At 38.9% G+C, this 57,671-nt stretch carries 56 protein-coding genes and 1 riboswitch (2 of these 57 running past the window's edge); of the genes, 39 read left to right on the plus strand and 17 right to left on the minus strand.

Annotated elements, in window-relative coordinates:
- The 6 genes in view from ACQKN3_RS15835 to ACQKN3_RS15860 are tightly spaced (at most 58 nt apart) and all read left to right on the plus strand, a layout consistent with a single transcriptional unit that may run on beyond the window.
- Positions 1-934 carry the 3' portion of a sugar kinase gene (locus tag ACQKN3_RS15835; RefSeq protein ID WP_427713164.1) on the plus strand. The gene continues 23 nt to the left of window position 1, outside the view, so the window shows 934 of its 957 coding nt (coding positions 24-957); its start codon lies beyond the left edge, outside the window; it ends in the stop codon at positions 932-934.
- 23 nt (positions 935-957) lie between these two features.
- Positions 958-1,587 (plus strand): bifunctional 2-keto-4-hydroxyglutarate aldolase/2-keto-3-deoxy-6-phosphogluconate aldolase, encoded by a 630-nt coding sequence (locus ACQKN3_RS15840; RefSeq protein WP_427713167.1) that lies wholly within the window; start codon positions 958-960, stop codon positions 1,585-1,587.
- 3 nt (positions 1,588-1,590) lie between these two features.
- Positions 1,591-2,661: a mannonate dehydratase gene (gene uxuA, locus ACQKN3_RS15845; RefSeq protein ID WP_427713169.1), complete on the plus strand. Its 1,071-nt coding sequence runs from the start codon at positions 1,591-1,593 to the stop codon at positions 2,659-2,661.
- The gene (locus ACQKN3_RS15850) at positions 2,661-3,497 is read left to right on the plus strand and encodes an SDR family oxidoreductase (RefSeq protein ID WP_427713171.1); all 837 of its coding nucleotides are present in this window, start codon (positions 2,661-2,663) and stop codon (positions 3,495-3,497) included. Before uxuA ends, ACQKN3_RS15850 begins: the two co-directional genes overlap by 1 nt.
- Positions 3,498-3,500: 3 nt before the next feature.
- On the plus strand, positions 3,501-4,505 hold the full coding sequence (locus ACQKN3_RS15855; RefSeq protein ID WP_427713173.1) for a LacI family DNA-binding transcriptional regulator: 1,005 nt from the start codon (positions 3,501-3,503) through the stop codon (positions 4,503-4,505).
- Between the two features lie 58 nt (positions 4,506-4,563).
- Positions 4,564-5,901, plus strand: a complete 1,338-nt coding sequence (locus tag ACQKN3_RS15860; protein ID WP_427713175.1) for a gluconate:H+ symporter — start codon at positions 4,564-4,566, stop codon at positions 5,899-5,901.
- 46 nt (positions 5,902-5,947) lie between these two features.
- Here ACQKN3_RS15860 and ACQKN3_RS15865 read toward each other — a convergent pair whose 3' ends face one another.
- Positions 5,948-6,193: a hypothetical protein gene (locus tag ACQKN3_RS15865; RefSeq protein WP_427713177.1), complete on the minus strand. Its 246-nt coding sequence runs from the start codon at positions 6,191-6,193 to the stop codon at positions 5,948-5,950.
- A gap of 228 nt (positions 6,194-6,421) precedes the next feature.
- On the opposite strand from ACQKN3_RS15865, the gene ACQKN3_RS15870 reads away from it, so the two are divergent.
- Complete coding sequence (locus ACQKN3_RS15870; protein ID WP_251690725.1) at positions 6,422-7,819, plus strand: hypothetical protein; 1,398 nt, start codon at positions 6,422-6,424, stop codon at positions 7,817-7,819.
- Between the two features lie 106 nt (positions 7,820-7,925).
- Here the strand turns inward: ACQKN3_RS15870 and ACQKN3_RS15875 are convergent, their stop codons facing one another.
- Positions 7,926-8,486, minus strand: a complete 561-nt coding sequence (locus ACQKN3_RS15875) for a DUF3298 domain-containing protein (RefSeq protein WP_427713281.1) — start codon at positions 8,484-8,486, stop codon at positions 7,926-7,928.
- 269 nt (positions 8,487-8,755) lie between these two features.
- Here ACQKN3_RS15875 and ACQKN3_RS15880 point away from each other — a divergent pair, with 269 nt between their 5' ends.
- Both ACQKN3_RS15880 and ACQKN3_RS15885 read left to right on the plus strand, forming a co-directional pair.
- Entirely contained in the window at positions 8,756-10,012 is a 1,257-nt protein-coding gene (locus tag ACQKN3_RS15880) for an MFS transporter (protein ID WP_427713180.1), read from the plus strand.
- A gap of 68 nt (positions 10,013-10,080) precedes the next feature.
- Positions 10,081-10,320 (plus strand): hypothetical protein, encoded by a 240-nt coding sequence (locus tag ACQKN3_RS15885; protein WP_251690834.1) that lies wholly within the window; start codon positions 10,081-10,083, stop codon positions 10,318-10,320.
- Between the two features lie 68 nt (positions 10,321-10,388).
- Here ACQKN3_RS15885 and ACQKN3_RS15890 read toward each other — a convergent pair whose 3' ends face one another.
- Positions 10,389-10,625, minus strand: coding sequence for a DUF1540 domain-containing protein (locus tag ACQKN3_RS15890; RefSeq protein ID WP_079523677.1), 237 nt, complete (start codon positions 10,623-10,625; stop codon positions 10,389-10,391).
- Between the two features lie 288 nt (positions 10,626-10,913).
- Between ACQKN3_RS15890 and ACQKN3_RS15895 the strand changes: the two genes are divergently transcribed.
- Positions 10,914-12,401, plus strand: coding sequence for a class I adenylate-forming enzyme family protein (locus ACQKN3_RS15895; protein WP_427713184.1), 1,488 nt, complete (start codon positions 10,914-10,916; stop codon positions 12,399-12,401).
- A 153-nt stretch (positions 12,402-12,554) separates the two neighbouring features.
- Here the strand turns inward: ACQKN3_RS15895 and ACQKN3_RS15900 are convergent, their stop codons facing one another.
- The 5 genes from ACQKN3_RS15900 to ACQKN3_RS15920 form a co-directional block, all read right to left on the minus strand.
- The gene (locus tag ACQKN3_RS15900) at positions 12,555-13,460 is read right to left on the minus strand and encodes an ABC transporter ATP-binding protein (RefSeq protein ID WP_427713187.1); all 906 of its coding nucleotides are present in this window, start codon (positions 13,458-13,460) and stop codon (positions 12,555-12,557) included.
- A complete protein-coding gene (locus tag ACQKN3_RS15905) occupies positions 13,453-14,505 on the minus strand; it encodes an ABC transporter ATP-binding protein (protein ID WP_251690721.1) in 1,053 nt (350 codons plus the stop codon). Before ACQKN3_RS15905 ends, ACQKN3_RS15900 begins: the two co-directional genes overlap by 8 nt.
- Positions 14,506-14,520: 15 nt before the next feature.
- Positions 14,521-15,456 (minus strand): ABC transporter permease, encoded by a 936-nt coding sequence (locus tag ACQKN3_RS15910; protein ID WP_251690720.1) that lies wholly within the window; start codon positions 15,454-15,456, stop codon positions 14,521-14,523.
- On the minus strand, positions 15,456-16,385 hold the full coding sequence (locus ACQKN3_RS15915; protein WP_251690719.1) for an ABC transporter permease: 930 nt from the start codon (positions 16,383-16,385) through the stop codon (positions 15,456-15,458). Before ACQKN3_RS15915 ends, ACQKN3_RS15910 begins: the two co-directional genes overlap by 1 nt.
- Before the next feature lie 129 nt (positions 16,386-16,514).
- Entirely contained in the window at positions 16,515-18,182 is a 1,668-nt protein-coding gene (locus ACQKN3_RS15920; protein ID WP_427713191.1) for a peptide ABC transporter substrate-binding protein, read from the minus strand.
- Between the two features lie 320 nt (positions 18,183-18,502).
- On the opposite strand from ACQKN3_RS15920, the gene ACQKN3_RS15925 reads away from it, so the two are divergent.
- On the plus strand, positions 18,503-19,000 hold the full coding sequence (locus tag ACQKN3_RS15925; RefSeq protein ID WP_008405641.1) for a DUF1456 family protein: 498 nt from the start codon (positions 18,503-18,505) through the stop codon (positions 18,998-19,000).
- A gap of 152 nt (positions 19,001-19,152) precedes the next feature.
- Positions 19,153-20,052, plus strand: coding sequence for a radical SAM/SPASM domain-containing protein (locus tag ACQKN3_RS15930; protein ID WP_251690717.1), 900 nt, complete (start codon positions 19,153-19,155; stop codon positions 20,050-20,052).
- A 59-nt stretch (positions 20,053-20,111) separates the two neighbouring features.
- Here ACQKN3_RS15930 and ACQKN3_RS15935 read toward each other — a convergent pair whose 3' ends face one another.
- Positions 20,112-20,687, minus strand: coding sequence for a metallophosphoesterase family protein (locus tag ACQKN3_RS15935; RefSeq protein ID WP_251690716.1), 576 nt, complete (start codon positions 20,685-20,687; stop codon positions 20,112-20,114).
- Between the two features lie 211 nt (positions 20,688-20,898).
- Here ACQKN3_RS15935 and ACQKN3_RS15940 point away from each other — a divergent pair, with 211 nt between their 5' ends.
- The 14 genes from ACQKN3_RS15940 to ACQKN3_RS16005 all read left to right on the plus strand — a co-directional run bounded on the left by ACQKN3_RS15940 (position 20,899) and on the right by ACQKN3_RS16005 (position 38,668).
- Entirely contained in the window at positions 20,899-21,744 is an 846-nt protein-coding gene (locus ACQKN3_RS15940) for a MurR/RpiR family transcriptional regulator (RefSeq protein WP_251690715.1), read from the plus strand.
- 57 nt (positions 21,745-21,801) lie between these two features.
- On the plus strand, positions 21,802-23,205 hold the full coding sequence (locus ACQKN3_RS15945) for an extracellular solute-binding protein (RefSeq protein WP_427713196.1): 1,404 nt from the start codon (positions 21,802-21,804) through the stop codon (positions 23,203-23,205).
- A gap of 71 nt (positions 23,206-23,276) precedes the next feature.
- Complete coding sequence (locus ACQKN3_RS15950) at positions 23,277-24,170, plus strand: carbohydrate ABC transporter permease (protein WP_251690713.1); 894 nt, start codon at positions 23,277-23,279, stop codon at positions 24,168-24,170.
- A gap of 14 nt (positions 24,171-24,184) precedes the next feature.
- Entirely contained in the window at positions 24,185-25,009 is an 825-nt protein-coding gene (locus ACQKN3_RS15955; RefSeq protein WP_340716467.1) for a carbohydrate ABC transporter permease, read from the plus strand.
- A 10-nt stretch (positions 25,010-25,019) separates the two neighbouring features.
- Positions 25,020-26,051 (plus strand): serine hydrolase domain-containing protein, encoded by a 1,032-nt coding sequence (locus ACQKN3_RS15960; RefSeq protein WP_427713199.1) that lies wholly within the window; start codon positions 25,020-25,022, stop codon positions 26,049-26,051.
- Positions 26,052-26,064: 13 nt separating this feature from the next.
- Positions 26,065-27,042 (plus strand): N-acetylglucosamine kinase, encoded by a 978-nt coding sequence (locus ACQKN3_RS15965; protein WP_427713202.1) that lies wholly within the window; start codon positions 26,065-26,067, stop codon positions 27,040-27,042.
- Positions 27,039-27,944 (plus strand): N-acetylmuramic acid 6-phosphate etherase, encoded by a 906-nt coding sequence (gene murQ / locus ACQKN3_RS15970; RefSeq protein WP_427713205.1) that lies wholly within the window; start codon positions 27,039-27,041, stop codon positions 27,942-27,944. The genes ACQKN3_RS15965 and murQ overlap by 4 nt, the downstream gene beginning before the upstream one ends.
- A 161-nt stretch (positions 27,945-28,105) precedes the next feature.
- On the plus strand, positions 28,106-29,248 hold the full coding sequence (locus ACQKN3_RS15975) for an acyl-CoA dehydrogenase family protein (RefSeq protein ID WP_427713207.1): 1,143 nt from the start codon (positions 28,106-28,108) through the stop codon (positions 29,246-29,248).
- Between the two features lie 22 nt (positions 29,249-29,270).
- Positions 29,271-30,452, plus strand: coding sequence for an acetyl-CoA C-acetyltransferase (locus tag ACQKN3_RS15980; RefSeq protein WP_427713209.1), 1,182 nt, complete (start codon positions 29,271-29,273; stop codon positions 30,450-30,452).
- Positions 30,453-30,953: 501 nt separating this feature from the next.
- Entirely contained in the window at positions 30,954-32,186 is a 1,233-nt protein-coding gene (locus ACQKN3_RS15985) for a DEAD/DEAH box helicase (protein ID WP_251690706.1), read from the plus strand.
- Between the two features lie 3 nt (positions 32,187-32,189).
- A complete protein-coding gene (locus ACQKN3_RS15990; RefSeq protein WP_251690705.1) occupies positions 32,190-33,419 on the plus strand; it encodes an aminopeptidase in 1,230 nt (409 codons plus the stop codon).
- A 21-nt stretch (positions 33,420-33,440) separates the two neighbouring features.
- On the plus strand, positions 33,441-34,304 hold the full coding sequence (locus ACQKN3_RS15995) for an SGNH/GDSL hydrolase family protein (protein WP_427713213.1): 864 nt from the start codon (positions 33,441-33,443) through the stop codon (positions 34,302-34,304).
- 144 nt (positions 34,305-34,448) lie between these two features.
- On the plus strand, positions 34,449-35,612 hold the full coding sequence (locus tag ACQKN3_RS16000) for an exonuclease SbcCD subunit D (protein ID WP_427713215.1): 1,164 nt from the start codon (positions 34,449-34,451) through the stop codon (positions 35,610-35,612).
- Between the two features lie 2 nt (positions 35,613-35,614).
- Positions 35,615-38,668: an AAA family ATPase gene (locus ACQKN3_RS16005; RefSeq protein WP_427713218.1), complete on the plus strand. Its 3,054-nt coding sequence runs from the start codon at positions 35,615-35,617 to the stop codon at positions 38,666-38,668.
- Positions 38,669-38,718: 50 nt separating this feature from the next.
- Here ACQKN3_RS16005 and ACQKN3_RS16010 read toward each other — a convergent pair whose 3' ends face one another.
- On the minus strand, positions 38,719-38,850 hold the full coding sequence (locus ACQKN3_RS16010; RefSeq protein ID WP_285848937.1) for a hypothetical protein: 132 nt from the start codon (positions 38,848-38,850) through the stop codon (positions 38,719-38,721).
- A gap of 68 nt (positions 38,851-38,918) precedes the next feature.
- Positions 38,919-39,251: a DUF4870 domain-containing protein gene (locus tag ACQKN3_RS16015; protein ID WP_427713220.1), complete on the minus strand. Its 333-nt coding sequence runs from the start codon at positions 39,249-39,251 to the stop codon at positions 38,919-38,921.
- A gap of 115 nt (positions 39,252-39,366) precedes the next feature.
- A riboswitch (TPP riboswitch) is annotated at positions 39,367-39,475 on the plus strand.
- A 130-nt stretch (positions 39,476-39,605) separates the two neighbouring features.
- Between ACQKN3_RS16015 and thiT the strand changes: the two genes are divergently transcribed.
- The 4 genes from thiT (at position 39,606) to ACQKN3_RS16035 (ending at position 42,761) form a co-directional block, all read left to right on the plus strand.
- Positions 39,606-40,172: an energy-coupled thiamine transporter ThiT gene (gene thiT / locus ACQKN3_RS16020; RefSeq protein WP_251690700.1), complete on the plus strand. Its 567-nt coding sequence runs from the start codon at positions 39,606-39,608 to the stop codon at positions 40,170-40,172.
- A gap of 187 nt (positions 40,173-40,359) precedes the next feature.
- A complete protein-coding gene (map, locus tag ACQKN3_RS16025) occupies positions 40,360-41,112 on the plus strand; it encodes a type I methionyl aminopeptidase (RefSeq protein ID WP_427713223.1) in 753 nt (250 codons plus the stop codon).
- 172 nt (positions 41,113-41,284) lie between these two features.
- On the plus strand, positions 41,285-42,127 hold the full coding sequence (locus ACQKN3_RS16030; protein WP_251690698.1) for a polyphosphate kinase 2 family protein: 843 nt from the start codon (positions 41,285-41,287) through the stop codon (positions 42,125-42,127).
- 73 nt (positions 42,128-42,200) lie between these two features.
- Complete coding sequence (locus tag ACQKN3_RS16035; protein ID WP_427713226.1) at positions 42,201-42,761, plus strand: GNAT family N-acetyltransferase; 561 nt, start codon at positions 42,201-42,203, stop codon at positions 42,759-42,761.
- Between the two features lie 61 nt (positions 42,762-42,822).
- On the opposite strand, the gene ACQKN3_RS16040 is transcribed toward ACQKN3_RS16035, so the two are convergent.
- From ACQKN3_RS16040 to ACQKN3_RS16050, 3 genes are all read right to left on the minus strand, one after another.
- The gene (locus tag ACQKN3_RS16040; protein ID WP_427713228.1) at positions 42,823-43,392 is read right to left on the minus strand and encodes a beta-class carbonic anhydrase; all 570 of its coding nucleotides are present in this window, start codon (positions 43,390-43,392) and stop codon (positions 42,823-42,825) included.
- Positions 43,393-43,556: 164 nt separating this feature from the next.
- Entirely contained in the window at positions 43,557-43,757 is a 201-nt protein-coding gene (locus tag ACQKN3_RS16045) for a hypothetical protein (protein WP_251690695.1), read from the minus strand.
- A gap of 164 nt (positions 43,758-43,921) precedes the next feature.
- Positions 43,922-45,157, minus strand: coding sequence for an aminopeptidase (locus ACQKN3_RS16050; protein WP_427713230.1), 1,236 nt, complete (start codon positions 45,155-45,157; stop codon positions 43,922-43,924).
- A 192-nt stretch (positions 45,158-45,349) separates the two neighbouring features.
- Here ACQKN3_RS16050 and motA point away from each other — a divergent pair, with 192 nt between their 5' ends.
- From motA to ACQKN3_RS16070, 4 genes are all read left to right on the plus strand, one after another.
- Complete coding sequence (motA, locus tag ACQKN3_RS16055) at positions 45,350-46,150, plus strand: flagellar motor stator protein MotA (RefSeq protein WP_251690693.1); 801 nt, start codon at positions 45,350-45,352, stop codon at positions 46,148-46,150.
- Positions 46,134-46,889: a flagellar motor protein MotB gene (gene motB / locus ACQKN3_RS16060; RefSeq protein WP_008405690.1), complete on the plus strand. Its 756-nt coding sequence runs from the start codon at positions 46,134-46,136 to the stop codon at positions 46,887-46,889. Before motA ends, motB begins: the two co-directional genes overlap by 17 nt.
- A 172-nt stretch (positions 46,890-47,061) precedes the next feature.
- Positions 47,062-48,150: a carbohydrate kinase gene (locus ACQKN3_RS16065; protein ID WP_427713234.1), complete on the plus strand. Its 1,089-nt coding sequence runs from the start codon at positions 47,062-47,064 to the stop codon at positions 48,148-48,150.
- Entirely contained in the window at positions 48,150-49,058 is a 909-nt protein-coding gene (locus ACQKN3_RS16070; protein ID WP_008405693.1) for a pseudouridine-5'-phosphate glycosidase, read from the plus strand. Before ACQKN3_RS16065 ends, ACQKN3_RS16070 begins: the two co-directional genes overlap by 1 nt.
- Positions 49,059-49,142: 84 nt before the next feature.
- On the opposite strand, the gene ACQKN3_RS16075 is transcribed toward ACQKN3_RS16070, so the two are convergent.
- On the minus strand, positions 49,143-49,364 hold the full coding sequence (locus tag ACQKN3_RS16075; protein WP_008405695.1) for a DUF1128 domain-containing protein: 222 nt from the start codon (positions 49,362-49,364) through the stop codon (positions 49,143-49,145).
- A 184-nt stretch (positions 49,365-49,548) separates the two neighbouring features.
- Between ACQKN3_RS16075 and ACQKN3_RS16080 the strand changes: the two genes are divergently transcribed.
- Together ACQKN3_RS16080 and ACQKN3_RS16085 are read left to right on the plus strand one after the other, a co-directional pair.
- Positions 49,549-49,878 carry a YtxH domain-containing protein gene (locus ACQKN3_RS16080; RefSeq protein WP_427713237.1) on the plus strand — a complete coding sequence of 110 codons (330 nt, stop codon included), beginning with the start codon at positions 49,549-49,551 and terminating at the stop codon, positions 49,876-49,878.
- 54 nt (positions 49,879-49,932) lie between these two features.
- The gene (locus tag ACQKN3_RS16085; protein WP_251690690.1) at positions 49,933-50,868 is read left to right on the plus strand and encodes a YihY/virulence factor BrkB family protein; all 936 of its coding nucleotides are present in this window, start codon (positions 49,933-49,935) and stop codon (positions 50,866-50,868) included.
- A gap of 52 nt (positions 50,869-50,920) precedes the next feature.
- Here ACQKN3_RS16085 and ACQKN3_RS16090 read toward each other — a convergent pair whose 3' ends face one another.
- The gene (locus ACQKN3_RS16090; RefSeq protein ID WP_427713240.1) at positions 50,921-52,003 is read right to left on the minus strand and encodes a CdaR family transcriptional regulator; all 1,083 of its coding nucleotides are present in this window, start codon (positions 52,001-52,003) and stop codon (positions 50,921-50,923) included.
- 125 nt (positions 52,004-52,128) lie between these two features.
- Between ACQKN3_RS16090 and ACQKN3_RS16095 the strand changes: the two genes are divergently transcribed.
- Both ACQKN3_RS16095 and ACQKN3_RS16100 read left to right on the plus strand, forming a co-directional pair.
- Positions 52,129-53,247: a glycerate kinase gene (locus ACQKN3_RS16095; protein WP_427713243.1), complete on the plus strand. Its 1,119-nt coding sequence runs from the start codon at positions 52,129-52,131 to the stop codon at positions 53,245-53,247.
- A 15-nt stretch (positions 53,248-53,262) separates the two neighbouring features.
- The gene (locus tag ACQKN3_RS16100; RefSeq protein ID WP_427713245.1) at positions 53,263-54,609 is read left to right on the plus strand and encodes a GntP family permease; all 1,347 of its coding nucleotides are present in this window, start codon (positions 53,263-53,265) and stop codon (positions 54,607-54,609) included.
- 54 nt (positions 54,610-54,663) lie between these two features.
- Here the strand turns inward: ACQKN3_RS16100 and ACQKN3_RS16105 are convergent, their stop codons facing one another.
- Positions 54,664-56,568 carry a heavy metal translocating P-type ATPase gene (locus ACQKN3_RS16105; protein ID WP_427713247.1) on the minus strand — a complete coding sequence of 635 codons (1,905 nt, stop codon included), beginning with the start codon at positions 56,566-56,568 and terminating at the stop codon, positions 54,664-54,666.
- 215 nt (positions 56,569-56,783) lie between these two features.
- Between ACQKN3_RS16105 and ACQKN3_RS16110 the strand changes: the two genes are divergently transcribed.
- Positions 56,784-57,671, plus strand: the 5' portion of a protein-coding gene (locus ACQKN3_RS16110) for an L-cystine transporter (protein ID WP_251690686.1). 492 nt of this gene lie beyond the right edge of the window; only the first 888 of its 1,380 coding nucleotides appear in the window; its start codon is at positions 56,784-56,786; its stop codon lies beyond the right edge, outside the window.

Raw genomic sequence — 57,671 nt, forward strand, 5'->3', positions numbered from 1 at the left:
TACATTAGGAGATGCATTAGTTACGTTTAACCCATCCGAAACAGGACCGCTTCGTTATGTGCAAGGCTTTGCTAAGAAAGCGGGTGGGGCAGAGTTAAACTTTGCTATTGGTTGTGCCCGACTTGGATTGCAGTCGAAATGGATGAGTCGCCTAGGTAATGATGAATTCGGTAAGGGGATATACAAGTTTGCTCGCGGAGAAGGCATTGATGTATCGGACGTTCAGTTTGTTGATGGATATCCCACATCACTGAATTTTAAAGAAATACGTGAAGACGGATCTGGAAAAACCTTTTATTACCGTCATCAATCGCCTGTATTAACAATCGAGCCAGAACATATTACGGAAGAATTATTGAATGGCGTGTCAATCGTCCATTTAACAGGCGTATTTTTGGCAATCGCACCAAAAAATCTGCAAATTGTACTAGCTGTTCTGAAAAAGGCGAAAGAAAAAAATATAAAGATATCGTTCGATCCGAATATACGACTAAAACTATGGACGATTGAAGAAGCTCGTAAAGCGTATGAGCAAATTTTCCCTTATGTAGATATTTTACTTGCAGGGCTGGAGGAAATGGAGCTTATTCAACATGATGTAAGCAAACCTGGACTGGAAGCTTTCGCCAAGCAATATGGGATCATACAGCTTGTTATTAAAGACGGTGCAAACGGGGCAAAGCTTTATTCAGAAAATGTTTGGCACGAAAAGGAAGCTTTCAAGATTACACCAGTTGATACGGTAGGTGCCGGAGACGGGTTTGATGCAGGATATATATATGCGACACTTCACAATTATTCACCGATAGAGAGTCTTACTTTTGCGAATGCGGTAGGCGCATTAGTAACGACTGTAAAAGGTGATAATGAGGGGTTGCCGGAACTACAGGAAGTACTCGACTTTAGGAACAATATTAAAACAATTGAACGTTAATCAAATTAAAGGGAGATGAACATATGGTAAAGGCTGAAACATTAGCAGCGATTACAAGTTCGAAAGTAGTAGCGGTGATTCGAGGAAGTTCAGCAGAAGAAGCAATCGCTCTTTCGAATGCAGCGATTGAAGGGGGCATTCATTTAATCGAACTCACTTACACAACGCCAAATACACAGCAAGTATTGGAAGCATTCCGAAACTCCGATGCAGTAGTAGGTGCTGGTACGGTACTTGATGCAGAAACAGCACGTCATGCGATTTTGAATGGAGCAAGATTTGTTGTAGGCCCACAGTTCAGCAAAGAAGTAGCAAAAGTATGCAATCGTTATGCTATTCCATATTTCCCGGGTTGTATGACGATTCAGGAAATGGTATCGGCACTTGAATATGGCTGTGATGTGATTAAATTATTCCCTGCAAATAACTTTAAACCTTCGTTCATCAAATCAGTTAAAGGTCCATTACCGCATGTACAGATTATGCCGACTGGTGGCATAAATACTGACAATATCGGTGAGTGGCTTGATGCGGGAGCAATCGCAGTAGGTATCGGCAGTGATTTAAATAAAGCTTATGCAACAGGCGGACATGCAGCAGTAGTAGAAGCGAGCAGAAAATATGTAGACGCAGCAAAACAAGGGGAGGTGTAAAAGATGAATATTACATTTCGATGGTACGGAAGAGGAAATGATACAGTGACGCTCGACCATATCCGCCAGATTCCGAATGTTAAAGGAATTGTTTGGGCATTGCATCAAAAGGCAGCAGGCGAGCTTTGGACGAAAGAAGAGATTAAAGAAGAAGCAGAGTATATACAGTCAAAAGGTTTCCATATTGATGTTGTTGAAAGTGTCAACGTTCATGAAGATATTAAGCTCGGTCTTGGTAACCGCGATTTATATATTGAAAATTATAAACAGACAATACGGAACTTGGCGGAAGTAGGCGTTAAAGTAATTTGTTATAATTTCATGCCGATTTTCGACTGGACGCGGACAGATATGTTCCACCCGCTTGAGGATGGGTCGACAGCACTTTACTTCGATAAAGAAAAAGTACAAAGTCTTGACCCGCAGCAGCTTGTGAAAACGGTTAGTGAAGCTTCTGATTTAACATTGCCAGGTTGGGAGCCTGAACGTATGGCCCGTATCGCGGAACTTTTCGAAGCTTACAAAGAAGTGGATGAGCAAAAGCTATGGGACAACTTACGCTACTTTTTAGATGCTATTATCCCAGTTGCTGAAGAGGTTGGGATACGTATGGCCATCCATCCGGATGATCCTCCGTACTCAATTTTTGGCTTACCGCGCATCATTACAGGAGCTGCAAGCTATGAAAAATTAATCGATATCAATGATTCTTTAGCCAACAGTTTTACATTCTGCTCTGGATCGATGGGTGCATCACCTGAAAACGACATGGTTGCGATTGCTGAAAAATATGCATACCGTTCACCGTTTGCCCATATTCGTAACGTTAAAATCGACGAAAATGGCAGCTTTGCAGAAACTTCTCATTTTACATCAGATGGTTCAATTAATATTAAAGGAATCGTAAAAACTTTGCATGATCAAAATTATACAGGCTATGTACGTCCGGATCATGGCCGTCACTTATGGGGAGAAGTTTGTCGCCCTGGCTACGGTTTATATGATCGTGCACTCGGTATTATGTATTTAAATGGTTTATGGGATGCTTACAGCGAACAAACAGGAGGCAAATAATGATTCCAATACACGAAAATTTAGCAAATAAAGTAGCAGTAATTACAGGTGGCAGCGGTGTTCTATGCTCAAAGATGGCACAGGAATTGGCACGCCAGCAAGTAAAGGTGGCGATTATCGGTCGTACTGAGTCAAAGGTCGAAGCAGTTAAAGAGGAAATCGTTGCAGCAGGGGGGACTGCTGTGGCAATAACTGCTGATGTACTTAACAAAGATTCTTTACTTGTAGCAAAAGAGCAAATTCTTGAGCATTTTGGCCGTATTGATTTTTTAATTAACGGTGCAGGCGGAAACCATCCAGATGCGATTACAGAAAAAGAGTATTATGAGGCAAATTCTACAGGTCTTTCATTTTTTGACCTTCAGGAAAATGGTTTTTCAGATGTATTTTCTTTAAATTTCACAGGGACATTCCTGGCGTGCCAAGTGTTTGGAGAGGCACTTTTACAAGCTGAAAATCCAGCCATCATCAATATTTCATCGATGAGCGCATACACACCATTAACGAAAATTCCTGCGTACAGTGCAGCAAAAGCGGCGATTAACAACTTTACAAGCTGGATGGCTGTTCACTTTGCTGAAACAGGCTTACGTGTAAATGCAATTGCACCAGGATTTTTCATTACTCAGCAAAATAAAGATCTGCTCGTTGACACAGAAGGAGAGTATACAGCACGTTCGAAAAAAATAATTGAAGCAACTCCGATGAAAAAATTTGGTGAGCCAGATCAGTTATTAGGGGCGCTCCTATTTTTACTGGACTCTTCTTATTCATCATTTATTACGGGAACAACAATTGCAGTAGATGGTGGCTTTAACGCATATTCGGGGGTGTGATATTTGAAAAATATCACGATTTCCGATGTCGCAAAGCATGCGGGAGTTTCTAAAAGTACCGTTTCGCAATACTTGAATGGCCGCTATGAATATATGAGCGAGCATACCCGAAAAAAAGTGGAATATTCCATTCGCGAGCTTAATTACCGACCAAATATTATTGCTCGCAGTTTGTCGCAAAAATCCACTTTCACTGTAGGAATTATTGTCGCGAACATTCTACATTCATTTTCCACTCATATTATTCGAGCAATTGAACTGAATTTTAATAAACACGGCTTTCATACAATCGTATGCAATGCGGATGATGAACCTGAGAAAGAACGGCAGTACATTGAAATGCTCATGGCAAAACAGGTGGATGGGATAATTATTTTCCCGACTGGAGATAATCTGGATTTGTATGAGCAAATGAAAAAGAAACAGTATCCGATTGTTTTCATGGACCGTACGATAGAGGGGTTGGGAATTCCTTCTATTTTACTGGAAAACGAACAAGCGGTAGAAATGGCGGTAAAGGCATTGGCCGACAACGGGCATAGCCGGATTGCCATGCTGACCGCACCGGTAACACGTAACATTACACCACGGCTGGAGCGAATTGAAGGTTATAAAAAAGCTTTAGTGAGTAGAGGCATACAAGTAAAAGATGAATATATACATAGTGTCGAAGTCGAAGAAATGAAAGTGTCTCTTCGTAATATGTTTAAACTGGATCAACGGCCGGAAGCGATCATCGCAGGCAGTGACCGTGTATTAGTCGAAATCTTAAACTTTGCAAAAGAGAATCAACTTGTCATTCCGAAAGATTTAGCGGTTATCGGTATTGACGATGTATCATTTGCAAACTTGTTTACACCCCAACTTACGACCATTTCACAGCCGACAAAACAAATGGCGAATAAAGCTGTGGAGTTGTTATTACAGCAAATCAAAGGGGATCAAAAGCTGTCTGACTACAAAACAATCCGCTTTGGTGGCCAACTTAATATGCGTCAAAGTCATTAATACAAAAGCTGTGTGTTAGATAAGCATGGATGTGCAGCTATTAACCTAGGGGGAAAACATGGATTTCATAGTAGACTATTTACCGATCATCTGGGTCGCACTTGGTGTCGGTTTATTATTATATTTAAACATCGTTGTAAAATTAAATAGTGTATTAGCTTTACTTATTGTTGCAATTCTTGTTGGGGTTTTAAATGGTTTATCTTTAACGGATGTTGTGACATCTGTTAAAACAGGCTTTGGGAGCACACTTGGTAGTTTAGCGATTATTATCGGTATGGGTGCAGTTCTCGGGAAGTTAATGGTTGATTCAGGGGCTGCCCAACGAGTTGCCTCGACATTGCTCAAAAAATTCGGAGCAAAAAATGTAGAATGGGCGATTTTAATTGTCGGTGCAATTTTCGGTATTTCTGTATTCTATGAAGTGGCGTTTATTATTTTGGCACCATTAGTTATTTCAATTGCAATTGAAGCGAAAATGCCTTATTTACGCTTAGGAATTACAATGGTTGCAGCTGCTACGATGGCGCATAGTATATTCCCGCCACAGCCAGGTCCGACTGCACTTGTAGAAGCATATGGTGCGGATATGGGTATGGTGTATCTGCTGGGGATTGTTGTAGCGGTACCGGCAATTATAGCAGCGGGGATTATTCTTCCGCGTGTTTTAAAGAATTTGGATTTGCCAATACCTCCATTATTGAAAAAATCCGAAGAAGTAAATCTGGATGAAGCACCAGGTTTTGGAATTAGTTTATTAATTCCGTTATTACCGGCGATTATTATTACAGGTGCTACGATTTACAATATGATTTTCGATAAAGAATCGGCTGTCGGCCAATTTATTAACTTTTTAGGTAGTGCTGAAATTAGTATGATTTTGGCAGTACTGATTGCGATTTATGTATTCGGTATCCGTCTTGGCCGTACGATGAAGGAAGTAATGAATTCGTTCTCGGGTGCGATAGAAGGTATTGCAATGATTATCTTTATCGTCGGATCTGGTGGTGCATTTAAACAGATCATTTTAGATACAGGCATCGGTGATCTTATTGCAGGCGTGATGCAAAATACGTCCATTAACCCATTAATTATGGCTTGGCTGATTACAGCGGTTATCCGTATTGCTACGGGTACAGGGGTTGTGTCGGCGATTACAGCAGCAGGTATTGTAGGACCGTTAATCCATACATTTGATGTCAATCCGGTACTGATGGTTTTGGCAACAGCGGCGGGCAGTAATACAATTACCCATGTTAACGATGCATCTTTCTGGCTGTTTAAAGAGTACTTCAACTTATCGATTAAAGATACATTTAAAACATGGGGTCTTCTACTATTCACGACATCGATTGTCGGTCTTAGCGTAGTATTAATTCTGGATATATTTATTTGATAATTTTGATTATGGCATGTCCGAAACTTTATTTCGGACATGCTTTTTATTGTTCCTGTATAAACAGGATCCGCTCAAAGCTGCAATCTCTGCAAACGAGTAAATGTGGACAAATCTCATCTTTAGCGGTATTTGAATAGCCGTCAAAAAGCTTAACAGTATTTTCATCATTATAATGTCCGTATGGATCTGAATAATCGGCTATCTTTCCTCCATCCTGCAGCGGACTGTTACATGTCGGACATGTCATACTGACTTTTTCTAATGCATTGCATAACGGGCAAATCGCCATAAGTACACCTCTATTTTTATCTTTTATATGTAATATGTCTCTTTACCATCAATAAATAAACACAAATGACCAAGGAAGTTATTTTTAGAATGGCCTTACTAACATTGAGCTATAATTTATAGAATCTAGGCGAATAACATAAAAACTTAAAAAATATATATTGGTACTAGGCGCTCACAACCTTTCTTTTCTCTCCATATGCTAAGTAAAAAGGAAAAGAGGTAGAGTATGGGGATTGAAATAACAGCTCTCCACTGGATCTATGTTGTTTTCATCATGCTGATCATTATCTTTATGATTAGACGTCTGGATACAACATTGATTAGTATTGTGGGGATTTTCGTTATTGCTTTCGTCGCGACAGGGGATTTTGTTTCTTCAATTGGCGGGGTTTTTAATAGCTTTATTTATGCAATAACCGAACTTTTATCTACTATTTTAATTATTTCAATTATCGTTGCGATGAGCCGGGTACTAACTAAAACGGGAATTAATGAAGTAATGATTGCCCCTTTTACAAAGATTATTAAAAACCCGACATTAGGATTTTGGACAATCGGGATATTGATGATGATCATTTCCTGGTTTTTCTGGCCATCACCTGCAGTTGCGCTACTCGGGGCTGTTTTGTTGCCTGTAGCTATACGGGCGGGACTGCCGGCATTAGGTGTAGCGATGGCAATGAACTTATTCGGTCACGGGATTGCGTTATCCAGTGATTTTATTATTCAAGGTGCACCGAAGTTAACGGCTGATGCTGCAGGACTTCCTGTAGGAGATGTCATATCGGCAAGTATTCCTCTTGTCATAACGATGGGGGTTGTGACGACAGCTGTAGCATTTTACTTTTTGAAGCGGGATATGAAGCGCGGCACTATTCCTTTAGTGGGAACGTATGATAATAGTACAGAGCAAGAGCTGGAGCAAACGGAAAATCTATTATCGATGACTCAGAAAAAAATCTTCGCTCTTTTAATTCCGGTTGTCTTTGTACTGGATGTTGTTGCAATGGCTATTTTTGATCTTCAAGGGGGAGACGCAACAGCACTAGTAGGAGGCACTTCTGTTTTTATCCTGCTGATACTTTGTGTTATTGCTTATAAAAAGAAAGGGCTCGACCAAACAACGAGCTACTTTATTAAAGGGTTTCAGTTTGGGTTTAAAGTATTTGGACCGGTCATCCCGATTGCGGCATTTTTTTATTTAGGCGACGCGGGTTTCCTTACAATTCTCGGAAATCATTTGCCTGAAACATCACATGGTATAGTGAATGACCTTGGTATGGGACTGGCGGCGCTTGTACCATTAACAACGGAAATTGCTGTTGTGACATTAACAGGTGTTGGGGCAATTACAGGACTGGACGGTTCCGGATTTTCAGGGATTTCATTAGTCGGATCACTAGGGAATTTATTTGGTACTGCAATCGGAGAAGGTACGGCTACATTGACTGCTCTTGGTCAAATTGCTGCTATTTGGGTAGGTGGCGGTACACTTGTTCCATGGGCGCTAATTCCTGCAGCAGCCATTTGTAATGTTAGCCCGTTTGAGCTTGCGAGAAGAAATCTTGTACCGGTAATAATCGGTTTAATCGTGACGACGATTGTAGCGCTTTTCATTATTTAACATTGGAAAGGGACGTATAAAATTTTTTACTTGGCACCTCATTACAAGTATGAAAAGAAATGTACTATATTTTGAAATTAAAAATATAGTACATTTTTAATTAACATTAACCGTTAGTCGCCAATCTGCCAAGCGGACCGGATTCATCGATAATATCTGCCAAATCAAAAACAGAAATCGGAAACATAGGCAGACCTACAACATATGGAGTAATCTCATATAATTGAAAATAAATGACGAGTGTCTTATCTGCAATATAGAAATCCTGATCCGGACTTATACCCGGAAAATCACCTAATGTAGGGAGATCCCGCTCCTGTATTTGAATATCGACAAGAGCAGAAAGTCTTCTGACATAATTGGTGCCCGGTTTAAATAAATCCTTGAGTGTACATAGCTTCTTCTTTTCTATATCAAATGTCAGTGATTCAATTGTCGTCATTCCGTGTGCGGCCTTTTCATGGTACGTATAATTGGAAAGGCTCAAACTTAGTACTTGCCGCTGATTATTTTTTATTTCATATAGCCCCAGCATTTCTTCAACTGTTGTCGGCATATCACCAACTTGCTGAGCAATTTGTTTTTTTACTAACTCCTTAATCGCCTCATTCATCTCACTTTCCCATGAATGATCCCACTTGTAAGTAACATGAGGATAATATACCAATTGATTCGGTCCATAATCTAATCGAACAGTACTAACAGGTATTGGACCAATTTGAAGAATAGTTTCACTTCCTTCATTGTTTTTTTCTTGAATAAAAATATGCAACTAACCCTGCATACTGTTATTTATATGTAGGGTATATAACTTTATGAAAGTGTTGGCTTGAAAAGATAACTGGCAAAGTATTTTCATAAAATGGATAAGGAATAAGAACTCATAATTAAAGAATTCAAATGTTTAAAGAAAAACTTTTATGGGAGCAGTGAACATTGGAAAAGCAAAATAGTAAGTTCAGATGGGTAGTTTTTGTTTCGGTATTGCTTACGTATTTATTGATGGCTAGTCAGCGGACTGCACCTGGCTTAATTACCGATCAGCTGATGAACGACTTTAATATTACAGCTACGACAATCGGGTTAATAACAGGAGTTCAGTTTTTTGTATATACAAGTTTGCAAATACCAATGGGGATTTTGGCGGATCGCTTTGGTCCAAACTTCTTTCTTATATTTGGTGCGGTCCTTGCCGGCGTGGGAACAGTTCTTTACAGTGTCGGGACACATGAGTCGGTATTATTTATATCGCGAATTTTTACTGGAATAGGGGATGCAACGATTTGGGTTAATATGATGCTCATATTAGGCCAATGGTTTTATAAAAAGGAATTTGTCCGTTTAGTAGGTTTTGCCGGGATGACAGGCAGTTTAGGTTTCTTGTTGGCAACTGTACCATTTTCGTCTTGGATTGGACTCCTTGGATGGAGATGGGCATTTTTCTCATTAGGTCTTCTTGTAAGTTTATGCGGCATAATGCTGTACATGGTTCTAATAAAACAAGCAAAAAGAGCTTTTCCGCAAACATTGCCTGTAGAAACAGAGCCAGTCCAACGTGAAAAAACAGCTGGCATAGTAAAAAGAGTCTTTTCCAGCCGGCAAGCATGGGCTTTATTTTTATGCCATTTTGGAGTAGTGGGAGGCTATGTCGGATTTATCAGTTCGTGGGCTGTGCCGTACGGAATGGATCTTTACGAAATGAGCCGGTCACAAGCGAGCCAGTTAATTATGGTTGGTTTAGTTGGTGCAATTATTGGTGCACCATTTATGAGCTGGGTTGCGAGTATGTATGAATCGATTAAAAAACCCTATATAGCGGTGCAATCGATTGTTTTTGCAAGCTGGTTTATGTTTCTTTTATTTCAGGGGTACCCATCATTAATTGGGGTCATAGTTCTTTTCTTCCTTATCGGTTTTGGTTATGGAGCAAGCGCATTGACATTTGCTGCTGTAAGGCAGTCTTTCCCGATGACAGAGTCCGGCATTGTATCAGGATTTGCCAATACAGGAGGCTTTCTAAGTGCTGTGTTACTGCCGATTTTTTTAGGTGCAATATTGGACTATGTTCAGGCAAGTTCAATAAATTTACAATACGGTTATTTCTACGGCTTCATTATTCCGGTACTATTTTCTTTAGTCGGATTGGTTGGAATTATGTTATACAAAGAAGTGCATGTTACGGAAACATTGTAGATTTGATTAACTAATAGTTACATAAACAATTGTTCACCGCACATCCTAATAGTTGAGGAGGTGGATGAATGAACGAAAAAAATTTCACAGAAGCAGGAACAGATGTTAATGAAGTAAAGCGTTTAAATGCAGCTTCCGGCCTTTCGTATAATGAAACGCTTGCTATCCTTGCCAAGGAACAGGAAGTGAAGACGACTGATGAAATGCCGCTTCGACCTTTAACGGAAAATCTGGAAGTAGACAGCCGTACTTACAAGGTTAATGAAGTGCCTGGTAGTGGGCAGTTAGGTGGCAACGGTCCGCATTAAATCGTTAATAAAAAGGAAGCTGTCTAAATAAGTGGTGTACACTTTCTAGACAGCTTCTTCCAATTTACTTAGTGACGCTTTTCTGCATCTTTTTTACAAATAAATGTTTTGCAGCAAGTGTCACTGGAAGACTTGGCTTCTTTTTGTTTAGGGGCTTGCAAATCAAAATCAGAAGCAAATTCCGACCGCTCTTTTTTGTTGGTTATGCTTTCCATATCAATTTCAATTTTTTCGGCCCCACAGAAATTCCCCTTTGCATGGAAAAAACAATCTGATACAGTACATTTCACCTCTAAAGCTGGCATAGTTTTCCTCCTCTTTGATTTAGCAATTGTGAAGTAAAAGGCGCTTGTTTGCTTCCTTTTGCTTCATCATTAATTTGTCCACTCTGAATGTTTTTATGTCCAAATAAAATGGATCAATTAGCTTTATTTGACAACTAGCTTATCCAAAAAAAACGTATATCATTCGAGGATTCAAATATTTTCGTAAAATGCTTAGAAAAATAAAAACACAGAAAATATTGCATTAAGCAGCTTAAAATTGTTAAAATTTAGAATATTAAGATATTTATATACTGAGGGGGATTTTAAATGACAGTTTTACAGGCATTAGTTGACCAAGCTCTGGAGACACCGAATGCAACGGCTATTCAATTTGAAAATGAAGTATGGTCATATGAAGAACTTCTGAAGAACTCGCGGAAAATTGCCGGTTATCTGATTGAAAAGGGTTTTCAAAAAGATGATATTGTAGCAGAATTTGCGCTCAACTCCCATTTATTTATGGCTGTTTATTATGGTGTCCAGCTTGCAGGCTTAACCGTAATGCCTGTGAATACAAAGCTGGCTCCTCCTGAAGTGGATTTTATATTTAAGCATTCTGAGGCAAAAATTTTAATATATGATGAAAAACTGCAAGCGACGATTGATCTTACGACACATGATTTTCAGGAAATCCTTTCACTTTCACAAATCAAAGAAATTATAAATGGAAGTAGCGCTTCTCCAGCATTACCGCAGTTAGACCTTGAGGATACGTCCGTTGTTATGTATACATCCGGAACGACAGGAAAACCAAAAGGGGTTATGCTCAGTCATCGGAATATTTTGGAGACTGCGCAAATCTGGTCTGACTCAATGAATATGACGACTGAGGACCGTATGTTTATTTGTACACCATTATTCCACTGTGCAGGCAGCCATGTATTTGCGGTGCCGACAATTTATAAAGGAGGAGCCGTTCTTATAGAAGAAGCATTTTCACCAGATCAAACATTGAAAAATCTAGTGGAAACAAAGGCAACCATTTTCTTTGGTGTACCGGCAATGTATACGATTTTATTAAACAAACCAGAGCTGCAGTCCTATGAATTTAGTCAACTGCGCCTGTTCTGTTACGGGGCTGCACCGATGCCATATGAGCTTGTTAAGCGTCTGAAGGATACATTCCCGAAAGTAAAAGTACAGAATTTGTACGGGCAAACGGAAAATTCACCTGCAGCGAGTTCATTGCTGGATGATGCAGCACTGTTTAAAATCGGTTCAGTAGGCAAACCGTTAGCGCGGACTGAAATTCAGCTGCGTGATGCAAATGGTGAAATTGTGGCATTAGGGGAAGTCGGTGAAATTTGCGTTAAAGGTCCCCAAGTAATGAAGGGATATTTGCGCGCACCGGAAGAAACAGCAAAGTCGATTCAAGATGGATGGCTGTATACTGGAGATTTAGGCCGTTTTGACGAGGAAGGCTATTTATATATTGTAGATCGTAAAAAGGATATGATTATTCGCGGCGGAGAAAATATTTATCCTATTGAAGTGGAAGAGGTACTTTACCAAATGCCTCAGATTTTAGAGGCTGCGGTCGTAGGGGTCCCTCATGAAGTTTATGGTGAAGTTCCAAAGGCATTTGTTGTATTAAAAGAAGGCCAACAACTAATGGAACAAGATGTATTGGACTATTGCATGACACAGCTTGCAAAATATAAAGTTCCGTTTGAAGTCGACTTTATCGATCAACTGCCACGAAATGCATCTGGTAAAGTACTGAAGCATACGTTAAGACCAACACAAACGATATAAAATGATAGCCTCGATTTTGTCGAGGCTATTTTTCATGGAAAATAAAAGGGCCATTTTCCAATCCTTTGCAATGAAGGAGTGAGAAAATGGTAGAAAAATTGGACACTATAATGAAAAAAGCCGAGTACTCAAATTGGATACTCGGCTCTTTATTTATAACCAGCTAGCAAGTTGCTGTTTTGTGGCAAATACGAAATGCCCTGGACGTGCTTCTAAAGTCTCCGCATTATCAGGTGTTTCTTCATGCTTGTAAGGAATACGGACACGTTTACGCTCATACTCAGGGTTGGGTTGAGGTACGGCAGAAAGTAAAGACTTTGTATAAGGATGAATCGGATTGTTGTATATCTCATCCGCATCACCTAACTCTAAAATTTTTCCGCGATACATAACAGCAATACGATCCGAGATATACTTCACCATCGATAAATCGTGGGCAATGAATAAGTATGTTAACCCACGTTCTTTTTGTAGCTGTTTTAATAAGTTAACGACTTGAGCTTGAATAGATACGTCTAGAGCAGAAATTGGCTCATCCGCAATGATGAAGCTTGGATCTAAGCTTAACGCGCGGGCAATACCAATACGTTGACGTTGACCGCCTGAAAATTCATGTGCATAACGGTTTGCATGCTCACGGTTTAAACCGACAGATTCTAACAGCTCTCCAATTTTTTCTTGACGGTCTTTTTTATTTTTGTGAAGGCCGTGAATATCGTAGCCTTCCGCAATAATTTCACCAGCTGTCATTCGCGGGTTTAACGATGCGTAGGGATCTTGAAAAATCATTTGCATGTCACGGTTGAACTGCATCGATTCTTTTCTTGAAGAATAAGAATTCACATTTTTTTGGTTAAATAAAATTTCACCTTCAGTAATATCATATAGGCGAATAATCGAACGTCCCGTTGTTGATTTACCACAGCCAGATTCACCCACTAGTCCAAGGGTTTCGCCTTCATAAACATCGAAGCTAATGCCGTCAACCGCTTTAATTGGCTCTTTGGCAGTACCGAAATATTGTTTTAACCCTTTTACTTCTAAAATCTTTTTACGCATTAGCTGTGCCTCCTTTTGCCGATTCAATACGGCGAGCAACCGCCTCAGGAAGTGGAATTTTTGGAGCATTCGGATGAAGTAACCAAGTTTTTGCAAAATGAGTGTCAGAAACTTGGAACATCGGTGGCTCTTCCTCATAGTCGATTGCTAAAGCCAGCTCATTGCGAGGGGCAAATGCACAGCCTGTAGGCGGATTAATCAAGTTTGGCGGTGAACCAGGTATTGCACGTAATAACTCGTCTGTAGAGTTGTTTAAGTCGGGCATTGAACCTAGCAGACCCCAAGTATAAGGATGCTTAGGGTTGTAGAAAATGTCCTCTACTGTACCATACTCAACAATTTGTCCGGCATACATAACGGCAACACGGTCAGCCACGTTTGCCACGACCCCTAAATCATGGGTAATAAAAATAATCGATGTATTTGAACTTTTTTGAATGTCCTTCATCAACTCTAAAATTTGTGCCTGAATCGTTACGTCGAGTGCTGTAGTTGGTTCATCAGCGATTAAAAGCTTAGGATCCGCAGCAAGGGCAATCGCGATGACAACGCGCTGACGCATACCACCGGAAAGCTCGTGTGGATAAGAAGCAAAACGTTTTTCCGGAAAAGGGATACCCACTTGATTTAATAATTCAATGGAACGAGTTTTCGCTGCTCCTTTACTGGAAACTTTTTTATGCTTCAATAATACTTCCATAATTTGCTTGCCGATTCGCATCGTTGGGTTAAGTGCTGTCATCGGATCTTGGAAGATCATTGCCACTTCATTGCCCCGGATTGACAACATTTCTTTTTCTGAAAGAGGAATCAGATCACGACCATTAAATTTAATTTCGCCCTTTGCATAAATACCGGGTGGCTCAGGAATCAGCTTCATCAAAGCATTACTCGTAACACTTTTACCTGAGCCCGATTCACCTACGATAGCTAATGTTTCGCCTTCGTACAGTTCAAAGTTTACGCCTCGTACAGCTTGTACAATACCGGCGTACGTTTTGAAATGAATATGTAAATCATTAACTTCTAAAATTTTCTTTTTCATATCGTACACCCTTTTCTATTTACGTAATTTTGGATCTAAAGCATCGCGAAGACCATCTCCAACAGCGTTAAATGCGAAAATCGTTAACGAAATGAAGAGGGCAGGGAACATTAATCGCCAAGGTGCAGATTGGATTGCCTTATTTCCTTCTGAAGCCATCGTCCCCCAACTTGCAAGCGGTTGTTGTACCCCTAAACCAATATAGCTTAAAAATGATTCTGTAAAGATAGCAGCTGGGATGGTTAATGTCATTGTTACTAGAATTGCCCCCATTGCATTTGGAATTAGATGACGTTTAATTAAATGCCATGTACCAGCACCTAATGTCCGAGATGCTAAAACAAATTCACGACTCTTGATTGAAAGCACTTCAGCACGAACGATACGAGCCATGTTTACCCATCCGGTAAAGGAGAGGGCGATAATCATAGGAATTAATCCTTTTTCCATAACGACTAGTAGAATAATAACAACTAATAAATAAGGAATCGCTGTTAAAACATCGGCAATACGCATCATAATGTTATCTACGCGGCCACCAAGTAATCCTGAAATACTGCCCCAGAGAACACCAATAATTAAATCGATCACAGCTGCGGCAAGACCGATGAATAACGAAATTCGTGCGCCAATCCATACGCGAACGAATAAGTCGCGTGCAAGGTCGTCAGTACCGAACCAGTGGGCAGCTGAAGGGGCTGTATTGTAAAGACCCGTATTTTCTTCATAAGTCCAAGAGGAAAACATCGGTGCAAAGATGCCCATAATCGTAATAAACGCTAAAATAATCAAGCCTATAATTGCGAGCTTATTATGTGAAAAACGGTACATAACCTCTTGCCAAAAGGAAATTTGCTTTTTGTTTAAGGAATCCGCATCATTTGGACGGGCGCCTACAATTTTAAAACGCTCCGGAGCGATTTGGTCATTATATTTATTTTCTATAGTCATTATTTTTTCGCTCCTTTCAATTTGATGCGAGGGTCAATAAAGTGATACAAAATGTCTACAATTAATACCGCTATTAATAAAAGAATCGAATAGAAAACAGTTACTCCCATAATTGTCGTGTAGTCACGGTTTGTAATGGATTGAACAAAGTGACGACCAATACCTGGAATAGCGAAAATTTGTTCAATAATGAAACTACCTGTCAATACGCCGGCAGTTAAAGGTCCTAAATAAGTGATTACCGGCAACAACGCATTACGAAGAGAGTGTTTAAATACAATTGTCCATTTTCCAATTCCTTTTGCACGGGCAAGCTTTACATATTCACTATTATTTTGTTCCAGCATACTCGATCGAGTAAGTTTTGCAATAAACCCTACATGTGACAGGGCAATAGCGATTGCAGGTAAAACCGTATAGCTAAAGCCTTTCCATCCCGTTACAGGGAACCAACCAGCTTTTAGTGACAAATACAGCTGTAATAACGCTGCAAGAATGAAGGATGGGACAGAAATACCTATAACAGCGATGACAGTCGACACATAGTCAGGAAATTTATTGTGATAGAGCGCTGAAATAACACCTAATAAAATTCCAAAACCTATTGCTAACAGCATTGCTTCTAAACCTAATACTAATGAAACAGGAAATCCTTCTGAAATCATATCGTTTACTGAACGTCCTTTATATTTCATGGATTCTCCAAAATCAAATGTAAGTGAAGAGATTAAATAATCTTTATATTGGATATACCATGGATTATCGAGGCCGTATTTTTCATTTAGTTGCTGTTCGATTGCTGGTAATAGCTCACGTTCACTGGCAAATGGGCTTCCTGGTGCGAGCTTCATTAAAAAGAACGTTGCCGAAATGATAAAGAATAATGCTATCAAAATGTAAATTATTCGCTTAAAAATATAGTTAAGCATTAGACAACCCCCTCCTTGTTGTAAAGTAATGAATATTCAGAAATATTAGGAAAGGCTGCCCTAAATCACATGGATTCTGAGCAGCCTTTCATTTAAAAATACACAGTAAGTTGTGTTGATACGTAAAAATTATTTGTTGATATCAACATTTTTAAGTGAAATATTACCTAATGCATCTGGCTCCATGCCTGTTACATAATCTTTTACAACGTAAGGGTTAGTATAGTAGTAGATTGGCGCAACTGGAACTTCTTCAGCCATGATTGCTTCTGCTTGTAACATAATCTGAGTACGTTTTTCTGGATCTGTCTCAGTAACTGATTGTTTTAATAGGGCAGTGTATTCAGCATTTTCCCAACCAGTATCGTTGTTTCCGTTTTTCGCAGAGTTATACATTTCCAGGAATGTGTAAGCATCGTTGAAGTCAGCAATCCAGCCTAAACGACCCACTTGATAATCTAAGTTAGAAAGTTTGTCTAAATATACTTGCCATTCTGAGTTATCAAGTTTTGCATTAATACCTAATTCTTTTGTCCATCCTTGTTGAATGAATTGTGCAATCGCAGCATGAGCTTCAGAAGTGTTGTGTGAAACAGTAACTTCTAATTCAGATGGATCTGATAAACCAAGTTCTTCTAAACCTTTTGCTAAATATTCTCTCGCACCTTCGAAATCAGCATCTTTGAAATAGCCTTCATCATCGCCAAAACCATCTACCGAGTTTGGAACATAACCCAATGCAGGTTGTTGCTCCGCCTTCGTAATATTAGTGATTAAGCTTGCACGGTCTATTGCTAAAGTTAAAGCTTTACGAATATTTAAGTTACCCGTTACTTCATCTGTCGTGTTGAATTTATACCAGTAAACACCTGAGTATTCAGCAACTTTAAGCGTACCTTCTGATTTTAAGCGATCGATTGCATCTAGAGAGATAGAACCATAGCTTGTTCCTAAGAAGTCAACTTCACCTGCATCAAACATGTTCATTTGAGAAGCTTCAGATTCAACGATTGCTACATTTACTGTATCAATTTTTACGTTTTCAGCATCCCAGTAATTTTCTGATTTAGTGAATACCAAGTTACCGTTGTGAACCCACTCCGTTAGAGTGTATGCACCATTTGATACGATTGAATCTGCTTCAGTGTACCAGTTAGCATTTGCTTCTTGAGTAGCTTGGTGAATTGGTGAAAATGTTTTGAAAGCAGTTAATTCCAAGAAATATGGTGTTGGAACTTCTAATGTCACTTCTAACGTTTTGTCATCCACAACTTTAATACCTAAATCATCGGCAGAGCCAGTACCTGAGTGGTAAGCTTCAGCGCCTTTGATTGGATATAAAATTGACGCGTATTCAGAAGCGTTTTCTGGAGTTAATGCCCATTTCCAAGCAAAAGCAAAGTCGTTTGCTGTTACAGGGTCTCCGTTAGACCATTTTGAATCACGTAAATTAAATGTATAAGTTAATAAGTCATCGGAAATCTCATAGCTTTCAGCGGCAGCCTCAACCGGAACGCCGTTTTCCATTGTCATTAAACCTTCGAAAATGTTGTTGATAGCAGTACTTGATGTAGTATCAGACGCTAAACCCGGGTGTAAAGACGGTGGTTCAGACATAAATACTAGGTTAAGCTCTTTTGGTTCTGATGAAGTGCTTGTAGACCCTTCATTATTTGTTTCAGTACCTGTAGAACCTTCCGATGTTTCATTGTCCTTACTGTCGTCCCCACCACATGCCGCAAGTACTACAGATAGTACAAGTGCCATGAAAAGTGTTAGAAACTTGTTCAATTTCATCTTAAAACCCCCCATTTTGTGTAAAAACATGATATTTTTTGCAAATTAATGCAATATAACTATATCAAATCTTCAGAAAATTATAAACCTATTTTTTATAAATCACGTAAATTTTCTGTTTAGAGCATAAAATTACTATTTAGTGTTATTGATTTTGCGCGGGGTTTCTGGATTTGAAATATTGTGAATACTAGTTTTTGCTGAGTGGAAATGGATGAAAAAATACGCTAAAAGATATGGAACGTTTAAGAGATCACGCTAACATTCCAAGTCCAACCTCTGATATAATATTTGCTAGCGAAAGAAGTATGGAGGTTATTATGGATAATAATGATATTCTCATCCGAACGCGTTATGCATTGGATTTGAAAAATAAAGAAATGATTGAAATTTTTAAGTTAGGTGGCGTTACAGTTTCCCCGGAGGATATGCCGAAAATTTTAACGAAGTCTTTGGAAAAAGATGAGGAAGCACCTGCTGATTATGACCAAATGAAAGTGAATCATAAAAATTTGGAAGCATTTTTCAATGGGTTGATTACGTATAAGCGTGGACCGATGCCGAAAAAAGAAGGGCAGCCAGCGCCTGTGCAGGAAAAGCCGGATCATGTTAACAACATGATGCTGAAAAAGCTGAAAGTGGCATGCCAGCTGACGACAGAAGAGATGCTGGATGTGCTTGATGACGGGGGTATTGCAGTATCAAAAGGCGAACTTGGCGCCATTATGCGTAAACCGGGTCACCGTAATTACAAAGAATGCGGCGACAACTTTGCCCGTAAATTCCTTAAAGGCCTATCCGTTCGCTACCGCGGATAAAAATACGAACTGCCTAGAATATCATTCATATTCTAGGCGGTTTTTTATTTGCATTGTGTGTTAAGCCAAACAGACAGCTTCCTTTTTACATAAGAAATTTGTTACAATGAGAAGTATTGTTTAGGATCAAAAAAAGGAATGGTGAACGAGCGTTGAAAACTTTTAAGAAAGTGTATATCGAAATTACAAGTGTATGTAATTTAGCATGCAGCTTTTGTCCACCTACAGAGCGAGCAAAAGGATTAATAAAGGTAGAGCAATTTGCTCATATTTTAGATGAAATTAGCGGCTACACAAAATATATATACCTACATGTAAAAGGGGAGCCTTTATTGCATCCGCGCATCGGGCAGTTACTCGATATTGCACATGAAAAAGGCTTTAAAGTAAATATTACGACAAACGGGACATTAATTAAAAAGAACCGTGAAAAGCTGCTGGGCAAGCCTGCACTCAGACAAATAAACTTTTCGCTTCATAGTTTTGATGGACATGAAGGATCTGAAAACCGTGAAAAGTACTTAGGTGATATTTTGGAATTTGTACGGGATGTAAGAAAACATAATGTCATTATTTCTTACCGTCTATGGAATTTACAGCGCAAAAATGTTTCCGAGCTGGCAAACCGCAGAAACCGCGAAACACTTGAAATTCTGGAAAAAGAGTATGAGTTGGACTATGAAATTCAAGAGCGGGTAGAAATGGGCTCAGGAGTAAAGATCGCAAAAAATATTTATTTAAACCAAGATCATGAATTCCGCTGGCCGAGCCTGCTTGAAAAAGCGGATGAAGGCAAAGGGTTCTGTCATGCATTGCGTACACATGCAGCCATTTTAGTAGATGGCTCTGTTGTACCTTGCTGTTTGGATGGCGAGGGTGTCATTAATTTAGGGAATGTCCACGATCAGAAGTTCGGCGACATTATTACTACTGACCGTGCACAAAACTTAGTAGACGGATTTTCCCGTCGTGAAGCTATTGAAGAACTTTGCAAGAAATGCGGTTTCCGCCAAAAATTTGGTATGGATTCCGAGCTGCCGGATGTTTTATAGTCCGCTATATTGAAAGATTAAAAAAGGCTGTCCTGAATTTACTCCAGGGCAGCCTTTTCCTATTGAGCCTGCATAAATGTAACCGTCATTTCCTCGCTGTCATACAGACACCATTCTTTATTATCAACGACAGGACCGACATTAATCTGGTATTGATTTTTTCCGACAGCCAGCGGGATATCGTAAGGGACAGAATGTCGTAGCCCATCTTTATAAATCGCAGCTTCATGACTATGTCCAAAAAACAGCAATGGCGTTTCAATGTTCGGGAAGGTAGGATTGAATGTTTTATCCCACTCTATTTGGTGCCCATGAATTAAAGTGGCGTGTTCAATTACAAGCGCATTTTCATATTGAAGAAAGCGCTCATCCCCTGTTACTAGGGCAATACGTTCTTCCTGATTCCCGATAATTGAAGGGAATGTTAAGAGGCTCATAAACCTTTCATCAACTATCGCTGCATCTTTTAACTTTGCATGCCGAACCATTTTTGCCTTTTTCTTGCCGATTTTACACTCAAACAAATCTCCTAAGCCAATAATCTCTGCATTGGGCGCTACTTGCTGTATATGATTTAACACCTTTTTCGTATTTTTATAGTGCGAATGTAAGTCACTCAAAAATGCATACTTCATAAAGATTCACCACCGTATAATTGAATTTCTACAATATTATAGCAATAGTCAATTTATCAATAAAATAATACATTAAAATCCTTTTGTTTTCAGAAAATTTAAATAAATTCTTGACGACTAGCAATATAGGTTTTATTATGAAGTTAAATTTCATATATATTAAATTAATAATGAAGTTTTACAACATTTTGTTCGAGAGTAGGTAATAAACTTGGAAAATAGTATTGAAAGAATACGTTCGGGGATGGAATTGCTTAAACCTGCTGAAAGAAATGTGGCTTTATATATATTAAGCCATTTAGATGATGTCATTCGCATGCCGATTGCTGTGTTGGCTGAAAAAGCTAAAACAAGCGAAGCAACAATTGTGAGGATGTGCAGGGCATTAAACTTTTCCGGTTTCAAAGATTTAAAACTAAGTATTGCTTCAGCACCTACTCTGAAAATTCCACACAACCACAACTTTGAATTAGAAAAAGATTCAACGATACTCCAAATGATACAGACAATTGAAATGCATAATATCGACGCAATCCAACGAACGCTAATGATTAATGGTGAAAGAGAACTTGAAAAGATTATCCATAAAATTAATAATGCGAAAAAGATCATCTTTATTGGCATCGGAGCTTCAGCAATCGTTGCACAGGATTTCGAACACAAATTGAAGCGGATCAATAAAAGCTGTGAAACGATTTTCGATAGTCATGGGCAGCTTATTGCCGCAACACATGCAACGAGCGAGGATGTTGTATTCGCAATCTCGTACTCAGGTGAAACGAAGGAAATTATTAATGCGCTTACAGTTGCAAAAGAGAATCAGACAACGATTATTACAATGACGCAAAACAAGCGAAATACAATACAAAGCTTTGCAGACTATGCATTATACGTTGTTTCTAATGAAGCGGATATTCGTAGCTCGGCAACCGCATCACGCATCGCCCAACTGACATTAATTGATATTTTATATACAGGAATTGCCACATTAAACTATGATAATTCGATAATTGCGTTAAATCGCACACTCGAGGTAATTAAGGGTTTCTCTCGTTAATATTGGTGCTGACTATATTCATATAGTTAACATAATGAAAATGAAGGGGTGTAATGTATGTTTGTTATGAAAAAGAGAAAGCAGACTTGGTTTTTAGTAGCATTAATGAGTTTAATGTTATTGCTCGTTGCGTGTTCGAATGACGAGGAATCAAACAGCGACACTGAAGGAAACAGCAATACTGAACAATCAACGACTTCATCGGATAATACTTCTACAGAAAGTACAGGGGATGGTTTGTCAGGCAAACTGGAAATTCAATATTTTGTCGGAGGATATGGTGATGGATGGTGGAAGCAAGTTATTGGGGACTTCCAAAAACAGCATCCGGATTTAGAAATTGTTGAACATGCAGGTCCGAATATTAATACAGAGATGAACACACGCTGGATTTCAGAATCACCACCTGATGTCGTATATATCGATGGGGCAGGAGCTAGTGAAACACAAATGATCGCTGAAGGTCAGTTAATGGATATTAGTGAATTTGCAAAAGGGGTTAAACTTGAAAACGGTACAGCACTATTAGACAGCTTTATCTCGCCGGCAGAAGAAGTAGATGGCGGGAAAATCTATAGTTTACCATTAGTATTCGATACTTGGGGAACTTGGTATGACACGAAGTGGTTTGAAGAAAACGGATGGGAAGTACCAACTGACTTTGACAGCTGGATCAGTTCTATGGAAAAAATTAAGGCTGATACAAAAATTGCACCATTTGTAACGACAGGGCAGCATACACAATACTTCCACCGTGGCGTATTGAACCCGGCATTTGCTGCAGCAGGCGGCGAAGAGTTATTAAATGACTTAAACAACGGTGTAGTAGAGGCTTGGAAAAAACCTGAAACGCTTGAAGTATTGAAGAAGGTTGAAAAAATTGCTAAAGCAGGCGTAATTGATAGCGGTTTTGCGGCTTACAACCATACGCAATCACAAATGAACTTCTTAATGCATAAAAATGCTTATATTCCAGTAGGTTTCTGGTTACCAAATGAAATGAAAAATGATACGCCGGACAGTTTTGAATTTGGCTTCACACCAACACCGATGAATGATCCTGGTAAGCCATTAGCACTTGTACCGGATATCCGTACAATTGCCATTGCTGAAAAATCGCAAAATCCGGAAGCTGCAAAGGCATTTTTAGAATTCATCTTTACGGAAGAATATGCGCAGGCATTTGCTGAAGCAACAGGTGCGATTATGAACATGAAAGATGTTGATCTGTCTTCGAATACGAATGTTCAGGATTTCTTGAAAAATATTAATGAAATGATCAATAATCCAGGTGCTGTTCATACGTACAAACGTTACACACCAGATGCTGAAGTGCAAAAAATTTCGGTTGAAATTACAAATGAAATTAAATTACTAATTATTGATATCTTACTTGGTGAAATTACTGCTGAGGAATTCGTCGATAAGATGGTGAAAAAAGCAGAGGAACTAAGAAAATAAGGTAAGGAAAATGAGGTTGCTAAAAGCTTTTTAGCAACCTTATTTAATCAATAGAGAAAGGAGTAACGACAATGACCTTTTCTTCCAAAAGCAAATATTTGTTTTTAGCATTTTGTTTACTGCCGACTTTTCTGCTCTTTTTAATTTTTACTGTTTATCCTATGTTAGGCGGGTTGTATTACTCATTTTTTGACTGGTCCGGAACAAGCGCAAACAAAACATTTATCGGCTTAGATAATTATATTCGTCTATGGAACGACTCCATTATTAAAAAGGCAATCATAAATGACTTTTTCTTCGTTTTTGTAAAAGTCATTGGGATCATGACGCTCGCTCTATTTTTTGCAGTGGCATTAACACAGCTTAAGATTAAAGAAGCGCCATTTTATCGAATTGTATTCTTCTTTCCTAATATTATGTCCGTAGTAGTCATCGGGATTTTATGGCAGTTTATTTATGATCCGAACATGGGAATTGTCAACAGCTTATTAAATCAGGTCGGATTGACAGATTGGGCCCGTCCTTGGTTAGGTGATAAAACCTGGGTACTGCCTAGTATAGCGATTCCCGCAATATGGGCAGGGATTGGATTATTTATGCTCCTTATTATGGGTGGTATTTCGAATGTGCCAAAAAGTTTATATGAAGCTGCAGATATTGATGGTGCATCCGAATGGCAGCAATTTTGGCATATTACGGTTCCGCTTGTTTGGCCACAAATAAAAACATCCATTCTTTATATCATTATTACGTCTCTTAACGGTTCGTTTGTACTTGTGCAAGTAATGACAGGTGGTGGCCCGGGAAGTGCTTCGGAAGTAATGGGCTCGTATTTATACCAGCGCGCGTTTGAAGACTTCCAATTTGGCTATGGTGCAGCGATTGGTGTTCTAATCCTGGTCGTATCGCTCATTACTGTTCTCATTTCGCAATTTATATTGAAAAAAGAAAAAGTCGAATATTAGCGGGGGGAATTTAGATGAAAGTAGTTTCACAAATTTTAGTACGTATCCCGTTAATCCTATGGGCGTTTATCGTTATTTTCCCATTAATATGGATGTTTATGGGTGCGTTTAAATCGAATGCAGAAATCTTCACGTCACCTTGGTCATTGCCGACAGATTTTAGTTTTACAAATTTTGAACGTGCATGGAATGACTACAATATCGGGCGAGCATTTTTAAACAGTTTTTTTGTAACAGTACTTGGCTCGTTTTTAACACTCCTATTATCGATTCCGACAGCTTATGCATTGGAGCGTGTTCGTTCGAAATTTGGTGAAGTGCTAGTGAATGTTTATTTAGCATCAATGATGATTCCATCCGTTTTAGGTTGGATCCCTCTATTTTTCTTATTAATGAAGTTTAATTTACTGGATAACTTGTGGGCGTTATCGCTTGTTTATGCCATTTCACATGTACCATTTACGATCTTCATTCTCGTTGGGTTTATAGGAAATATTCCTAAAGAGCTGGAAGAAGCAGCGGTCGTTGATGGTATGAGTCCATATGGAATTTTGTTTAAAATTGTGACACCACTCATCAAGTCTGGGATTATGACAGTTACAATCTTAAATGCCATTTCATATTGGAATGAATTTTTTATGGCGTTAATTTTACTGCAAACCGAAAGTAAAAATACGTTAGGAGTTGCGATGAATTTACTGAAAATAGACGCGCAATACGACAGTGCATGGGGTGTATTATTTGCGGGACTATGTATTGCTGTTATTCCGGTAATCATTTTCTATTCGATTTTCCAACGCCATATCGTAAAAGGTATGACTGAAGGTGCAATCAAATAGGAGGGGAATTATGTCTTTATCACGAGTTGAAGAGTTTATTGAAACAGCGGTCCATAATATAGAACTGCCTGGTGCGGTATTGGCTGTGGCAAATGCAGAAGATGTCCTTTACTGTAAAGCATTTGGGATGGCACATACAAAGCAGCAAATTCCAATGACGGAACAGACGCTGTTTGATTGTGCTTCATTAACGAAAGTAACAGCAACGGCAAGCTCGATTTTATTATTGCTTGAGCAGGGGTTGATTGATTTAGATGATTCCATTAGCTACTACTTTCCGGAACTTAAGTTGATGCATGAAGAAGTTAAGATTCGTCATTTATTAACACATATTAGCGGCTTTCAGGATGAAATTAAGTTTTATATAGAAGGGATAGCTTACACAGATGTCATTGAACGGATAGCACAGGAAACAGGACGGAAAAATGTAGAGCAGCAGGTGATCTATAGTGATGTAAACTATATTTTATTAGGAAAACTAATAGAAAAGGTTACCGGAATTTCATTAGCAGACTATGCCGATAAAAATGTATTTCAGCCGCTTCATATGCACAATACCGTATTTAATCCGTCTGTCCAGTTACTGAGGAACATTGCTGCTACTGAATATCGTACCTATTTAAAGAAACATCAGTGGGGTGAAGTGCATGATGAAAATGCACTGCATTTTGGCGGAGTAAGCGGGCACGCAGGGTTGTTTTCGACTGCAGAAGACTTGGCAAAGTTTGCTCAATCGTTTATGAAGGGTACCGATTCTATTTTTCACGAGCATACTAAACAATTAGCAAAGCAAAGTTTTACTAAGCAACATGAGGAACAGCGTGGCTTAGGGTGGCAGTTGTATACTTCGCCTTCATTTTCCGGCCAATATTTGCGAGACGGTTTTGGGCATACCGGTTTTACGGGCACTTCAATTTGGATTTCGGATGAGAAGCAATTAGCAATTATTTTGTTAACAAATCGCGTTCATTTTGGACGGGGTTGTGAAATTCAACGGTTTCGAAGAATTGTGCACAACTTAGTTGCACTTGAAAATGAATAGATAAGGTGAGCATATGTCAGGAAAACTATGGATTGGTATAGATGGTGGCGGCACAAAAACAACCGCTGTAATTGGTGATGAAAGTGGACATTTACTTGCAGTTACCAAAGGAAGTTCCGGCAATTTAACAGCGATTTCAACAGAGCAGTTGTACACACTTATAAATGAGTTAATCAACCGGTTGTTAATAAAGACAGGGGTCGCATTTACAGATGTGGAAACGGTATTTGCTGCAATGGCAGGGGCAGATCGACAAGCTGAACAACAGAAAATATATGATGCGTTTAAGCAATCACCCGTTCTGGAAAAACTTAAAATCCAGAGTGATATCCATGCCGCATTGGCAGCGGGTACTTGGGGCAGGGAAGGCACTTTACTTATTGCTGGAACCGGAGCGATTATATTCGGTTATGAGCAGCAAAAAACATTTCGTGTTGGTGGCTGGGGCTATTTATTGGGTGACGAAGGAAGCGGGTATCATTTAGGGAAGCTTGCCATTCGTTCCGTTTTAAAAGCGCATGATGACAAAGTACCTTTGAAACCTTTTCAGAAAAAGATATTGACCCATTTTAATGTACTGTCACCTGACCAACTCATTACAAAAGTTTACGGAAGCACGAATCCTGTAACAGCTATTTCATCTGTAAGCAGGATTGTTCTGGATGCTTTTACAGAAGATTTATTAGCAAAATCCATGGTCAGTGCCGTTCAAGAAGCTTTACTGGAACTTATTGAAAGTGCCTATTCACGAATTGATCGGACGAAGCCGGTTGTATTACACGGCGGATTATTTTTGAACAATATATTTTTTGAAGAATTTATCGTCCGTTTTTCATCGCGATTTCCAGATTTGATTGCTTTGAAGCCAACAATTCCGGGGACAGTTGGAGCTTACTTATTAGCGTTACATGAAAGTAATAAGGAAGTAAGTGATGTAGTTAAACAAACGATTCAACAAACATGGCGTCTATTGGAAGGTGAGATAACATGAATTACGATCAATTAACGACTGAAAAACGTAATAATGAAACAATGAATTTGGATGTAATGCCTATCTCGGACATACTTCAAATCATGAATAAAGAAGATATGCAGGTTGTGAATAGTGTTGAACAAGTTTTACCTACCATTGAGAAAGTAATTAAAAGAGTGGTTGAAAACATGAATAACGGTGGCCGCCTTTTTTATATCGGTGCGGGAACTAGTGGTCGTTTAGGAATGCTTGATGCATCTGAATGTCCCCCTACTTTTATGACCGATCCGGAACTAGTACAAACGATCATGGCAGGCGGAAAGGATGCATTTTTCCAAGCAGTTGAAAATGCTGAAGATCGTTTGGAAGATGGAATAAACAAATTAAAGGAAAAAAACATAACGCAGTTCGATTCCATTATCGGTATTACGGCAAGTGGTACGACCCCATTTGTAATGGGTGCTTTAGAGTATGCGCAATCTGTCGGTGCCTACACGGTAAGTTTGACGAGCAATATTAATTCTGAAGTAAGCCGCTATGCGGAAGAAGCGATTGAAGTTGTTGTAGGGCCCGAAATATTAACAGGATCAACACGATTAAAAGCAGCTACATCACATAAAATGATTTTAAATATGATCAGTACAGCGTCTATGGTGCAATTAGGCAAAGCGTACGAAAACTTAATGGTCGATGTACATGCAAGCAATAAAAAATTAATAGAGCGGGCTAAAAGAATTGTCATCGATGCGACGGACTGCAAATATGAGGAAGCAGAAGAAGTACTTGAAAAAACAAAATTTGCTGTTAAGCCGGCAATTGTTATGCTAAAAACAAATGAAAATTATGAACGAGTAAAACTTGCGTTAGAACAAGTAAATGGCCATACAAGAAAAGCTATTTTACTTTTAAACAATAGTTAATACCGAGAGTTGTCATGAACTAATTCTGGCAACTCTTTTTAATTTTCCGCTGAATTTCTGTATAGTGCAATAATATTTCTTACAAAAACATTGTTTCCATTTTTTGTGCCTGTTAAAATTAAGATGTGATAATATTCAGAAAAAACAAAGGGGGCGGGGAAATGGGGATTTATACTGAAGAGCATGAGATGTTTAGAAAAGCTTTACGCAAAATGCTGGATAAAGAGGCATATCCATATTTTGAACAATGGGAAAAGGATCGGAATATTCCACGTGAGTTTTGGCTGAAGCTTGGGGAGAATGGATTTTTATGTCCAATGGTGAGTGAAGAGTATGGGGGCCTTGCACTGGATTTTGGCTATTCTGCTATATTAACGGAGGAACTTGAGCGTGTCGGTGCAGGGTTAGCAAGCGGGATTTCACTTCATTCCGATATTGTGACACCTTATATTGAAGCATACGGGACAACTGGACAAAAGGAGAAATGGCTTCCTAAAAGCGTTACAGGCGAGTACATTTCAGCTATTGCTATGACGGAACCGGGTGCAGGCTCTGATCTTGCAGGCATTCAAACGACCGCGAAAAAAGATGGCGATTTTTATATTTTAAATGGTGAAAAAACGTTTATTACGAATGGCATACATGCAGATTATGTTGTTGTCGTTTGTAAAACAGATCCGCAGGCCACTCCGGCATATAAAGGTGTTAGTCTGCTTATTGTGGAAAATGGTACACCTGGTTTCAAGCGCGGAAAAAAACTCGATAAAATCGGAATGCACAGTGCAGATACAGGAGAGCTTATTTTTGAAGATGTACGTGTACCTGCAGAAAACCTTTTAGGGGAAGAAAACCGCGGCTTCTATTATTTAATGGAAAAACTGCAGCAGGAAAGACTTATTGTCGCTATAGAAACACAAATCGAGGCTGAATGCTGCTTAAAACTGACAGTAGACTATGTAAAAGAACGAAAGGCATTCGGCAGCCGCATCGCCGATTTCCAAAATACTCAATTCAAGTTAGCGGAAATGGCGACTGAAATTGACCTTGGCCGTACATATGTCGATAGTTTAATTGCCAAACATATTGCAGGAGAAGATATCGTGAAGGAAGTATCGATGGCCAAATGGTGGATCAGTGAAATGGCCAAGCGTGTCGTATCAGATTGTCTGCAGCTGCACGGTGGTTACGGTTATATGGAGGAATATGAAATCGCAAGACGATATCGTGATATTCCGGTAGCAGCAATTTACGCAGGAACGACCGAAATCATGAAGGGGATTATCGCAAAGCAAATTATAAAATAGTACTTACAAAGGGGATGGAATAATGAAAAACGTATATATCGTAGACGGGGCACGTACAGCATTTACAGCTTTTGGAGGTTCTTTTGCAACAACAGATGCAGTACAGCTTGGTACAAAAACAGCAGTGGAAGCGTTAAATCGCGCAAACGTACAGCCTGAGCAAGTGGACCATGTCATTTACGGGGGTGTAATTACAACAGGTGCAAACTCGGCATATTTAGCCCGTCATATCGGCCTTTATGCAGGTGTGCCAAAGGAAGTGCCAGCATTAACGTTAAACCGTCTTTGCGGATCGGGCATGCAATCTGTCGTATCGGCGGCTCAGATGATTCAGCTAGGTGAAGGGGATGTTGTACTCGCTGGGGGAGCGGAAAATATGTCCCAATCGCCATATTCGAATTTCGAGCAACGCTTCAGCGGTTCAAAACTGGGCAACCTAGAGTTTACAGATATGCTTCAAGCGACATTAACTGACCAGTATACAGGTTCAGGGATGGGCTTGACGGCAGAAAAGCTTGCTGAACAATATACGATTTCCCGCGAGGAACAAGATGCATTTGCACTTCTTTCAAACGAACGTGCAGCAAAAGCGCGTCAGGACGGCACCTTTGCGAAAGAGATTGTGCCGGTTGCTGTAGCTACGAGAAAAGGCGAGATTTTAATAGATCAGGATGAACATATTAAAGAAAGCGGTACACTGGAAAGCTTGGCAAAGTTACGCCCTGCATTTAAAAAGGACGGCTCAGTTACTGCTGCGAACGCTTCGGGAATTAACGACGGGGCAGCATCTGTCGTTGTCGCAAGTGAAGATTTTGTGAAGGAACAAGGGTTAAAGCCGTTAGCCCGCATCGTGTCATGGGGAATTGCTGGTGTAGATCCGACAATTATGGGAATCGGCCCGGCTCCGGCAATTCGTCAAGCATTGGAGCGTGCGAATTTAACAATTGAGGACATGGACTTAGTTGAAATTAATGAAGCATTTGCAGCCCAGTATATCGCAGTGGAAAAGGAACTTGGACTGGACCGTGAGAAAACGAATGTAAATGGTGGTGCAATAGCCCTCGGTCATCCGGTAGGTGCAAGTGGAACGAGAATCATCTTATCCGCTGCATACGAACTGCAACGACGCAACGGGAATTATGCGGTAGCCAGTCTCTGTATCGGGGGCGGCCAGGGAATTGCTTTAATTATCGAGAGAGTTTAGAAACTAGGCGTGCCGGAAAGAGATTTCTGGCATGCTTTTTTGGTGTAGGCGTTTTTATTAGAACAATGAAAAGAGTTATTAGAAGAAATGAGGAGGTTATTAGAACTTCGGTGAACGCTTGAAGTTTATGGGCGAGTTTTTTAGTTCAAATCGTGTGGAAAAGCATACGGTTTAAATTTTTAGAACATTTATACGGGGTATTCGAAAATGTCGGAGCTTTATTAGAAAAAGGCTAGGTGATATTAGAACAAAGCGAACCGAACCGATATTAGCACAACGGACGGATATATTAGAAGATCGCCATTTTATTAGAACAAATTAAAATATATTAGATGATTTCCGAATTTTTTAGAAAAACCCCCAGCTTCCATGCTCCATTTTTCATTTGACACATCGCTTCCTTTTTTCTCTGAAAAGCACTAACCGACATCCCGCCAAATTTCCGCATTAATAACCGAATATGGTACACTAAAGCCAACGAATAAAAGGTGGTAAAACAATATGTCAGCAATTAGCTTATTAAACGAAACACTTCAAAATAAATGGTCGTTTGAAACGACAATGAAAATACAAGAGGAAATGATTCCTGCGATGGTTGAGGGAAAAGATATCGTAGCAGAATCACCGACAGGTTCAGGTAAAACACTAGCCTACACATTACCGATTTTAAATAAAGTAGACGGTAATAAGAAACAAACTCAGGCATTGATCGTTGCACCATCACAGGAGCTTGCGATGCAGATCGTTGAAGTAATCCGTGACTGGACAGCAGGAACAGACATCACTGTGCAGCAACTAATCGGTGGTGCGAACTCGGCACGCCAAATCGAAAAATTAAAGAAAAAGCCAACAATTGTTGTCGGGACACCAGGTCGTCTCAATGAATTGGCACGCCAAGGTAAATTAAAACTTAAAGAAATTGAGACAATCGTTTTGGATGAATGCGATCAGCTTCTTAGCCGCGAGTACCGTGTAGTCGTAAAATCGTTTATTGAAAATGCTGCTTTTGGCCGTCAAGTCGTTGTCGTATCGGCTACGATTACAGAAGAGATCAAGCTTGTAGCAGAACGCTTAATGTTCGAACCGGTCAGCATCGAAATAAAGCCGGAAGATATGGTGAAGTTCGGCAAAGTTGTCCACTCTTTTGTAAAAGTAGATGAGCGGGACAAAACCGATATGCTTCGTCGATTAGCCAATATTGAAGGATTGCGCGGATTGGCATTTGTTAATAACATCGACCAAGTACTAATGAAACAGAACAAGCTGGAATACCGTGATGCGCCGATTGTAGCACTTCATTCAGATATGAAAAAAGATGAGCGTAAAAAAGCGCTGGATGCATTCCGAAAAGGAGAAGCACGCATTTTAATTGCGACAGATATTGCAGCACGAGGTTTAGATATTTCAGGTTTAACACATGTTATTCATGTTGATGTACCAAGAACAATCGAGCAATATACACACCGTTCTGGGCGTACAGGACGTGCCGGTGCAGACGGAGAAGTACTGACATTACTATCGTACAAAGACGAAAAGACATTCAAAAAATGGTTGCGCGATCTTTCCTTAAAAGGTGTTCAAAAAGTATGGACTCAAGGACAACTTGTCGAGGGGAATGCAAAGACAGTAACATCAAAAGCGGCACCTGCAGCGAACAAAGCAACAGAGAAAAAGCCGTATCAAGCAAAGTCCAATAAAAAAGGCATGACTTTTAGTAAGAAAAAGGAGAAATAATTCATGACATTCCAAGAGAAGTTAGAGCAATTTGCAGATTTAGCTGTTCGAATCGGAGTAAATATTCAAAAAGGCCAATATTTATTAATTAACACATCTACGGATACGCTGGACTTTACACGTATTGTTGTAAAAAAAGCATATGAAGCAGGCGCAAGCCGTGTTCATGTAAACTTAACTGATGCCAGCTTTGAGCGTGCTTATTATGAGAATGTTACGGTGGAAGAAACAGCTAATTTCCCGAAATGGGTTGTTGCACAACGTGAAGAATTAATTGAACGTAAAGGTGCACTTCTTTGGATTGATGCAGAAAATCCAGATTTACTGGCAGGTATTGACTCAGAAAAAATCGGAGCACAGCAAAAAGCAGCTGGTGCAGCATTAGTTAATTACCGTAAAGCTGTTATGAATGATGATATTGCATGGTCAATTATTGCTGTTCCTTCCCCGAAATGGGCGGCAAAAGTATTCCCTGATTTACAGGAACAAGAGCAGGTTCCTGCATTATGGGATGCAATTTTCAAAACAGTGCGTATTGGTGAAGGGGATGCAGTAGCAAACTGGCAAACTCATATTGAAAATTTACACGCACGTGCAGATCAGCTGAATAAGAAAAAGTATGCGAAGCTTCATTACACGGCACCTGGTACAGACTTGACGATTGAACTTCCGGACAAACATTTGTGGAAAAGCGGAAGCAGCGAAGCACCTGATGGTACGACATTCATCGCGAATATGCCGACAGAAGAAGTCTTTACACTGCCTGCAAAGTATGGTGTAAACGGCTATGTATCAAATACGAAGCCACTTGTTTATAAAGGTAATATTATTGATGATTTCAAGCTGACTTTTGAAAAAGGTAAGATTGTGAATGTTGAGGCAAAAGTAGGTCAGGACTTATTACAGCAGTTAGTTGCTTCTGATGAAGGGTCTTCATATCTGGGAGAAGTGGCATTAGTACCGCATGAATCACCTATTTCTTCATCAAATATTTTATATTACAACACATTATTCGATGAAAATGCCTCTAATCATTTAGCAATCGGTGAAGCATATCCGACGTGCTATGAAGGTGGTAAGGAACTTGAAAAGGGCCAACTGGAAGCACTGGGCATTAATACATCGATCACACATGAAGATTTCATGATCGGCAGTGCGGAAATGGATATTGACGGAATTCTGGCAGATGGTACAACAGAACCGATTTTCAGAAAAGGTAATTGGGCATTCTAACAATTGAAGTGGGGTGAATAAATGCGAAAAATAATATTTAGTCTTATTTTTTGTATTGTTCTGTTTCCAACGGCAGCATTGGCCAATGAACGGGAAGTTTATATTGCACTTGGCGACTCTTTGGCAGCAGGGCAAACACCTTACAGTCAAATTGATGCAGGTTATACGGATTACATTACTTTACAGCTGGAGAGACATGGTAAGCTCGGGCATTTTTCTAAAGAGCTTACTTTCCCCGGTTACCGTGTTGGAAATGTGATTGAAACCGTTCAGTCTGAAAAGGCTGAACCATTGCTAAGTGAAGCAACATTAATCACACTGTCAGCCGGAGCGAATAATTTACTGCCGCTTATTACACATAACCCGCAACAGGGAACACTCGCTTTTAGTCAGCTCAATACGAATTTCGCGTTAAATGAAGTGCGTACCCAAATGGGAGAGCTGCTTTCGTTAATTAATGAAAAGGCACCGAAAGCGGCAGTTTATGTACTTGGCTATTATTTTCCTTATGTAAGTGTTCATAAAGAACAGGCAGATGGAGCAGTAGAGGCGGTACAGCTATTAAATACGATACTGAAGCAGGAAACTGAAGCAGCAGGTTATATATTTGTAGATGTTTATGAAGCATTTGAACAGCAGCGCACAACATATTTGCCAAATGTGGCGGATGTGCATCCAAACCAGCTAGGGTACCGTATTATGGCTAATGAAATGTTGAAAAATTATAACGGGAATGAAGCACTCATTTTGCCGATCGATGCAATGCCGGCCCCAAACCCGAAAACATTTGAAGAAATACTTCAGCTGCAAAGGGAGTTAGCGGTAGAAGAAGTACCATATATCGCGCTGCATACGCTGGATCAACCGATACCGATATTTGTATAAAAAAAGCATTCCATCAAAAATCTTTTGAAGGAATGTTTTTTTGTTCAATTACTCACTCACAACGTGCGAACGAATATTCGTACGATGTGGTTTTTTTATTTTCCCTCATGTACACTTATAGTTATAAGATAGGAGGCGGTATTCATGAAAATTTTTCACACAGCAGATTGGCATTTAGGAAAAATAGTACAAGGTGTATCGATGACGAAAGACCAGCAATTTGTGCTTGAACAGTTTATCGAAGAAATTAGAAAAGAAAAGCCGGATGTCATCATTATTGCCGGAGATTTGTATGATCGGTCAGTACCACCGACAGATGCGATCCAACTATTAAATAAAACATTGAAAGAAATTTTAGTCGATGAAAAAACACCGATTTTAGCAATCGCTGGAAATCATGATAGCGCTACACGTTTAAATTTTGGCAGTGAATTTATGAAGGCGAGCGGTTTACATATCGTCGGTCATTTAGAAAAGAATATCGAACCAGTTATTATGCATGATGAGTATGGGGAAGTTCATTTTTATTTAGTACCTTTTGCAGAGCCGTCAATTGTACGGGCAGTATTTGATGATCAATCCGTTACATCGCATGAAGCGGCGATGGCGAAAATCATTGAACAGATTAAACAAACAATGGATTATACGAAACGCAATATTATAATCGGTCATGCCTTCATTACAAAAGACGGGATGCCGGAGCCGAATACAAGTGATTCTGAACGCAAATTGACGATTGGCGGGACGGAATGTATCAGCTCAGCATTATTCGAACCGTTCTGTTATACAGCGTTAGGACATTTACATCAGGCGCACTTTGTTGCAAGCGAGAAAATTCAATATTCCGGATCACCACTTAAGTATTCAGAATCTGAAGTGACACATAAAAAAGGATTTTTGGTTGTTGATTTAAAAGAAGACGGATCAGTGGCGATTGAAAAAAGGATGCTTACACCAGTACGGGATATGCGTGTCGTAACGGGAATGCTTGAGGATATATTGCAGCATAACGTAAACGACGATTATGTATTTGTTAAATTGCAGGATGAACATTATGTAAAAGGTGCTGCCGAACTTGTCCGCACTGTTTATCCGAATGCTTTGCATATTGAACGAACGATTGTGTATGCACAGCTTGAACAGCATGCGACAACTATGAACCGAGTTCAAATGGATGATTCGGAGCTGTTTGAACTATTTTACACGGAAATGACAGGCAAGCCTTTAAGTGATGAAATAAAAGAGATTTATACTGATGTATTAGAGCAGCTAATTGAAAATGAACGTGAAAAACAGGAGGTGCTGTAACGATGAAGCCAATAAAATTATCGATGACAGCATTTGGACCATATCATCAAAAAGAAGTCATTGATTTTACTAAACTCCATGAACATGGAATTTTTGTCGTTTCCGGTGCAACGGGCGCGGGAAAAACGACTATTTTTGATGCGATTACGTTTGCACTTTATGATTCTGGAAGTGGAGAGGATCGGGAAAAGTCGCTGTTTTTGCGCAGTGATTTTGCGGATGAAACTGTTGATACGGAAGTCGAACTAGAATTTGAAGTACGGGGTCGCCTTTACCGTATTTGGCGGAAATTTGGTCATGACGGAGCAAGTGCAAAGCGCGAGTTTTTTGAAATTACAGATGGGGTCATTGTGCCCGCTGTGGAGAAGTTTCAAGTGAAGCTCATTCAGTCGAAAGTTGAAGAACTGATCGGCTTAACACAGTCCCAGTTCAATCAGATCGTCATGTTGCCGCAAGGAGAATTTCAAAAGCTCCTCACTTCGGAATCAAAGCATAAAGAAGAGATTTTCCGGAAAATTTTCAAAACGGAACGCTTTACGAAAATGGTGGAACTGCTTAAAGAGAAAAAGAATATTGCTGAAAAGAATTATGAACAAGCAAAGATGCAGCAGGACAATACAATTCATGAAATTCGGTCCCGACTTCCGCAAAGAGAATCGGAATTGTTTTCAACGTTGAACAATGATGTAATTAATCTGTATCAAGTAAAGAGTGCCTTGCTGACAGAACAGCAATATTATGAGGGTCAATGTACTGCTTTAAAAGGTGAATATGATGCATCGAAAAAGGAATTACAAAAGTTAGTTAAAACATTAAATGAACAAAGACTGTTAAATGAACGGATTGAAAAGTTTTTAATTCGGAAAGCGCGGCTCGAAGAATTATTGCAACAAAAAGATAAAATACAAGCGGAACAGCAGAAACTTATACTTGCCAAAAAGGCTAATCAAATAGAACCATTAGAACGTGAATATGATAAGGTGAAACGGCAGCTTGAACAAGCGGAAGTCTCCTTACAAAAAGCAAAGACTGACTATGAACGTGCACAAGAACAACTTCAGCAGGCGACAAATCATTATCAGGAGCAAAAACAGCAAGAACCATTGTTGGATAACTATACGAAATCGATTTCGCAGCTTGAGCAGCTTGTCCCGATTTATCAATCGATTAATACACAGCGGGAAAAGGTGGCAAAGCTTGCAGAAAACCAAAAAAATGCCAAGCAATTATTTGATAAGCTGCAAAACGAAGCATTCTCTTTAAAAGAAAAACAACAGCAGCAGCAAGCCATTATAAATGAGCTGGAAGATGCGACCATTACATACCATGAAACGTATGAAGCACATGCTGCATTAGCACGGAAAATTGAAATGGTAAAAGAAGTGGCTGCAATACAAATAAATGTCGAAACTTTAGCGAAACAGCTTGCTGATAAGAAACAAGTTGCTGATGAAGCACAACAGAAGCTGCAAAATATGGAGCAGCAAATACGCAGCAACCAGGCAGCCTTTCTTGCAGCATCACTACAGCACGGGGCAGCATGTCCTGTTTGTGGAAGCACAGAGCACCCAGCCATTCATAACAGCGAAGCAGTTGTAATTGATGACAATGCATTGGCACAGCTGCGTCATGAAGGAAATCGGGCGATGCAAAGCTTTTACCAGGTCAATTCGAAATTTGATGTGGAAAAGGCAACGTTGGAACAAAAAAGAAGTGCGCTTCAGTTACTTGACGCTGAGCTTTCACAATTACATGAGTATGAACAGCAATTGGCCGTACTGACTGCGCAGTTGACAAAGCAAAAACAGCAGCAGGCACAGCTTATCAATGAAAAGAAAACGATGGCACAGCTTTCAGAAAATAAAGAAGTGCTGCAAGGTCGCATTGAAAAAGGGCAGCAATATGTAATCGATATTGATAAACAATATGCGCAGGAAAAAGGGAAGCTTGAGCAAAGTGAGCAGTCATTATTGCCTCAGTTTTCTAGATTGGATGAAGTAACACAAGAATTGGCGAGCCAGCAGCAAAAACATCGCCATTTGAAACTTGCAATTCAAAATGCACTTGAAGCGATGCAAAAAATCCAATTGGATGAAAAATCTTGTGAAGTAAACCATCTCCATGCGAAAAATCTTGTAACAGAAAAACAGCAGGAATCTCTTTTAGCGCAAAAAGCATTTGAATCAGCATTGGAGCAGGAAGGTTTCGACTTGGAAACGTATAAGACTGTGTTACTGCCTTTAAATGTACAGCAGCAAATTCAGGATGCGGTTGAAGCGTACAAACAAAGTGTTCATACATTATCTGTTCAAATTGCTGAGGAAGAACCTTTGCTCGAAGGAAAAGAACGAGCTGATTTAACAGAATGTGAGCAACTGATTCATGAGCTGAATGAGCAGATCGAGGCACAGTATTCGAAAATGACATTGATCCAGTCCTATGTGGAGCAATGTGAGGAGACGCGCGATAAACTTGACCAATCCGCACAGCAGATTGAAAGCTATAAAGCGAAACTGATGCAAGTCGAACATGTTTATAATTTAATTCGCGGTCAAAATGATGCGAAGATTTCATTTGAGCGGTTTGTACAAATCGGCTATTTGGAAAAAGTGACGCATGCGGCAAATGAACGTTTGCGTGTCTTATCAAATGGCCAATACTTCCTGAAATCTACAGGAAGGAAAGAAGGAAATGCCCAAAGCGGACTCAGCATCGATGTATATGACAGTCATACAGGGCAAACGCGGGATGTAAAAACACTGTCCGGTGGTGAAAAATTCAATGCCTCACTTTCATTAGCTTTAGGAATGGCCGATGTTATTCAAAGTGTTCAAGGAAGTGTGCATATCGATACGATGTTTATTGATGAAGGATTCGGTACTTTGGATGAGGAAGCGTTAAGAAGAGCGATCGATATATTAATCGATCTTCAGCAAACAGGGCGCTTAATCGGCGTCATTTCCCATGTGGCCGAATTAAAAGCAGCAATGCCAGCTATTTTGCAAGTACAAAAGCTAAAAGAAGGCTACAGTAAAACTGAGATTATTATTAAGTAAGAAAAAAAACACATTTCCCTCCAGTTAAAGTGGGAAATGTGTTTTTTGCGTCAACGTTTTGGAGTTCGTCGTGAAGTTGCTGGTTGGGGTGTAGTTTTTTTGTTGTCCATCATTTTTTTAATGATCGGATACACGATTGGTCCATATTTAATTGCTGTTTTAATGAGTTTTTTTAATTTCATTAGTAAACACTCCTTAACGAATACATTTCGTATAAAAAATATACCCAAAGATGGAGCGTTCATAAACATTAACGTAAAACTTTAATCGCTTGAGCTAAATTCCATATCGCCAGGATAAACGTAATAACAACTAAAAAAATAAATCCGATAAAATGCGAACTAATAAAAAAGTCCTGAATGCTCAAGATCAAAGTGTCATTCCAGGAAAGAACGGAAGTGAAAAAGTAAATCATATAAAAAATCCCTAACAGTATCGGTATGAGTTGGGTAATAAAAGCTTTTTTAGAATGGCCTTTAACGGCATCATCTTTCGTAACAATAAATATAATTAACGGTAAAATAAACGGTGCAAAATAAAAGCTCAAATAGCTCAGTGCACTTAAACCTTTCGATTGATCCATTATTTATCACTCCTTCGTATCTAGTATATGTAATTCTATTACGTTTCAAAATAATAGCTGTTGAAAGTTGTAAAAATATTCGTTACAATGAGCATGTTCAAACAATAAAAATTAGATGTACCACAAGGGGTGCCGAGAAAGTCGGCTGAGATTGTGCACGGGATTGCACTGACTCTTTGAACCTGTAAGTTAGCACTTGCGTAGGGATGTGGATAGAATCCGACTGTTCAAACGATAGTCAGGCTTTTGTCCTGATTATCGTTTTTTACTTTTTCTAAATACCTAGAAGAAGTAAAAGTTCCATTCTATCCCTCTTCACTTTTGTTACATCGGATAAAAGAAAGGGGCATTGTTATGGACAGAAAGAAATTATTGATGATGGTGGAGATAGCGATATTTGCTGCCATCGGACTTGTGTTGGATCAAGTATCATTTAAAATGTGGGCACAAGGCGGGTCAATCAGCTTTGTTATGGTACCGATCATGTTAATGGCCATTCGTTGGGGATTAACAGCAGGACTTGCAACAGGCTTGCTGATCGGCGTGATGCAAATGATGTTCGGTGCATACATTGTACACTGGCTTCAGGCTATTTTAGATTACGGTCTTGCATTTACAGTAGTAGGGTTAGCGGCAATTGTAAGAAAGCCGTTATTAGAGGCTGCACAATCGCTCAATAAAGTGAAAATGGCATTTTATATCGTCATTGGGGCACTTATAGGTGGTGCTTTAAGATTTGTATCGCACTTGCTTGCAGGTGTCGTGTTCTTTAAAGAATATGCAGGCGATGATAATGTATGGGCCTATTCAATTATCTACAACAGTACTTATATGGTACCTGCTACTATACTTACGGCAATTATCGCAGTTGTTTTATTCACATCTGCACCTCGTTTACTGCAAAAAGTAAAAACAACATAACGAATAGAAAACTCAAAGCTTGCAGTGAGGAATACTTTTCCTGCTGCAAGTTTTTTCATATTAATAGTAGAAAGTTGTACTAAATTAGTAATTAAACGGCAAATTTTAAAATCCTTGAACAATTACAACCGATTTTAAGTATGCTATAGTTAAGGATAGACATTGTTTAAGAGGAAGGAAGTTACACATGATTGTTACTACTCAAGAAGAAATCCAGGCGTTTAAAAAAATTGGACGCATTTGTGCTGAAATTCGTGAGGCGATGAAAGCTGCGACAGTACCTGGCGTGACAACGAAAGAATTAGATGAAATTGCAGGCCGTATGTTTGCGGAAGCAGGCGCGGTTTCGGGTCCTAAAGGTGAATACGATTTTCCGGGATATACATGCATTTCAGTAAATCACGAAGTTGCACATGGTATTCCAGGTAACAAGGTTATTCAGGAAGGCGATATCGTAAACATTGATGTTTCGGGCTCTTTAAACGGGTATTTTGCAGATACAGGTATTTCATTTGTTGTTGGTGAAGGTTATGAAGATAAAGAAAAACTTTGCACTGTAGCAAAATCAGCATTTGATCGTGCAATGACAAAGGTGAAAGCAGGTTCAAAATTAAATCAAATCGGTAAAGCAGTAGAGCGTGAAGCACGTGAACACGGGTTGACAGTAATTATGAACTTAACAGGTCATGGCTTAGGTAAATCATTACACGAAGAGCCAAACCATGTATTGAACTATTATGATGCTTGGGATACAACAATCATGAAAGAAGGCATGGTGTTGGCAGTAGAGCCGTTTATTTCGGCGAAGGCTGAGCATATCGTAGAATCAGGTGACGGCTGGACATTCATTACACCGGACAAATCATTAGTTGCCCAAATCGAACACTCGATTATCGTAACTAAAGACAAACCGATTATTTTAACAACATTAGAAGATTAAGTTATAAACGTGGGTGCATATATAAGTGCGCCCGCTTTTTTTTGTTCTATCAAAACAAGGCTTCAACATAAAATAATCAAACGATTCAAATAAATGACTGCAACAATTACCAATTCCATGCACTTTCAAGTAAAATATACATAAATAACCGGAGTAGGGGAGGCAGCACTATTTGAAAAAGCTAAAAGATATGGATTTATCGCAAAAACTGGAGAAAGAGGTCTATAAGAAGCAATTGAAAGCTTTACAATACGAAATGCTAAACGCCCAGCAATTTTTATTCAACAATAAAATAGGCCTTATTATTGCATTTGAAGGTATGGATGCAGCGGGCAAAGGGGGAGCGATCAAGCGCCTAACTGAACGTATCGATCCGCGCGGGTTAATGGTATGGCCCATCTCAGCCCCGCAGCCCCATGAAATGCGGTATCATTATATGCAACGTTTCTGGAGAAAGTTGCCGCAGCATGGCCAAATCGCAATTTTCGACCGTTCCTGGTATGGGCGGGTACTTGTGGAGCGCATAGAAGGATTTGCTGAAGAGACAGAGTGGAAACGCGCTTATGAAGAAATTAATAGCTTTGAGAAACAATTGACAGATGAAGATTATATAATGATTAAATTTTGGATCCATATCGATTCCGATGAACAACTTAAACGTTTTAATGAAAGAGCAGCCGATCCGTATAAATCATGGAAATTGACGGCTGAAGATTGGCGGAATCGTGATAAATTTGATTTATATTGTGAGGCAGCCGATGAAATGTTCGAAAAAACCAATTCGGAAGACGCCCCTTGGCACTTAATAGCAGGGAACGACAAAAACTATGCACGTGTTCAAGTACTAAAAGAAACAGTTGCCCATATAGAAAAAGAAGTTACAAAACGGGGCATGAAGCTTACGAACATTTTCGAAAAAGGTAATGAAACAGCTCCAGATAAAGAAAAAACGGAATTTATAGATATAAAGCCAAAGCCTGTAAAATCAAAAAAGAAAAAGTTGAAAAAACGGTAGGCGAGCTTTGAAATGAAATGAAGGTGGTTCAATGAAAAGCTTATTCAAGCTATTTCACAAGAAGGAGGGTCCAATGGTTCAACTTATTGGGCAACAATGTTCGCTTCGCACATTCACCCCGTCCGATGCGAAAGGATTGGCAAAATTACTAAGAGACAATAAAATGTATTGGTCCGAATTTGAACCATTACATCGAGATGAATTTTATACGGAACAAGTACAGTATAATAAAATTTTGGAAAGCATACATTTGCTGCAAACAAACCGTGAATTTTCTTTCGGGATTTTTTACAATGCAACAGGTCAATTAATCGGACATATTTCACTCTACTCAATTAAACGTTTACCTTATTCAAGTGGTTATATCGGCTATTCAATGGATGAGAATTTCACAGGTAAAGGAATTGTTACAGAAGCGGTACGTATAGTAATGGAATTCGCTTTTATTACATTAAATCTTCACCGAATAGAGGCATATGTTGCACCACAAAATTCAGCTTCGATTCGTGTATTGGAAAAATCGGGTTTTACAAGAGAAGGATTATTGCGAGAGCTTTTGTATATAAACGGTAAATGGGTCGACCATTATATGTACGCCATTTTGCAGCGGGAATATAAAGGGACGACAATATAAAAAAGCGACAGTGCTCACTCCAGTAGTTAATTAAAGGGCACTGTCGCTTATTATTTAAATTTTATTTTTGGTCAACTGTGCCGTCCGTTACTAAATCCAGCTTTCCTGTTGCAGGGTCGATAATAAGACCATGTATAGGAACACCTTTTGGCATTAGTGGATGTGTTCTAACTAAATCAACACTTTTTAATACACTTGTTTCAACATCCCCAAAACCGCATAACCATTCTTTTAAATCAAATCGAGCGTAATTGATGACATCAATCGTTTCCTGTTTAACCCCTCGTTCAAGCATATGACCGATCATTACGTTCGGATCAACTGCACTCATCCCGCAGTCGTAGTGGCCGATAATATAGACTTCATCCGCCTGTAATTCATAAACTGCTACAAGTAAGCTACGCATAATCCCGCCGAACGGGTGATTTACGATTGCCCCTGCACTTTTTACAACTTTTACATCCCCATTGCGCAAATTCATTGCTTTTGGTAGTAATTCAACTAAACGTGTATCCATACAAGTTAAAACAACAATTTTTTTATCAGGATATTTTGTTGTAGCATACTGCTCATATTGTTTTTCATCTACGAATTTTCCGTTAAACTCTAAAATTGTTTGTAATGCAGACATTTGTTCTTCAAACCCCTTTCGATTCTATTATATTTTAAAATATTTTTTAGATAATTCAAACAAATGCGCATTAATAAAGTTAAATTTCTACTAAATAGAGAGAAGTATAGCAAAAATCCGCTACCCACAAAAAACAACCACCCTATGAGTGGTTGTAAAAAACTTTAATGATGATGGTGGCCATCCAATGATTTTTCGTTTGGCGCAAATGCGTTTGCCTTTGAATCTACTATAACAGAGTCGTGTGATTGTAAACCAATACGTAAGTACATAATAAACATAAATAAGAATACAAGAAGTATTACCGTAAATCCTAACACTATCGTATAAAAGTCAGATAAGAACGGATAATGGTGATCAAACATTATAAAAACTCCTCTCTATTTTAGTGATAACAATCATTAACCAATTATAACCTAATAAATTGGAACATTGTAGGGTAATTTAGTTAGTTAATGTAGAAAAAAATGTAAATATGGCGACATCTTGAAATTTTATTTATCTGTAAAAGAAGGATGCGATACAGCTGTTAAAATGCCCAATTCCCATTACGGAAAACGGCTTCAGCTTGTCCATCTGCTGTAATTCCGTCAATATTCATCTGTTCAGAGCCGATCATGAAGTCGACATGTGTAATACTTTCGTTTAAACCGTTAGCTTTTAACTCATCACGAGACATTGACTTTCCGCCTTCGATACAAAATGCATAGGCGCTGCCGATTGCCAAATGGTTTGATGCATTTTCATCGAATAATGTATTGTAAAATAAAATATTCGACTGTGAAATTGGAGAATGGAATGGAACAAGTGCCACTTCCCCTAAATAATGTGAGCCCTCATCTGTAGCAACTAGATTTTTTAACACTTCTTCACCTTGCTCGGCCTCTACTTTAACAATGCGCCCATTTTCAAATGTGAGTTTGAAGTTATCGATAATATTACCGCCATAGCTTAATGGTTTTGTACTAGATACATACCCGTTTACACCATCTTTATGCGGTACTGTGAAAACTTCTTCAGTCGGCATATTTGCCATGAACTCTTCGCCTTTTTCATTGACGCTGCCTGCTCCACACCATAAATGTCCTTTAGGAAGCTCGATCGTCAAGTCCGTCCCAGGTGCTGTATAATGCAATTTCGCATAATTTTTATTGTTTAAGTAATCAACTTTTTCATGCAAGTTGTCATTATGCTGTGCCCAAGCTTCTACCGGGTTATCCAAATCCGCACGTGTCGCTTTAAAGATGGCATCCCATAATGCATCTACCTGCTTTTCTTCCGGTAAATCCGGGAATACTTTGCGAGCCCATTGTTTTGATGGAGCTGCAATAACAGTCCAGCTAATTTTATCCGACTGAACATATTGACGGTACTTGTTTAATGCAGTGCCTGAAGCCTTCTGGAATGCTGCAATTCGTTTTGAATCAATCCCCGACAGTAAATCCGGACTTTGAGATACGATGCTCATAAATGCCGCTCCTTCTTCAGCAAGCCATTCACGCTCCTGTACTTTCCATGGCGGGAAGAAATCGAAAGAATCTTCAGATGCCAACTCATAACGAGTACGTGTAATTTGATCATCTGTATAATCTACAAAAACTTGTTTAGCGCCAACTTCATAAGCGATTTTTGTCACTACTTGTACAAAAGGTGCCGATTCGATAGAAGCTGCAATATACAAATATTGATTTGGTTGAATATTAACCCCGATTTTTACTGCCAGTTCTGCGTATTTCGTTAAATTTGCTTCGAACATAGAATTCATTGATTCATTCCTCCAATAATTATCTTAAGAATTAGTTAATTCCCAACGCATTAATAGTCATATTCAAGCTTAGAAAAGAACAATAATGTGTCAAAAACAAAAAAATCTTCTTATAACTAGTGTAAAGGAAGTTAATAAAAATTTAAATATACCGAAATAAAGAAAAGACATCGTAATTTGGAGGTACTATATATGGATATATCATCAGTTGTTGGGGTTATCATCGCCTTTATCGCCCTGTTAGTCGGGATGTTCTTAAAAGGCGTTACACCGGAAGTGTTAATAAACCCTGCTGCGATTTTAATTATTATTTTCGGTACGATTGCTGCAGTTACAATCGCTTTCCCGATGAAGGAACTAAAAAGGGTTCCAAAGCTTTTTAAAATTTTATTTTCAGAAACAAAACTCGCAAGTGATATCGACTTGATTAAAATGTTTTCACAATGGGCAGATTTGGCTCGTCGTGAAGGACTATTGGCATTAGAAAGCAAAGCAGCTGAAATTGAAGATCCGTTTTTAAAAAATGGTTTAACATTAGCGATTGATGGTCAAAACGCAGACTATATTCGCGATGTATTAACAGAGGAAGTTGAAGCGCTGGAAGATCGCCATGCAAGTGGTGCAGGCATTTTCTCGCAAGCAGGTACATATGCACCGACACTTGGAGTATTAGGTGCTGTAGTAGGTCTTATTGCCGCATTAAAGGACATGACCGATATTGATAAATTAGGACATGCCATCTCAGCGGCCTTTGTTGCAACGTTATTGGGTATCTTCACTGGTTACGTTTTATGGCATCCATTTGCCAACAAGCTAAAACGCAAATCTGCTGTAGAAGTTAAGCAAAAGCTAATGATGATTGAAGGGATTTTATCCGTACTTGAAGGTGAAGCGCCTCGTGTAATCGAGCAGAAGCTGGCTTCATACTTAACGATGGAAGAACGTAAGCAAATTACCGAAAGCGGGGCGGGTGGCCTTGGCAAAGAAGCGTAAAAGACATAAAAAGCATGAGGAGCATATTGACGAGTCCTGGTTAGTACCTTATGCAGATATATTAACGTTATTATTAGCGTTATTTATTGTACTATTTGCATCAAGCTCAGTGGATGAGAAAAAATTGGAGCAAATGTCTGCAGTATTTAATAATATTTTTACCGGTGGCACAGGTGTAATGGACAACTCATCTATCATACAAACACCGGATAACTCTACACCAACAGGTATCTCTAAATATATGGAAGATCAGCAACGCCTACATGAAACGCAAAACCGTGTGGACGAGTTTATTGCGATTAATGAGCTGGAAGACCAGTTTGAAACGAAAATGACAGAAGAGGGATTATTAATTACCATCCGGGACAGTATTTTATTCGATATGGGACGAGCAGATGTGAAAGCGGAATATGCAACAATTGCTGACGAGCTTGCTCAATTATTAATGTTTGATCCACCGCGTAATATTGTCATCACTGGTCATACAGATAATGTACCGATTAAAACACCTGAATTTGATTCCAACTGGGATCTGTCTGTAATGCGTGCAGTAAACTTCATGAAAGAAATCGTTTCGGGAAATGAACAACTTGATTCCAAATACTTCAGTGTAAAAGGTTTCGGAGAATTCCAGCCGATAGCTACGAATGATACTCAAGAAGGCAGAGCCAAAAACCGCCGTGTTGAAGTGCTCGTACAGCCACGTATAGCAGAAAATGGCGATGTAATAGTAGAATAGCAAGAAAGCTGTTTGGAAGGGAAACCTTCTGAACAGCTTTTTTATTATGTCACAGCTCATAAAAGAAGAAAGTACTTCCATACTACGCAAGACGAAAAATTTAATATTAATTTGACATTTAATAAACAAAAGTTTATAATTATAAACAAATGTTTGATTAGAGGTGATAAAGTTGAATGAAAAGGAAAAATTGATTTTCCAATTAATAAAGAAGAATCCCTACTTATCACAACAGGAAATGGCAGAACAACTGGGAATGTCCAGGCCAGCGCTTGCTAATATGATTTCATCGCTTATAAAAAGAGGGGAAATTTTAGGACGTGCGTATGTTTTGCCAGAGAAAAATCAAATCATTGCAATTGGTGGTGCCAATATCGATCGTAAATTCACTATTGAGCAAAATGTCCAATTAGGGACTTCCAATCCTGCTTCTGTTACAGAATCGGTAGGCGGTGTTGCCCGCAATATCGCTGAAAACTTAGGGCGGTTAGGCAACCGTGTTTCCTTAATTACTGTAATGGGTGAAGATCATGATAGTGCATTTATTGAACAAAATTGTAAGAGTATGATGAATGTGGATTTAGTAGAGAAATTAAACGATTATAATACAGGTTCTTATACAGCAGTACTTGATAATATGGGTGAACTGGTAATATCGATGGCAAATATGGCGATTTATGATCAGTTGTTGCCGAGTGTTTTAAAAAAGCACGAAGCAATATTACAAAATGCCAGCTGTATTGTCATTGACTTAAACAGCCCATTAGAAACAGTAGAATATATTAGGAATTTCGCAATAGAGCGTAATATCGCATTGGCGGTTATCCCTGTTTCTTCACCTAAGATGAAAAATATGTCGCAGGATCTGCACGGTATCCGTTACTTTATTTGTAATCGAGATGAAGCGGAAAGCTATTTAAATGTGAAGCTGGAAACATATAGCCAATATGAAAAGGCTGTTAACATGTTGTTGCAAAAAGGAGCGGAGCATGTTGTGCTCACTCTTGGCGAACATGGAGTAATGGTGGGGAACGAAGGTAATATAGTACACTACAAAGCCATTGCAACTAGAAATATAGTAGATGTTACAGGTGCCGGAGATGCTTTTGTCAGTGCATTTTTACATGGTGTATTAAACGATGAAGAGCTTGAAGAAGCAATCCAGCTCGGGTTGGTAAATGCATCGAAAACATTGCAATCGGATAAAACAGTACGTGAAGATTTAACAAAAGATAACTTACTTGAATGGAGGAATTTATAATGAAACAATATTTATCATATTCACAAGAGGTATTAGAAGCTAAAGAGAAAGGCTTACCAATCGTAGCGTTGGAATCAACAATTATTTCACACGGTATGCCATATCCTCAAAATGTACAAACAGCTCGTGAAGTGGAACAAATTATACGTGATGGCGGTGCAGTACCGGCAACAATCGCATTAATCGATGGGAAAATTAAAATCGGTTTATCTGATGAAGAATTAGAAATGTTCGGTAATGCTCAAGGTGTAGCAAAAACAAGCCGTCGTGATATTGGCTATTTACTTGCAACAAAGAAAATCGGTGCAACTACTGTAGCGGCAACAATGATCTGTGCTGAGCTTGCTGGTATCGAATTATTCGTAACAGGCGGTATTGGTGGGGTTCACCGTGGCGCTGAAACTACAATGGATATTTCTGCAGACTTGGAAGAGCTGGCAATGACAAATGTGGCTGTAGTATGTGCAGGTGCCAAATCAATTTTAGACATCGGCTTAACATTGGAATACCTTGAAACTAAAGGTGTACCGGTAATTGGTTACGGAACAGATAAATTGCCTGCATTCTATGCACGTGAAAGTGAATTCGATGTAAATATCCGCGTTGATTCTGCAGAAGAAACTGCTGCAATTCTACGTGCTAAGTGGGATTTAGGTTTACGTGGCGGTGCATTAATCGCTAATCCGATCCCAGTAGAAGATGCTATGGAATCAAGTGTTATTGACGGAATTATTGACAATGCATTAAATGAAGCGAAAGAACAAGGCATCGCAGGCAAAAATGTAACGCCATTCTTATTAGGTAAAGTGAAAGAGCTGACAGAAGGTAAATCACTGGATGCCAATATTGCCCTTGTTAAACATAATGCCCGTGTAGGTGCAAAAATCGCTGTCGAATTAAATAAATAATTAATATTTCCTGGGGAATAGGGAATAAAAAAAGAAGCTTGTCGAATAATCGATGAGCTTCTTTTTCACATTACACATTTGATATTATTTACGAAGGGCGCCTAGTTCAGCTACGATGGCATTCATTTCACTTGGGCTAAATGAATCGCGTTTCATAACCATTTCATATAAATATTGCAGGTCTTCGTATTTTTCTTCATCAAATGCAGAAGACTGCATAGCATCAACATTTACCATACGAAGTTTTTCTTTAATTTGCTCGATCATATAGATGACATTTTGCTGCGACGGATTTGATAAGTCCATAATTTGTGTGCCCTACCTTTCAATGTTTACAAAAATATCATTTCATGCAACCATCATCTTGTCAACAGGTTAAAGTTTACTGAATACTTTTAATAATATCGAACATTCGTTAAAATACAAATAGATAAGTTTTATGAAAAATTATTAAGGGAATACGAAAGCATATATAGGAGGAGAAAAAATAATGAAAAGTAAACTATTGCCTTTTATAGCAATTGGAGCAGTAACTGGTGCAGCAATTAGTATGATGGATAAACAAACTCGAGATCATACTGTTGAAACAGCAAAGAAAGCAAAAGATACAGTAGCATACTATGCTGAAAATCGGGATGAATTAATGGCATTGGTAGAAACAAAAATGGAACAAGCGCAATCTTTGTATGGGACAGTAAATAATGGTGTCCAATCAATTATGCAAAATCAAAATGATATTAAAGAGTTACCTGCTACAATTCAAAGTATGGTTTCAGAAACGATTCAGGCTTTCTCGAAAAAGGATGATCAAATCGGGTAACCGGATGTCCATGATATCCACTGAATCAACATAATGTGAACAGGTGGTGGTGGCATGGAAGAAAAGGAAGAACTAAAAGAAAAGATTTCTCTTGTTAAATCATATTTTTCACCGGAGCGCAGCCAAATAAATATATTGACTACGAAAGGGTTCATCCAAGACTTAATTTATCGAATTAAAAATGTGGACATGTCAGGCATGGGGGCACAGTTGGCCTACTTTTTCCTGTTATCATTTTTCCCTATGCTTATTTTTATGGTAACGCTTTTACCGTATTTAAATTTGGAACAAGGGCAAATATTCGATTTTTTAAGTGATGTTATGCCTGAAGAAGTATATGGACTGATTGAAACTACACTAACTGATGTTTTGAACAATCAAAACGGTGGTTTGCTTTCAATCGGTATTATTGGTACGCTCTGGTCTGCCTCAAGAGGTGTAGATGCACTGATGAAAGCATTAAACCGTGCCTATGATGTAGAAGGTAGAGCAGGTTTTTTAAACCGTTTATGGTCACTTGTTTTTACGATTGCGTTAGTAGCAGTTATTTTAATAGCCCTGTTATTCCCGGTTTTTGGTCAGCAGATCGGTAATATCGTTTTCGGCTATTTAGGTGTAGAGGAATCATTTGCGAGTATTTGGAATTTCATTCGCTGGATTACACCACCGGCACTTATTTTTATCGTAATATCAGTCATGTATTGGATCGTTCCGAATACCGATCCGCGATTAACGATGTTTAGTGTTATTCCAGGAGCTGTGTTTGCGACTTTGGGCTGGCTTGTATTAACTTACGGATTCTCATTTTATATTAACAATTTCGGAAATTACAGTTCGACATACGGAAGTATTGGTGGGGTCATTATTTTAATGCTTTGGCTATATTTCACAGGAATGATCATCATATTAGGCGGCTTGCTTAATGCATCATTCCAAAAAAGGCAGCTTGCTAAAGAAAGTAAAAAGCAAGCTAAATCCCCTGTTTTTTAGTTGGAAATTGTATACGGAAAGTGCCATTTCGTTTTATGGAAATGGCACTTTTTTATTGGTTTAATCCTTCACGATACCATAGTGCGATTTGCAGTTTTAACGCATCATGAAATTCAGTAGGATTTAATTCGGTTTGCTCTCTAATTTGTGAAAGCCGGTAAGCTAACGTATGTCGGTGTATTTCCAATTCGTCGGCAGTCGCTGAAGCTGACTTGTTATTATTAAAAAAGCATTGCAATGTAGCAATTAATTTATCATCCAGTTGGTTCAATGTTTTTATACTGTAGTGATGGGCTACCTCTGGATTAAATAAGGTGAATACTTCAACTTCCTGATGGTAGATTACTTTCGAGACGGTATGATGATGCTTTAAAGCTAACTGCGCTGTTTTATAGGAATGCGGTAACTGTTCAAGATTTTCAACATGTTCACCGACAGCAATTTTAATACTGAATTTGCTTTTTATATAAGTATTAAATGCTTCCACTATTTTTGTTAAAGTTGTTTGATTCAATTCTGTAGTTAAAATAAAGTATTCATCTAGCTGAAAGTGTCCAAAGATAACGGGTTTGTTATAAAAGAAATCATCGATATATTGTATAAGTGTCCGATGGGAACCAGTCTTTTGTTCGGCCTTTAATAATATGATGCAATAGGGGGCAATAAAGGGTATGGCCAGTTTATTTATCCGTTCTTTTACAAACCGATTTATAGAAGTGCCACTAATTAGTTCCTCAAAAATATGTACACTCATTTTCCGCTGCCATTCACTTTTAGATTCAATAAGAGCCTGATGCACTAATACTTCTGCTGTTAATTGAACTAATGAAGAAATATTTAGCAGCTCCTCATCGACCACACCGGTAATTCCAATAATACAAACGATTTCCTCCTGAAAAAAGATCGGCAAATTAATCCCATGCTTTGTTTGGGGAAATTCATGTATATTGTCATCTGATATTATGAGTGTTTTTTTTGTTTCCGCCACATATTTTGCACCTTCATGAAACATTTCCACCCGCTCCTTATCACCGGAAGCTAATATAACACCGTCAATGTTCATTACATTTATATTACGCTTTAACCGTAACATTGTTTGTTCTACAATTTCATTTGCCATCCTTAATGTTAACAATTTATACACCTCGTACAAAAATAAAATAATATTTATAAAAAAATTATACACCAAGTATAAAGTAAATTCAGAATTTTAACACTATAATCTTTGTAAGCGCTTTATTCACGTGAGGGAGGAATCATATGAAGATTATTATAAGCCCGGATTCCTTTAAAGGATCATTGACTTCCGGAGAGGTTACATCAGTTATAAAGGAAGCAATTAAAAAGGTGGACAATAAGATTGAAACAATTTGTTTACCGATTGCAGATGGCGGCGAAGGAACACTTGATGCATTAGTCAAAGCTACAAAAGGAAAGTATTTGACAGCGTCGGTTCAAAACCCTTTAGGGAAGCGGATTGAAGCAAAATATGGAGTACTGGGCGATGGGAAAACTTGTGTGATAGAAATGGCTCAGGCGTCAGGGTTAACACTTATAAATGAAGAAGAAAAAAACCCCCGTTTTGCGACAACATATGGAACGGGTCAATTAATACAACATGCAATGGATTCAGGTTACCGTCACTTTATTATCGGTATCGGGGGAAGCGCTACAAATGACGGTGGCCAAGGGATGCTAAGGGCACTTGGAATGAAATTCATAGACAAAGATGGTAATGAAATTTTAAACGACGTATACCAATTTAATGCACTTAAAAAAATCGATTTGTCTAATTTTGATTCACGAATTTCTGAAAGTACATTTATGATTGCCTGTGATGTAGATAACCCGTTAATAGGTTCGAATGGAGCTACAGCTGTATTTGGGCCGCAAAAAGGAGTAAATCAGCATGATATTAATATATTTGATCAAAATTTAAAACATTATATTTCTATAATTGAATCACAGCAAAATGTAAAAGTCCGTCATTGTGCAGGAGCTGGTGCAGCGGGCGGAATAGGCTCTGCATTTATGGCATTTTTTCCTCACCAATTTAAGCCTGGTGTAGATATTGTGCTGGAAGCAGTGCAATTTTCAAATCATCTGGAACACGCGGATTTTGTTATAACAGGTGAAGGGAAATCGGATGAACAAACACTTTCTGGAAAAGCTCCAATAGGGGTTGCTAAGCTGGCTAAAGAACAAGGTGTTCCTACCATTTTGCTTTCAGGAATAATCGAAAATTCTCATATGCTAAAAACCTATTTTCATCAGGTTGAAAGCATTGTTAGTGAGGAAATTTCAGTGGAGCAATCATTGAATAATCCAAGCTTTTATCTGGATCAAAAGGTTATGGATTTAATAAAAAGACTAATATAAAGGAGTGGGGAAGAAGTGTTGTTTCTAATTATTCTGATTGGTGTGTTGTTCATTGTCTTTGCAACGGCAAAACTAAAGCTGCATCCGTTTCTTGCATTATTAATTAGTTCATTCTTTGTTGGTATTGCAGCAGGTATGCCTTTACTAACAGTTGTAGAGAGTATTAACACAGGTTTTGGAGGACTGATGACGAGTATCGGTATCGTCATCGTAGCAGGTACAATTATTGGAATTATATTAGAAAAATCCGGTGCTGCATATCGTATGGCTGAAGTCGTATTACGGGTAATTGGACCGAAACGACCGCAATTAGCAATGTCCATCATTGGCTACATTGTATCCATTCCGGTATTTTGCGATTCAGGCTATATTATTTTAACGAGTTTAAAGAAAGCGCTGGCTAAACGTGCAGGCGTAACAATTGCTTCAATGGCAGTTGCTTTAGCTACGGGTTTATATGCAACTCACGTACTCGTACCGCCTACACCAGGACCGATTGCGGCTGCTGGAAATATTGGTGCAGCAGATTATTTAGGCACAATCATTTTAATAGGATTAATCGTTGCTATTCCAGCGACAATCGTAGGTTATATTTGGGCAACGAAAGTGGCATCAAAAATTCGAGTTGAGGCAGATGATGAACCGGCACTGGATTACGATGAAATTATTAAGTCTTTTGGTAAAATGCCTTCTACATTCAAGTCATTCTTACCGATTGTATTGCCGATTGTATTGATCGGGGCAGGTTCTGTCGCTGCATTAGTAGGTGACCCGGAAGCGGGAGTTAATACATTCTTCAGATTCCTCGGTTCACCGACAGTCGCACTAATACTAGGGGTATTTGCTGCATTTTTACTATTGCCTGAACTGAGTGAAGAAACATTATCCAACTGGATCGGTGAAGCTTTAAAAGAAGCAGCGCCAATTTTATTAATCACAGGTGCTGGTGGCGCATTTGGTACGGTTATTAAAAATACAGGTGTCGGTGATAAACTTCAGGAAATGGATTTAGGTGCATTAGCAACAGGCGCATTATTTTTATTAATTCCGTTTTTAATTGCCGCTGCTCTAAAAACAGCGCAAGGTTCATCAACTGCAGCATTAGTTATTACATCTTCTTTAATCGCACCGATGCTACCAACTTTAGGAATCGAAGGGGCAGTGCCGTTAGCATTAGTCGTTATGGCAATTGGTGCAGGATCTATGACAGTTAGTCATGTAAACGATAGTTTCTTCTGGGTAATTACTCAATACAGCGGAATGAAAGTTACAGATGCATATAAAGCGCAAACGATGGCAACATTGCTGATGGGTTTAACAACAATTATCGTAACAATGGCTTTATGGTTTGTACTAGTTTAATAGAGAAGCAAAAAGGTGCATCCTGCTAAGGGGATGCACCTTTTTATTGTTGGATTAAACATTTTTACTCAGCATTCGTAATCCATTTAAAATAACTAAAATCGTACTGCCTTCATGACCAATAACGCCTAAAGGAAGGCTGATTGCTTGGAAAAAGTTCGAAATGATCAGCAGTGCAATAACCGTTAATGAAAAAATAATGTTCTGTTTTACGATACGCTGCATCTTTCGCGAAAGCTTAACGGCATGGGCGATTTTAGATAAGTCGTTTTTCATTAAAATGACATCCGCTGTCTCTAGTGCGACATCTGTACCGCCGCCCATTGCAATACCGACGGAGGCAGTAGCAAGGGCAGGGGCATCATTAATACCATCGCCAACCATGCCGACATGGCCGGATGTTTTTTCGTATTGCTTAATATGCTCGACCTTCGTTTCCGGCAAGCACTCCGCCACATAAGTCGTAACACCAGCTTCTTTTGCAATCGCTTTTGCAGTTGTTTCATTGTCACCAGTCAGCATAGCTACATTAATACCTAGCTCTTGCAGTGCAGCTACCGCTTTTTTTGCCTCTTCCCGAACGACATCTTTAAGGGCGATTAGTGCTGCAATGCCTTGATGATCTTTCAGGAAGACAACTGTTTTACCTTCATTCGCTAATTGTTCGAGTGCTCCACCAGCAAATTGTTTTGCCAATTTTGCTCCAACAAAGTCAGGTTTTCCGATTATATAGGATTGTTCATTAAACTGCGCTTTCATTCCGTAACCAGGAATATCTTCTATGGTAATATTTTGCTCGTTGATGACACCCTGCTCTTTTGCGAATGCGTTAATCGCCTGTGCAAGGGGGTGGTTTGACTGTCCTTCAATCCCTGCTATTAAAGCTAACGTCTGCTGTTTGTCTAAATCATCACGAACAATAAAATCTGTCACAACAGGTGTTCCTTGTGTTAATGTACCAGTCTTATCTACTGCCAATACGCGGATCGAGCTTAAATTTTCTAAATGCACACCGCCTTTAACAAGTATCCCGTTTCTCGCACCATTGGAAATCGCTGAAAGGGTAGCCGGCATAATAGAAGCAACTAATGCACAAGGAGAAGCAACAACAAGTAATACCATTGCGCGGTAAAGAGTTGTCGTCCAATCCCAGTCTAATAAATAGTGCGGTAAAAACATCATGAGTGCTACGGCCAATAATACTGCTTTTACATACACACTTTCAAAGCGTTCAATAAACTGTTGGGAAGGTGATTTTTCGCTTTGTGCAGATTGAACAAGTGTAATGATTTTTTGGAACAATGTTTCGGAACTAGGCTTCGTTACTTTTACAGTTAACACACTGTTTAAATTTACTGTACCGGCAAAAACTTCATTCCCTACATTTTTAGTAATCGGCATTGATTCACCGGTAATCGCTGCCTCATCAACTGTTGAAATACCTTTATAAATTTCGCCATCTGCCGGAATACGTTCACCTGGTTTTACTAATATATGATCGTTTACCTTCAAATCTTTTACGGAAACTTTAATCGGTTCAAATCCGCCTCGTACAAGCCATGCTTCCTCTGGCTGCAGTTCCATTAATGAAGAGATTTCACGATTGTTTTTATTCATTGCATATGTTTCAAGTGCGCCGCTTAAGGCAAATATAAAGATTAATATAGCACCTTCCATCCAGTAACCGATAATGGCAGAACCAATGGCAGCGATAATCATTAGAATTTCTACATTTAAAGACTTATCTTCAATAGTATCTTCAATGCCTTCTTTTGCTTTTGCATAGCCACCGATAAAAAATGCTGTTAAATATGCTATTACAGCAGCTGTCGTTTGCTCTGTTGATTCCATTCGCCACGCGAGCAAAATGATAAAGCCGGATACTAAAGCAGCAATTAATTCTTTGTGTTCTAAGATTTTCTCATTTAATGATAAGTTTTCTCGATTAGAATTATTCATAAATACCTCCTTGATAATGATTATTAATATTAATAGGGACTGATAATGGGTTTCAATTAGATTATAATAATTTCTTATTTAGAATTATTATAATATAGGTAACTTATTTTGTAAATAACATACAATAGAGAATTAAAAAAAATAATGCCAACTTGACTTATAAGGATTATAGAGTAATATAATGGAGTATATTTATTAAATTGGAGGAGTTTACTTTGAATTTCTACGTATTGCTTAATATTGCTTTGCTGTTAATCGTCATTGCTTTTTTATATTTCCTTAAAGCGAAGCATGTTAAGTTTTCAAATCGTGTTTTTATTGCCTTAGGATTAGGTATTTTACTTGGGGTAGGTTTACAATTTGCCTATGGGGCAGGGGCAGATGCCATTAATGAAACTGTTCCATGGTATAACATCGTCGGAACCGGCTATGTAAAGTTACTGCAGATGATTGCAATGCCTTTAGTATTCATCTCGATATTAGCTGCATTTACAAAAGTAACGTTTGGTAAAAACTTAGGTAAGTCAGCAGCAGTTATTTTATCAGTATTAATCGGCACAACTGCCGTTGCAGCTGGTTTAGGTATTGCATCAACAGTGTTATTTGACTTAGATGCATCTCAAATTATGCAAGGTGAGGCTGAAATTGCACGCGGTGAATCATTGGTTGAACGTTCGGCAGAAGTGACACCTTTACCTGAACAGATTTTATCAATGTTTCCTGCAAATCCATTTGCGGATTTAACAGGATCTCGTGCAACATCAACAATCGGGGTTGTAATATTCGCGGCATTTTTAGGATTTAGTTATTTAACACTCCGTCGAAAAGAAGAAGAAACGGCGGCAAATGTTAAAAAAGGTGTCGATGCACTTTACGGTTTAATCATGGGTGTTGTACGTATTATTTTACGTTTAACTCCATATGGTGTAGCTGCCATTATGGCACGTACCGTTGCAACGAGTGATTTAGGGGCGATTATGGATTTAGGTAAATTCATCCTAGCTTCTTATGTTGCATTGATCGCTATGTTCATTCTGCATTTAATCATTGTGGCATTAACAGGTTTAAGTCCATTAACTTATTTGAAAAAAACAGCTGAAGTA

The sequence above is a fragment of the Solibacillus sp. NPDC093137 genome (genome assembly GCF_050280445.1).
Lineage (GTDB): Bacteria > Bacillota > Bacilli > Bacillales_A > Planococcaceae > Solibacillus > Solibacillus isronensis_B.

Bases quoted from the DNA above. Each gene is read 5' to 3' on its own strand.
- ACQKN3_RS15840 (WP_427713167.1), top strand. From the start codon at position 958: ATGGTAAAGGCTGAAACATTAGCAGCGATTACAAGTTCGAAAGTAGTA.
- uxuA (WP_427713169.1), top strand. From the start codon at position 1,591: ATGAATATTACATTTCGATGGTACGGAAGAGGAAATGATACAGTGACG.
- ACQKN3_RS15850 (WP_427713171.1), top strand. From the start codon at position 2,661: ATGATTCCAATACACGAAAATTTAGCAAATAAAGTAGCAGTAATTACA.
- ACQKN3_RS15860 (WP_427713175.1), top strand. From the start codon at position 4,564: ATGGATTTCATAGTAGACTATTTACCGATCATCTGGGTCGCACTTGGT.
- ACQKN3_RS15865 (WP_427713177.1), bottom strand. From the start codon at position 6,193: ATGGCGATTTGCCCGTTATGCAATGCATTAGAAAAAGTCAGTATGACA.
- ACQKN3_RS15870 (WP_251690725.1), top strand. From the start codon at position 6,422: ATGGGGATTGAAATAACAGCTCTCCACTGGATCTATGTTGTTTTCATC.
- ACQKN3_RS15885 (WP_251690834.1), top strand. From the start codon at position 10,081: ATGAACGAAAAAAATTTCACAGAAGCAGGAACAGATGTTAATGAAGTA.
- ACQKN3_RS15890 (WP_079523677.1), bottom strand. From the start codon at position 10,625: ATGCCAGCTTTAGAGGTGAAATGTACTGTATCAGATTGTTTTTTCCAT.
- ACQKN3_RS15895 (WP_427713184.1), top strand. From the start codon at position 10,914: ATGACAGTTTTACAGGCATTAGTTGACCAAGCTCTGGAGACACCGAAT.
- ACQKN3_RS15900 (WP_427713187.1), bottom strand. From the start codon at position 13,460: ATGCGTAAAAAGATTTTAGAAGTAAAAGGGTTAAAACAATATTTCGGT.
- ACQKN3_RS15905 (WP_251690721.1), bottom strand. From the start codon at position 14,505: ATGAAAAAGAAAATTTTAGAAGTTAATGATTTACATATTCATTTCAAA.
- ACQKN3_RS15910 (WP_251690720.1), bottom strand. From the start codon at position 15,456: ATGACTATAGAAAATAAATATAATGACCAAATCGCTCCGGAGCGTTTT.
- ACQKN3_RS15915 (WP_251690719.1), bottom strand. From the start codon at position 16,385: ATGCTTAACTATATTTTTAAGCGAATAATTTACATTTTGATAGCATTA.
- ACQKN3_RS15920 (WP_427713191.1), bottom strand. From the start codon at position 18,182: ATGAAATTGAACAAGTTTCTAACACTTTTCATGGCACTTGTACTATCT.
- ACQKN3_RS15925 (WP_008405641.1), top strand. From the start codon at position 18,503: ATGGATAATAATGATATTCTCATCCGAACGCGTTATGCATTGGATTTG.
- ACQKN3_RS15935 (WP_251690716.1), bottom strand. From the start codon at position 20,687: ATGAAGTATGCATTTTTGAGTGACTTACATTCGCACTATAAAAATACG.
- ACQKN3_RS15945 (WP_427713196.1), top strand. From the start codon at position 21,802: ATGTTTGTTATGAAAAAGAGAAAGCAGACTTGGTTTTTAGTAGCATTA.
- ACQKN3_RS15950 (WP_251690713.1), top strand. From the start codon at position 23,277: ATGACCTTTTCTTCCAAAAGCAAATATTTGTTTTTAGCATTTTGTTTA.
- ACQKN3_RS15955 (WP_340716467.1), top strand. From the start codon at position 24,185: ATGAAAGTAGTTTCACAAATTTTAGTACGTATCCCGTTAATCCTATGG.
- ACQKN3_RS15960 (WP_427713199.1), top strand. From the start codon at position 25,020: ATGTCTTTATCACGAGTTGAAGAGTTTATTGAAACAGCGGTCCATAAT.
- ACQKN3_RS15965 (WP_427713202.1), top strand. From the start codon at position 26,065: ATGTCAGGAAAACTATGGATTGGTATAGATGGTGGCGGCACAAAAACA.
- murQ (WP_427713205.1), top strand. From the start codon at position 27,039: ATGAATTACGATCAATTAACGACTGAAAAACGTAATAATGAAACAATG.
- ACQKN3_RS15975 (WP_427713207.1), top strand. From the start codon at position 28,106: ATGGGGATTTATACTGAAGAGCATGAGATGTTTAGAAAAGCTTTACGC.
- ACQKN3_RS15980 (WP_427713209.1), top strand. From the start codon at position 29,271: ATGAAAAACGTATATATCGTAGACGGGGCACGTACAGCATTTACAGCT.
- ACQKN3_RS15985 (WP_251690706.1), top strand. From the start codon at position 30,954: ATGTCAGCAATTAGCTTATTAAACGAAACACTTCAAAATAAATGGTCG.
- ACQKN3_RS15990 (WP_251690705.1), top strand. From the start codon at position 32,190: ATGACATTCCAAGAGAAGTTAGAGCAATTTGCAGATTTAGCTGTTCGA.
- ACQKN3_RS15995 (WP_427713213.1), top strand. From the start codon at position 33,441: ATGCGAAAAATAATATTTAGTCTTATTTTTTGTATTGTTCTGTTTCCA.
- ACQKN3_RS16000 (WP_427713215.1), top strand. From the start codon at position 34,449: ATGAAAATTTTTCACACAGCAGATTGGCATTTAGGAAAAATAGTACAA.
- ACQKN3_RS16005 (WP_427713218.1), top strand. From the start codon at position 35,615: ATGAAGCCAATAAAATTATCGATGACAGCATTTGGACCATATCATCAA.
- ACQKN3_RS16010 (WP_285848937.1), bottom strand. From the start codon at position 38,850: ATGAAATTAAAAAAACTCATTAAAACAGCAATTAAATATGGACCAATC.
- ACQKN3_RS16015 (WP_427713220.1), bottom strand. From the start codon at position 39,251: ATGGATCAATCGAAAGGTTTAAGTGCACTGAGCTATTTGAGCTTTTAT.
- thiT (WP_251690700.1), top strand. From the start codon at position 39,606: ATGGACAGAAAGAAATTATTGATGATGGTGGAGATAGCGATATTTGCT.
- map (WP_427713223.1), top strand. From the start codon at position 40,360: ATGATTGTTACTACTCAAGAAGAAATCCAGGCGTTTAAAAAAATTGGA.
- ACQKN3_RS16035 (WP_427713226.1), top strand. From the start codon at position 42,201: ATGGTTCAACTTATTGGGCAACAATGTTCGCTTCGCACATTCACCCCG.
- ACQKN3_RS16040 (WP_427713228.1), bottom strand. From the start codon at position 43,392: ATGTCTGCATTACAAACAATTTTAGAGTTTAACGGAAAATTCGTAGAT.
- ACQKN3_RS16045 (WP_251690695.1), bottom strand. From the start codon at position 43,757: ATGTTTGATCACCATTATCCGTTCTTATCTGACTTTTATACGATAGTG.
- ACQKN3_RS16050 (WP_427713230.1), bottom strand. From the start codon at position 45,157: ATGAATTCTATGTTCGAAGCAAATTTAACGAAATACGCAGAACTGGCA.
- motA (WP_251690693.1), top strand. From the start codon at position 45,350: ATGGATATATCATCAGTTGTTGGGGTTATCATCGCCTTTATCGCCCTG.
- ACQKN3_RS16070 (WP_008405693.1), top strand. From the start codon at position 48,150: ATGAAACAATATTTATCATATTCACAAGAGGTATTAGAAGCTAAAGAG.
- ACQKN3_RS16075 (WP_008405695.1), bottom strand. From the start codon at position 49,364: ATGGACTTATCAAATCCGTCGCAGCAAAATGTCATCTATATGATCGAG.
- ACQKN3_RS16080 (WP_427713237.1), top strand. From the start codon at position 49,549: ATGAAAAGTAAACTATTGCCTTTTATAGCAATTGGAGCAGTAACTGGT.
- ACQKN3_RS16085 (WP_251690690.1), top strand. From the start codon at position 49,933: ATGGAAGAAAAGGAAGAACTAAAAGAAAAGATTTCTCTTGTTAAATCA.
- ACQKN3_RS16095 (WP_427713243.1), top strand. From the start codon at position 52,129: ATGAAGATTATTATAAGCCCGGATTCCTTTAAAGGATCATTGACTTCC.
- ACQKN3_RS16105 (WP_427713247.1), bottom strand. From the start codon at position 56,568: ATGAATAATTCTAATCGAGAAAACTTATCATTAAATGAGAAAATCTTA.